Source organism: Microbacterium sp. B24 (assembly GCF_000333415.1).
In the GTDB taxonomy this organism is placed as follows: domain Bacteria; phylum Actinomycetota; class Actinomycetes; order Actinomycetales; family Microbacteriaceae; genus Microbacterium.
In genome coordinates this window covers 1-57,165 of record NZ_BADB01000367.1, presented here as the reverse complement: position 1 = coordinate 57,165, position 57,165 = coordinate 1, and the positions used below count along the sequence as shown (strand labels likewise).

Here is a 57,165-nt window from a genome sequence, read left to right as displayed (position 1 = left end):
TCGCCGGAGGCGACCCCCGCCATCGGCTCGTCGAGCAGCACGATCTTCGCCTCGGTGGCGAGCAGCACGGCGATCTCCAGCTTGCGCTTGTCGCCGTGGGAGATGTCGCCGGCCGCCGTGTCCAGCTTGTGGGTGAGCCCGACCTTCACGAGCTGGTCGAGGGCGAGTTCGGTCGCGGCATCCGTTCTGCGGGGAAATCGCAGCAGCGAGAAGCTGCCGCCGAGGCCGACCTGAGCCGCTAGGCGCACGTTCTCCAGGACGCTGAGTCGCGGAAAGAGGCTGGATGTCTGAAAGGTGCGCCCCAGCCCCGTCCGCGCTCGCTGTGCGATCGACGCGCGGGTGATGTCGACGCCGTCCATCACGATGCGACCTGCGGTCGGCCGTGCGACGCCGGAGATCACATTGAACAGCGTGGTCTTTCCGGCGCCATTCGGCCCGATCACGCCGACGATGCTGCCGGGCGCGACATCCAGGTCGACGTCTTTCAGGATGGTCGCTCCGCCGATCTGCAGGCCGAGGCCGTCGATCAGGAGTGCGGACGGGACGGGGGTGCTCATGCGGCTTCGCCTCGCTTTCGGATGCCGTCTCGCCGACTACTTCTTCGCCGGGGCGACCTGGTCTGCCGGCACGGTGTCGACGAGCTCGGGCGTGAAGCTGCCGCCGTTCGCGACGAGCTTGACCTGATACATGTCCTGGATCAGGGCGTGGTCGCCGGCGCGTACGGTGAGCGAGCCCTTCGGGCCCTGGAAGGTGTAGTTCTCGAGGCTCTTGACCATGGCCTCGACGTCGCCCTTTCCTGCCTTGACGGCCTGCACGACCATCAGCGCCGCGTTGAAGCCGTCGGGAGTGAAGAGGTCGGGCGTTCCACCCGCCGTGGTGACGGCGTCGATCATCTTGGTGTTCACCTCGTTGTCCGGCGCCCCGGGGAAGTAGTAGTTCAGGAACTTGATCTTCTCGGAAGCGGCTCCATACGCCCCGAACGTCGCCGAGTCGCCGAGCCCCGTGACCACCGGCACGGCGTCCAACACGCCCTGCTGGCTCATGGACTGCCACATGGCGCCCGATGTGGCACCTGCCCAGGCGACGAAGACGAGGTCAGGCTTGGCCGCCAGCACCTGCTGGGCGAACGGCGTGAACTCGGTGACGTCCTCGGCGACCAGCACGCTGTTCACCGTGGCTCCCTTCGCCCCGAGGATCGCCGTCACGGCGGCCTCGTTGCCCTTGCCGAAGGCGTTGTTCTGGGCGAACACCGTGACGGTCTTGCCCTGGAGGTCGCCGAGGAAGGTGCCCGCCGTGGCGACGTCCTGCGCGGACTGACGACCGCTGCGGAACGTGTAGGGGTTGACACCGGTGAGTGCATCCGCAGCGGCCGGTCGTGCGGACGCTGAGACCGAGCCGGGATGCGATCGCCGCGTTGGAGTGGGTGCGAGCGAGCAACGCGATCTCGGTCTCCCGCGCCGACAGCGCGTCGGCACCGTCGTCCGCCCCCGCTGTTCGAGAGACCGCTGCGGTCAGCGGGATGTCGGCATCCGCTTTCAGTGCGTCGAACGCCACCCGGATCGCGACGCCGAGCTCCGACGACGTGCTCTCGCGCTCCTGCCTGCTGCGCGCCGCGAGAAGGAGCAGCGCCAACGGCACGGTGCGGTCGTCGCCGAACTCTCTCGCCATCGTGACGAGGCGCTCGGGGTCGCTGAAGGAGGCCACCCCCAGCGCGAACAGCTTCTCCGGATCTTGGCCGTACGCCTCGATCATGTAGCTGCGGAAGAGCTCCAAGGAGGAGATGTCCGGCCAGATCGCGAGCCCGATCCGCACGGTCATGAGGGCGGCGAAGAGTCGACGTTCACCCTTCAACCGCTCGGCGAAGCCGCGCATCGCCTCCATCGCGCGCGTGGGAGCATCTTGGATGAGGAGCCGGAGGATGCCGCCGAGCTCGCCCTGCATCCCGGGCAGGGCGTCGTCGGAGACATCGAGACTCTCCGCTTCTGCCTCGAAGAAGGCCGCGATGCTCGTGTCCCCGAGCCACAGGTTGATGAAGGAACCCATCCACAGCAGGGATCGGTACAAGCCATTGTTGACGGTGCCCGACGGCCCGTAGGACAACGCCGAGTCGACGACGTCGAGGGCCTCATCCCAGCGGGCGAGACCCAGCAGCGACAAAGACGCGACGTAGGCATGCAGCAGAATCCCTGCATGGTCGCGAGCGTCCTGCGCTTCCTGGAAGCGCGCGAGGCTGCGGTCGAGGGCGCGCTGCGCTTCGCCGCCGACGAGTTCGGTGAGCGCCTCGACGAAACCGACGAAGCGCCGGACGATCTGCAAGCCCGAGTCCGGAACCCGCGAGACCCACTCCGCCGCGACCGCGAAGCGTCCCTCGATGAGACTCGCGTAGGCGAAGGTGGAGATGCAGAGCGCCTCACCGGCCGTTCCGACGATGCCGACGTCGGAAAAGACCTGCGTCGGATCGTCGCCGATGCTGTCGGCGCCGTGCGTGAGAAGCCGACTGAAGATCTCGAGCGAACGCGCCCAGACGGGAAAGAGTGTGACCAGTTCGTGGAAGATCTCCGACGATCGCGCATCACCGCGACGACTGCGCCCCGCCCACAACGAGTGGAGGAAGGCGAAGTCGAAGCCCTCCTCGGGCGTCGCAGCCGATGCCAACGGGGTGACATCGAAGACGGTGCGCAGGGTGCGCTCGCTGCGGGGGACATCCAGCAGCGTCTGCACGTAGGGCAGTGCCGTGCGCACGGTGGGAGTCTGCTCCCAGGCCGCGGCAAGCTCGAGAAGGCGTTGATCGACGTGCTCCCGGAAACCCCGCACCGACAGCGCCACGCTCGCCGGGGCGAGAACGCCCGGAGTGAAGGAGGCGGCCTCAGAATCGCCCTGCAGCCCCGCAAAAGCATGACCCGAGGTGTCGAGGAAGAAGTCCTTCAGCGCGGGCGGATTCAGGGCGATGCTGTGGCCTGCCGATGTGGTGATCATCGAGATCAGGCCGCGCCCCTCGAGGTCTTTCACGGTCTGCTCGTCCACCCGAGTACAGGCCTCGGGTTGCGGGCGTGAGTGGACGACGGCCAGATGCTCCAACCCGTCGAACGATGCGGGATCGAGGCCGGCGAGCCTGGTTTCGAGCCAGGCGTCCGTATGGGGGTTGCGGAGGTTCTGGCCGGTCATGACCCATCGGTCCCCGCGAAGCTCGATCAGGCCGTTGTCGCGGGCGCCGTCGAGGGTCGCAAGCGCGAGGCCGGTGATGCCGTGCGACTTGGCGAAGATGCGCGACACGATCTCGGTGTCGGGGCGCCCACCCAGCTGATCCTGGAGCAGCGCCGCAGTAGCGACGAAATCCAGCGGGCGCAGGTCGACGCGCCGGCCCGGGTCTCTCGTGTAGCGCACCCCGTTGCGCACGAGCGCCCCGATGCTCCACGCGCGAGACAGCACGACCGGTGCCCCCGTGCGGTCGGCGGCCGCCTGGATCACACTCAACGTGCTCCGGTCCACGTTCTCGATGCTGTCGATGATGACGGCGCGCTGCGCAGCGCCCAGAAGGGCAGCGGATGCCGCATCCACGAGACCGGCGTACGACACGGGAGCGCGCGAAGCCGGCAGCGTGACGAGGGACTGCTGCAGCGCGAAGAACTCCCGATCGCGCATGTAGGGCGTTCCAGTGATCACGAGCAGAGTGAAGCCCTCCGCTTCGAGCGTCGTCCGCAGCTCTGTGAGCAACGTCGTCGCACCCACGCCGCCCGGACCGCAGACATGGGCGGATCGTCCCTCACGCACACAGGCGAGGAGAGTTCGGAGCTCGTACGTGAACATGAACATCGTCTCCCCACTCTGTCACCGGGGGAACATTTCAACCAGACGCGCGCTCGCGCGCGGGGAGCAACCCGAGGCCGATGACGGCGATCACTGCGACGACGAGCGCCGCCATGATCGGCGGCGACTTCACGGCGACAGCCACGTAGCCCGCCCAGGGAATCGCGAGCACGACGCGCTCCGCTGCCCCGACGACATAGGCGTCGGGATCGACCGTGGCGTTGGCGTCCCCTTTCAACTCGACAGTCGCCCGTCCGTCGACGACCGACGTCGTCACCACGCGATGCGTGACGAGGCCGCGACCCCCCGGCCTGTTCACCGTGATGATGTCGCCCGGTCGGATCTCGTCCGCGGACGTCGGCACGACCAGCAGCAGCGAGCCCACGGGCAATGCCGGCTCCATCGATCCGGAGATGACGACCTGGGGGCGCATCTGGAAGAGGAGGCACACGATGACGATCAGCGCGCTGGCGACCCCGAGGAGGGCGCCGAGCCAGAGACCGGCGCCCCGCAGCATTCGAAGCAGACGCAGGAATCGCCGCGGCGCCGCTGCACCGGCATCCGCCGCGGCATCGCGCTCTGTCATGGGCGAAGAGGGGAGGGAAGTCGTCATGAGATATCAACCGTTCAAGCGTGGTGGAGGGGGAGGTTGGGTGTCAGGCCGAGCGCCCGACGACCTCCAGGTGGAGTGCGAGGTCTCCGCCGGTCAGATCGTGAAGGCGGGGATCGTCGAGGAGATGCAGCTTCACGGTCAACGTGCGCACCGCACGGGCCGCGGAGCTCGGAACGGTGTCACCGTCGGCGAGCCGAATACCGGCCGCGGCGACGAGACCGAGGTCGGCGCGAAGGCCGTCACCGCTCATCGCGACACCGGTCGCGGGGGTGTCGGGCGTTCCCGCGAGGACGCTCGACGAGCCGTCGGCATCCATCGACACGCTGTAGCGGACGAAGGGAGCGAGCGTGCCGGCGGCGGTGAGACGAAGGGCCATGCGGCCGTCCGCGGCGAGTGAGTTGTTGAGAACTGCCAAGGAGAGAACGGCGGTGTTGCCCGGCACGAGGTCGCCGGTGTCGACGTAGGAGACGGTGACGCGGCCGTCGCGCGGCAGGCGCGCGATACCCGCGCTGTCGCGAACGGCGATGCCGAACTGACCGGACGCAGCGACGGTGACCACCGCCTTGTCGGTGAACGCGGCCCACGATCCGACGGCGAGCGCGCCGACGACGAGGACGCCACACGTGCACACGGCGACGCACGCGAGGCGCCGCGCGCGGCGGTGGGCACCGCCGATGAGCAGCAGACCGGCGACGAGGATGAGCGCGAGGCCCGCCACGACCGCCACCGCCAGGTGGTCGCCGTTCATGCCCGTCGCCGCGAGGGCTCCACCGGGCCGGATCCCCTCGCTGTCGACGCGCAGCGTGACCTCGCCCGCCGCCGTGCGGAAGGAGTCGTCGGCGGTGGTCGGCATCTGCGCCGTGAGGACCACGCAGGCGCTCTCATCCGCGGCGAGGCGGCCGAGGTCGATGCGGGTGCGGCGCAGCTCGTCGGCGCTCAGCCCGTCGGCGAGGACGATGCCTCTGTCACTTCGCAGGGTGACACGCAGGCCGTCCTCAGCCGTCACCGCCGGCCCCGCCGTCGACGGCACGGTGAGCGTGGCGGTGCGCGTGAACCCCGGCGAGGGTGCACAGTAGCGCGCATCGACCGCATGGCCCGGCGCCGGCGCACGAACGGCGATCGATTGGCTGCTCTGTGCCGCAGCCGGCAGCGGTACCGCTGCGGCGAGAACGAGCGCACTGCCGAACCCGAACGCCAGGACGGCGGCCGGCCGGCGCAGACGCCCGGCCCTGCGCGCCACGCGCCCGGCCCTCCGCGTCGTCGTCGGGGCGGTCACGAGAGCTTCTCCGTCAGCGTGACGGTGCGACCACCCGTCGTCTCCGCAGTGACGGCGATGGCGGGCACGACCGTCGCGGCAAACGCGGATGGCGGCGCGGCCGGCGCGAGCCACACACGCACGGTGAGCGCAAGCCCGTCCGCGGCGGGAGTGGGCAGAGGAAGCCCCGCCCCGCCGTCCAGCGCGGAGATCTCGGCAGCCGTCAGGGGTGCGCCGGAGGGCAGCAGGCTCGCACCCGCCGCGCGGACGTCGAACAGCAGCCACGGCGCGTCGGGGCTGGGGTCGACCAGTCGCGCATGCATGACAACGTGCGGGGACGGAGTGAGCACGTGGACGTTGACGGTGAAGGAAGCCGTCGCCACCGCGGGCGGGCCCACCGGCGCGCTCGCCAGGTAAGCGACCTTCTGCGCACCGTCGGTGTCCACCGTGATCTCATGCGGATGGGCCGCGTCAGGATAGCGGTCGTCCTCCGACGGCCCCTGGGCGAGGCGAACGCCGCCCGACTGGGTCGTCGCGGCATCCACCCCGCTGGTGAACGCGGCACTCGTCGCCACGACGGGTGCCGCCGACAGAGCCACCACGAGCGCGGTAGCCAGGACGATGAGGCCGCCGCGCGGAGGGCGCGGGCGCTCGGTCCCAAGGAGGAAGGCGGTCACGGTGATTCTCCTGTCATGTCAGCGGTTTTCCGCGTGCACGCGAACACGCACACCGGTAAGGCGATCGATGAGGGACGGTGGCGCGTCCGCGGAAAGCGCCACCGTCAGGCTGACGCGGCGGACGTCGCCGGCAGACAGCTCGCGGTCGACGAGTCCCGCGACGCGGCCGGTTCCCTCGAGTACCTCTCGGCCCTCGGTCACGGCGCGGAAGCAGAGGTGATCGAAGAACTCGTCCTGTGCCTCCTGCTGGAGCGGCGGCACGATACTCATCGTGACCGCGCCGGAAAGCTCAGCGCTGGCGTTGCGGATGAAGAGGTACACCGTGACAGCGCCACCGGGATGCAGGTACAGCGGCCCGCCGTCCGTGCGCAGCGGCACGACGCTGCGGCGACCGCCTCCCGGACGCCAATCCTCCGCGGTCGGGAGCCACCGGCTGTCGGCCGACGCGGCGACCGACAGCCGGAAGGCATCCTCTCCGGGTGCCGAGAACACGACGAGACCCTCGTCCGTCCCTCGCGACACCCCGAGCGTGGCGGTGACCCCGCCGGCGCCCAGCAGGACGGCCGCCAGCGCGACCAGCATCGCTGCGGACGAGGGTCGTCGTGCCCGCATGCGATCAGTCCGTGCTCTTCGAGGTGCCGTCGATAACCGCCTGGATGGCGACGGCCCCGCCGTTCGCAGCGTCGGTCGCCGCCTGGGTGGTGCCCTCCTTCAGCGTGAGCTTCAGGTAGAGCACCGTTCCTGATTTGGGGCTCAGCGTGGACAGGTCCACTCCGGTGCTGCTCGATCCCGCCGTGGCGGGGATCGTCAACCCCGTCTTGGTCCACGTCGTCGGGACCTTCGATGCATCGGCCGTCTCGGCCACATCGACAGACAGCAGCTTCATGTAGGCGGCGTTGCGGTCGCCCTGATCCGACGTCGACGCCGCCGGCGTCGTGTTCTTGAGGGAGAGCTTGAGCGTCGACTTCCAGTTCTTCGACTCGTTCAGCACGGGGATCTTCACGACCACCGAACCTCCAGGAAGGAGGTTGCTCGCGCCCGGGATATCGGTGATCGCTGCAGAGTTCGGGAACGCTTCGACCCAGGTCTTCACGTCGCTCACGGTGTTCTCCATCCCCGTCGAGACCTGGATGTTGTACTTGTTGTCGGTGCTGCCGAACCCGCCGCCGCCGTTGAGATCGAGCAGCGCGGAATCGGTGAAGTAGGCGCTCGTGGCGAGCGCACCCACGCCGAGCAGCGCGCCCAGGGCGAGGAAGGCCCTCTTGCGGCCGCGGCGATCATCGTCGCGGGCGGTAGCTGTCGTTTCGGTCGTTGATGTCATCGGGATCAGTTCCTTGTCTGTGTGGTGCGCGGTCGTGTCGACGATGCGGGTAGTGCGGGATCACTCCACCGCACGCGATCGCCACAGAGTGCTTCGGGCCGCCGAATGAGCGCCGCGCAGGAGCATGCCCCCACCGAATGAGTGATCGACGCGGCGCCAGGGAGTGTTCGCATCCCCACGCGCGATGACACGCATTGCCCTGCGGGGCCGCTATGGTGCGCGCCGGCGCGCAGCTGGCGGTGCGGATCGCCGGCGCCACTCAAATCCCGGGGGGCCGGCACTCAGCGCCGCACTCGGACGCCTCCCACGCACGCGGGAGACACCTGCGCTCGTGCTGCGGTGGTCTCCGGTGTGCACGGAAGGGACGGCCTTCGATGCACGAAAGGGGAGAGACCATGACCGTGAAGCAGACGACGAACCCAGGGGGCAGGTCGTTCGAGCGCGAGCGCGACGAGTCCCTCCGCATCGCACGCGCCATCATCTTGGGACTGATCTTCTCGCCCGTCTTCTGGATCGTGGTCGTCATCGGCTCACGTCAGGTGGGGGCGCTCCTTGATCTTCAGTGACCGCCGGTCCCGCATGCACACGGCGTGCGATCGATCCGAACCCCGAGACGAGTACGCCTATGTCATCGTCGAGACGCGCCTGCAGTCACGCACCGACGCCGAGGCCGAGAACTCCGATCAGATACGACACCGTTGGTCGGAGCTGAACGAATGGGGCGCGATGGGGTACGAGCTCCTGCACACCGTCACCATCGCCACCGGGAGCCGGACGACGATCTTCGACACCCTGCAGTTGCACGTGCGCCCCTGAGCGCGCCGGCGGGCGCCGCGCGGCGCTGAGCGAGAAACCATTTTCGCGCCGAGACATCTCTGCAGCGGGGGTTTCTCGGCGCGGACCGTGTTTCTCGGGCGGTGTGGAGCGCGGCGGCGGGTCAGATCCGCTCGGTGCCGCGCAACAGGACGGCCTCGGCGAGGGCACGGATGCCGTGGGCCACGTCGCCCGCGGACACGGACTCGTCGGGGTGGTGACTGACACCGTCGGGGTTGCGCAGGAACAGCATGCCGACGTCTGTCACCGCTCCCAGCGCCATGCCGTCGTGGCCGGCGCGGCTGAAGATCACCGGCGGCGCGTCCGACCGCGGCGGCAGTGTCGCCCGGATGCCGCCGGCCACCACCTCCCGCAGGAGGGGTGCGCAGAACACGGCGGGAGCGCTGTGTACCTCGCGGGATCGCCACCGCAGCGCCCGTCGCCCCATGATCTCGTCGAGCTCGCGCGCGAGCGTATCCCACACGCGATCGCGTTCACCGTCGAACTCGCCGCGCAGGTCGAGGGAGAACTGCACTTCGCCGGGAATCACGTTGACCGCGCCGGGGAACGCTTCGAAACGTCCGACGGTGCCGACGATGTGGTGCTCGGCGGAGCAGATGCGCTCGACCGCCAGCGCCGCCTCGCTCGCGCCCAGCAGCGCGTCGCGACGCATGTCGTACGGCGTGCCGCCGGCGTGGCGCGCCTCGCCCTCCACCACCAGCTGGAAGCGCCGCGCCGACGCGATCGAGGAGACCACGGCCAGCGGCTCTCCCGCGCGGTCCAGCTCGGGACCCTGCTCGATGTGCGCCTCGAGGTAGCCGACGAGTTCGCCCGGCCGCCGCGCAGCCTCACCGATGCGCGCCGGGTCGAGCCCGAACTCGAGGAACGCGCGGCGCAGGCTCACCCCGTCGGCATCCATCAGGTCCCACCAGGCGTCGTTCCAGGTGCCGGCGACCGCGGACGAACCGAGCAGCGCCTTGCCGAAGCGGGTGCCCTCCTCATCCGAGAACGCGACGACCTCGATCGCGAAGGGCAGCGGCACGGTCCAGCCGTCTCCGCCCGCGTCGCCGTCACGACCCGCCGGCACGCGCAGCAGACGCACCACCTCCAACGCCATCAGCACACCGGCGATGCCGTCGTAGCGGCCCGCGTCGAGCACCGTGTCCAGGTGCGAGCCGAGCATCAGCGCGGGAGCGGCCGGATCACCGATGCGCCCGACCTGGTTGCCCGCGGCATCCTGCCACGTGCGCATGCCCAGCTCGCGCATCCACTCGGCCGCCAGCCGGTTGACGCGCGCGTGCTCGGGCGAGAGGTAGACCCGCTCGATGGATGCCGCATCCGCGCTCACCCGCGCGAGTTCCTCGCACCGCGCCATCACACGGCGCGCGGCAGCGGCGATGACGTCGGGCGCGGCCCGCAGGAGGGATGCCGAACTCACGCCGTCTCCGCGGGGACGATCGAAGCGGGCACGAAAGCACCGGTCCGCGGCGCGTGCAGCAGCGCCGGGGCGGCGGCGAACACGTCGGCCGCGGCCTCGACGCCACCACCGGCCGGAACCGCCGCGCCGAAGCGGCGCAGCACGCTCTCGATGGCCGCGAGGGTCGTGAGCACGGCATCCTTCCGGGCGTTGTAGCCCATCGTGCCGATGCGCCACACCTTGCCGTGCAGCGGTCCGAACGACGTGCCGATCTCGATGCCGAAGTCGTCCAGCAGCGCCGATCGCGCGGCATCCCCGGGCACTCCCACGGGGATCTCGACGGCGACGACGTTGCTCATCTTGTGGGCGACGTCGCCGAAGACGACGAGGCCGAGCGCCTCGACGCCCGCGAGCATCGCACGGCCGGCGAGCTCGTGGCGGGCGATGACCGCGTCGCGGCTTTCGAGCAGCAGCAGCCGGGCACACTCGCGCGCGCCGTAGAGCATGCTCGTCGCCTCGGTGTGATGGTTGAGCCGGCGCGGACCCCAGTAGTCGAGGATCTGCCCCAGGTCGAAGTAGTTCGAGCGCACGAAGTCGGCCGACGACTCGTCGCCGGGCTCACGGATGCCCGCCTCGACCTTGGTGCGCGAGCGGATCACCTCCACGGCCCGGTCGCTGAGCGTGATCGGCGACGATCCACTCGGACCGCCCAGGCACTTCTGCAGTCCGGCGGTCGCGGCATCCAGCCCCCACGCGTCGGCCTCGAAGGCGTTGCCGCCCAGCGACGCGGTGGCGTCGGTGTAGAACAGCACGCCGTGGCGACGGCAGATCTCGCCGATCTCCTCCAACGGCTGCAGCATGGTGGTGGATGTATCACCCTGTACGAGGGCGAGGAGGTTCGGCTTCACCCGGGCGATCGCCTCCTCGATGACGGATGCCGGGAACACCTGACCCCAATCGGTCTCGATGGTGTGCACCTCGGCGAGCGCCCGCTCGGCGATCTCGGCCAGCAGGTGCCCGAAGCGGCCGAACACGGGGACCAGCACGCGATCGCCCGGCTTCACGAGCGAGACGATCGCCGCCTCGATGCCGGCACGGCTCGTGCCGTCGACGAGCAGGGTCGCGTCGTTGCGGGTGCTCCACACCCCGCGATACAGCTGCTGGGTCTCGGTCATCGTCGCCGTCATGAAGGGGTCGTACTGACCGACCAGCGGCGCCGACATGGCGGTCAGCACGCTCGGGTAGGCCGAGATGGGGCCGGGGCCCATCAGCAGCCGCGCGGGCGGGGCGATCGGGCCGGGGAGGGTGTCGGTGCTCATACGGGTTCCGTTTCGGTGATGCGGGCGTGGAGGGCGCGGCCGAGGCGCACGAGCGCGATGTCGGTGCCGGCGCGCGAGATCAGGCTGACGCCGACCGGGGCGGTTCCGCCCGCGGCGGCGACGGTCAGCAGCGGGGCCGACAGCGCGGGAAGGCCACCCACGGCGGCCGGCGTCGTCAGGCGCAGGGTGTTCGTGCGCACGGCATCCACCTCGGCGCCGGTGGCCGTGCGCGACGGCGCCGGACCGGGCACGGTCGGCAGCAGCAGCACGGCGTCGCGGACGAGCGCGTGCAGGGCGTCGCGCCGGGGGGCCAGGGCCGCGCGCGCCGCGGACTCGTCGGCGGCGGTGACCGCGGCAGCGGCGCGGAAGCGCTCGGCCACGGCAGGTCCGGTCGAGCCGGGGTGCGCGCGCAGCCACTCCCCGTTGTTGCGCCAGGCCTCCGCCCCCTGCACGGTGCGAAACGGCACGAGGTAGTCGTCGAGGTCGCCGAGCGAGACCTCCTCGACGGGCAGCGCGGACGCCGCGAGCATCGCCTCGAACGCCGCGCGCGTGGCCGGCTCGGCGGCGGCGAGTGCTTCGATCGGCACCCGGAACCGCCAGGGGAGGTCGTCGGCCGAGGCCCCGAAGACGGAGTCGGTCGAGTCCGACCCGTCGTAGCTGAGGCACCAGTCCGCGACCGCCTGCAGCGTGGCGCCGTCGCGGGCGAGCCAGCCGACGGTGTCGAAGCTCTGCGCGAGCGGCAGCAGCCCCTGCCGGGGAACGAGGTCGTGCGTCGTCCGCAGGCCCCACAGGCCCTGGTACGACGCCGGCACGCGCACCGACCCGGCCGTGTCGGTCGCGAGGGCGATGTCGGCCTGGCCGAGCGCGACGGCGGATGCCGGGCCGCTCGACGAGCCACCCGGAAGCGCCCCCGGAACGGCGGCGTTCGGCGGGGTGCCGTAGTGCGCGTTGTCGCCCGCGATCGAGTACGCGAACTCGTCGGTGCGCGCGATGCCCCGCAGCGACGCCCCACCGCGCAGCAGGTCGCCCACCGCGGGGGCGCTGGTGGTCTCGGCGCGGGCGGAGTCGAGGTAGGTCGGGTTTCCCGCGCCGATGCGATAGCCCTTGATCGCGAAGAGGTCCTTCACCGCGACGGTGAGGCCGGCGAGCGGTCCGTCCCAGGCGCCCTGATACAGCGGGTCGCCGACGGTGCGCCAGATCGAGCGGTCGAACGCCGCGGAGCGCGGAGTGACATGCGCAGCCGTGATGAGCCACCGCCCGTCGATCAGCTGCCACACCTGGGTCTGCAGACCGGTGCCGCCGGCAGCGAACCGGGAGACGGCGACGATGAGCGCGACCCCCTCGGCGAGCGGCCGGTACTCGACCCGCTCGATGGTGCGGGCCGACACCCCGCCGCGGGCGCCGCGGAACGCGCTGATCGCGTCGTGTCCGACCAGCAGCCCCGCGCCGTCGCCGCGCAGCGTGCGCTCACCGGGAGCGAACGCGGCATCCAGGGCGTCGAGGTCGTTGGACAGGATCGCCCGCTCGTACGCCTCGCACGCCGCACGCAGCGCGTCGGGCATGGTCGGAGCCGCGGTCACGAGGCGTTCTCGCCGGTCAGCCAGGCGGGGCGGACGGCCGCGAAGTCCGACTCGCGGATGCGCGCGTGGACGCCGCAGACGATGTCGACGACCTGCGAGATGTCGAAGTCGGTGGCGGCCGACAGGTACGCGTAGGCCAGGTGCTCGGCCATCCCGTACCGTGCCTGTAGCAGATCGAGCGCGGCCCGCACGGCCTTGCGCATCGCCTCGTCGAGGTCGACGTCGAGCCCCGTAGGCACCAGATACTCCGGCGTGCGCACGAGCGGCCCGGTCACCTCCCCGAACGCAGCGAGCGCCTCCGCGCGCGGCACCACGTCGAAGCGCAGCGTCGCGCGCAGCGACGCCTCGAGCGCGGTCAGCGCGACCTCGCCGTCGCCCTGCGCGAAGTGCGGATCGCCGACGTACGCCAGCGCACCGGCCACCTGCACCGGCAGGTACAGCACCGCCCCCTCCACGAGCAGGTTGATGTCGATGTTGCCGCCGTGCGCGCCCGGGGGCACCGAGTGGGGGCGCTCGTCGCCCGCGACGGCGACGCCCATCGTGCCGAGGAACGGCGCGAGCGGGAATCGCACGACGCGCTCGCCACCGTCGACCAGGGGCAGGATGCCGCGACCGTCCGACACCGGCGTGAACACGCTGACGTTCTCGGGCCCGCGCGGCAGGACCCCGACGAGCGCGCCCTTGCCGTGCCGGTTGGAGATGACCCCGTACGGCACGCGCGGCGCGAGATCGACGACGGTGATCTTCAGCAGATCGCCGACCTCGGCACCCTCGACGAAGATCGGCCCCGTCACGACGTGCGGTCCGTCGGCGATGGCGTCGCGGGCCACCGTGGCGGCGATCTCGATCGCGTCGGTCAGCACGTGCGCGGCGGGAACGCCGTGACCGGTGAAGTACCCCAGGGGGTCCTGGCCCTGATCGGGCAGGATCCCCTCGTGGCTGACGGTGTCGATCGTTACCGTCTCACCGGCGGCCACCGTCAGCACCGGCGCGTCGACGGCGCACGGCAGCCGCCCCCAGAGCACCGTCTCGGGGGATGCCGCGAGGTAGTGCTCTCCGGCGATGCGGCCCGACCCGGGCTGCAGGATCTCGGTGGTCTCGGTCATGATGTCGCTCCCTCGCGCATCGTGTCGGCGACGGCATCCGCCACGTCGGCCAGCAGTTCGATTCCCGGCCGGGCCCGCGCGTCCTCGTCGCCCGCACGGTAGACGACGGTACCGCCGACCACGGTGGCGACGACGCCGCCCCGCATATCGCGCCCGTCCCACGGCGACAGCTTGTGCCGGTAGAGCACACGGTGCGCGTCGACGGTCCACGACCGCTCCGGCGCGAAGACGGTGAGGTTCGCCCGCACGCCCGGTGCGATGACGCCGAGGCCCGGCATCCCGGCGATGCGGGCCGGGCCGGTCGTGAACAGCGGCAGCAGGCTCTCCAGCGGGATGCCGCGGCGCGCCGCCTCGGTCCAGACGCTGGCGAACCCGGTCTGCACGCCCGCGATGCCTCCCCACGCCAGGCCGAAGTCGCCGCCGCCGGCGGTCTTCAGCGCGAGGGTGGCGGGCGAGTGGTCGCTGACGACGGCGTCGATCGTGCCGTCGAGGACACCCTCCCACAGCAGGTCCTGGTTGGCGCGATCGCGGATGGGCGGGCAGCACTTGAACGCGCTCGCGCCGTCGGGAACCTCTTCGGCCGACAGCGTGAGGTAGTGCGGGCAGGTCTCGACCGTGAGGCGGATGCCGTCGGCCTTCGCCGCGCGCACGGCGTCGAGCGCCTGCCCGTCGGCGACGTGCACGATGTGAGCCCGGGCCCCGGTGGCGCGGGCCGCATCGATGACGGCGGCGATCGCCGCCTCCTCGCTGACCGGGGGCCGGCTGCGCAGGAACGTGTCGTAGTGACGTCCGAGTTCGCCCGCCGGGCCCGCGCCGACCTCGACGGCGGCCTCGTGCAGGTGCGCCTCGTCTTCGGCGTGCGCGATGAGCAGGCCGTCGAAGGCGGCGATCTCGGTGAGCGCGGCGTGCAGGCCGGCGCGGTCGAGGTGACCGAACTCATCGATGCCGCTCGGCACGAGGAAGCACTTGAAACCGACGACGCCGGCGGCAGCGAGCGCGGCCAGGCTTCCGAGGTTCTCGGGCACGGCGCCGCCCCAGTAGCCGATGTCGACCGCGAGCTTGCCGACCGCCGCCGCCCGCTTGGCGGCGAGCGCCTCGGGCGTCGTGGTGACCGGCACCGAGTTCAGCGGCATGTCGAACAGGGTCGTGATGCCGCCCGCCGCGGCCGCGGCGGTGCCGGTCGCGAAGCCCTCCCACTCGGTGCGCCCCGGCTCGTCGAGGTGCACGTGCGAGTCGACGAGTCCCGGCAGCAGCACCTCGTCGGCGCCGAGCACGAGGGCGTCGGCGGATGCCGCGGCATCCACCCCCGCGAGGCCCTCGGACGCCGCGACCTCGGCGATCACGCCGTCGACGATCCGCACCTCCGCGGGCCGGAAGGCCCCGTCGATCCAGGCGCGCTCGGCCCGGATCACGCTCACGTCTGCCACAGCATCGCCTCTCTCACCGTCGGTTGCGTAAGCGACGTCATCGCGTCGCCCGCACGCACTTCCGACGCTACCGAGGCGTCGTTTCGCGGGTGTTTCCGCACCGGCGGCGGCGCATACTCGCCCCGAGAGCCGATGCGCACGCCCATGCGGGCCATGCCGATCGCGAGCCCCACGGCGGCGGCGACCCCGTCGATGACCGGAGCGTCGACACGCGCCGACAGCCGGTCGCACAGGTCGGCCATGCCGGCGCAGCCGAGCACGATCGCATCGACCGGGTCACCCGCCGTCCCGCTCTCCGGGGGATCGAGCGCGGCGCGGCACTCGCGTTCGATGCGGGCCAGGGTCTGCTCATCGGGGTCTTCGAGGGCCAGCACGGGGATCTCCACCGCGCGGTACTGCGCGCAGGCGCGGTCCATGCCGTAGCGGGCGACGAGGTCGCGGGCCCGCCCGAGCGTGCGCCCGAGGGTCGTCACGATCGCGAAGCGGCGGCCGGCGATCGCCGCCACGTGCATGGCGGCCTCCGCGATGCCGATCACCGGCACGTCGACGAGTTCGCGGGCTGCGTCGAGGCCGGGGTCGCCGAAACAGGCGATGACGTAGGCGTCGCTGCCGCCGGTGGCCAGATCGGCGCGGATCAGCTCCACGACGACGGCGGCCGCAGCCACCTCGTCGACATGGCTCTCCACCGCCGCCGGCCCTCGACCGGGATCGGGACACACGGCGGCGATCTCGACATCCGCACCCGACACCTCCCGGGCGGCGGCCGCAACGGTCGCGGTCATCGCCCGGGAGGTGTTGGGGTTGATCAGGAGAATCCTCACGGGGCGCCGGATCCTGCCGTCGTGCCGGTGGGGGCGGCCACGGGGATCTCGGCCGAGATGGCGGGCGGCTCGGCCGCCGCCGTCGCCGCGGCACCGTCGATCGTGCCGTCGGAGACGCCGTCGCTCTCGCCGTCGAACGTCGGCACCCGGGGGTCGATGCGCTCGAAGAGCGCGAACGCGGCGTAGCCCAGGCCGCAGCCGATGAACCAGCTGTAGTCGCTGACCCACGAGATGTCGAACAGTCCCATGTCGGCGAACAGCTTCGGGAAGACCCCGAGGAACACCGCGGGGATGCCGGCCACCAGCAGCGCCTTCATCGCGTTCGGGTTGAAACCGCGGCGGTACCAGTAGGGTCCGGTCGGGTCCATCGTGAACATGGCGTCGGTCTTGATGCGCTGGCGTCCGGCGACGTAGTAGCCGGCGATGAGGATGCCGAACAGCGGACCGATGAGCGCGCCGAGCAGGCCCAGCGTGTAGTGGATGGCGTCGTCGTTGGAGTACCAGTTCCAGGGGGTCAGGAACACGGACCCGACCGCGGCGATCATGCCGCCCGCGCGCCACGAGATCTTCTTCGGAGCGACGTTGGAGAAGTCGAACGCCGGCGAGATGAAGTTCGCGACGATGTTGATGCCCACCGTCGCGGTGACGAACGTGAGTCCGCCGAGCAGGATCGCGAACCAGCCGTCGATGGCCTCCACCGTCTTGATCGGGTCGGTGATGAGCTGACCGAACACGGGCACGGTCGCCGAGGCGGTGATCACCGTCAGCAGCGAGAAGAACAGGAAGTTGATCGGCAGACCCCAGAAGTTGCCGCGCTTGACCGCCGCGAAGCTCTTGCCGTAGCGGGCGAAGTCGCCGAAGTTGAGCATCGGGCCGGAGAAGTACGACACGACCAGCGCGATCGCGGCGCACATCACGGGGATCGACGACCAGAAGTCCAACTGCTTGGTCGACAGGTTGAACGAGATGTTCTGCCAGCCGGCCTGCGACACGAGGTAGACGGCGAGCGCGATCATCACGACGTAGACGGCCGGGCCGGCGAAGTCGATGAAGCGGCGGATGACCTCCATGCCGTTCCAGAACAGCAGGAACTGCGCCACCCACAGGATGCCGTAGGAGATCCAGCCGAGAGCCGACAGCCCCAGGAACGACACGTCGAGCAGGGCGGCCGAGCCGGGCACGAACTTCAGGAACACGATGTTCAGCGACTCGGCGGCCAGGAACGTCTGCACGCCGTACCAGGCGATGGCGATCAGTCCGCGGATGATGGCGGGGATGTTCGCCCCGCGGATGCCGAAGATCGCGCGGTTGACGACGGGATACGGCACCCCCGTCTTCTGGCTGGGCTTGGCGACGAGATTGGCGAAGTACTGCACGATGACGATGCCCACCAGCAGCGCGATCAGCACCTGCCAGCTCTGCAGGCCCAGCGCGAACAGCGAGCCGGCGGTGACGTATCCGCCGACGGAGTGCACGTCGCTCATCCAGAACGCGAAGATGTTGTACGCGCTCCACTTCTGCTTGCGCAGCGGCGCGAGGTCCTCGTTGGCGAGACGCTCGTCGTACTGCGGCTTCATGTTGCCGGCGCCCGTGGGCATGCCGGCGGCTTCGACGATGTCGTAGACACCGGTCGACGGCGGGGTCGATGTTGGGGTCAGAGAGGTCATGGGTACCTTCCAGGGGTTCCGAGGCAGTGACGGAGGTGGGGCGGACCGCGACATGGAGTCCGTGGCCTGGGTGGTGCGTAATGTGAAGTTATTGCTTCACGCTGCGCGCGCGATTTCGCTCATGTAACGGCTGTGTGAAGTTGGACCTTCACATGTGACGAACGCGTGAACCCCGACCGGAGCGGCGCCCGCTCGGCATCCGCGCCCGATACGATCGCGACATGACCCGCGCCCCCGCCGTCGATCCGCCGGAGCTCGATGCCGATCGCGCCGACAGCGCGACCGAGGGCGTCGGTGAGCGGCTGCGCGCGCTGCGGGTCGCCCGTGGCATGTCGGCGCGCGACCTTGCACGTCGACTCGGCATCTCGCCCAGTGCGGTGTCGCAGATCGAGCGCGGCGTGATGCAGCCGAGCGTCTCGCGCCTGATCGCGATCACCGACGAACTCGACGTTCCGCTGACGTCGGTCTTCGACCCTTCCGGATCGCAGGCGCCGGCCACACCGACGAGCTTCGGACTGCGGCGCGCCGAGCACGACACCACGATCGTGCTGGAAGACGGCGTGACCTTCCGCCGCATCTCTCCGGTGCCGACTCCCGGCGTCGACTACTTCGAGTCGACCTACCCGCCCGGCGCGACCGCCCACAGCGATGCCGGGCTCTTCCGTCACGAAGGCTACGAAGTCGGCACCGTCATCTCGGGCGAGCTGACCGTCGACTTCGACGACGAACGCGTTGTCCTGCGCCCCGGCGACGCGATCAGCTACCCGTGCTCGCGTCCGCACCGACTGCACAACACGTCCGGCGAACCGGTCGTCGCCCGCTGGCTCGTCGTCCACGGAGCCCACTGATGGTCGCCGAGATGAGCATCGACGCGTTCGACGCGCTCCCGGTGGATGCCGCGGCATCCACCGTCGGCGTCTGGGCCGCCGTCCCCGCCTGGGTCGACGCCGTCGTCGCGGGGCGTCCCTACGGAACGCGCGACGCGCTGATCGCCCGGGCGGACGCGCTCGCGCGCACCTGGACGTGCACCGAGCTCGACACCGCCCTCGCCCACCACCCGCGCATCGGCGAGAAGCCGCGCGGCGCGGGAGCCGACGCCGAGGCGGCGCGCCGCGAACAGGCGTCGATGTCGTCGGCCGCGGCCGCGACGGCGACCGCGATCGCCGACGGCAACGCCGCCTACGAGCAACGCTTCGGCCGCGTCTTCCTCATCCGCGCGGCCGGACGCACGCCCGAGCAGATGCGCGACGAGCTCGAGCGCCGCCTCGGCAACGACGACGAGACCGAGGCCGCCGAGGCCCTCGACCAGCTGCGCGAGATCGCGCTGCTGCGGCTGGAGGCGACGATCGCATGACCCACCTCACCACGCATGTGCTCGACGGCGCGGCCGGAGCCCCGGCATCCGGCGTCGACGTGAAGCTCCTCGACGCCGACGGGGTCGCCGTCGCGAGCGGGCGGACGGATGCCGACGGGCGTCTCGCCCTCGGACCCGACGAGCTGCCCCCGGGCACCTACGCGCTCGTGTTCGCGACCGCGCCGTACTTCGCAGCCCGCGGCACCGAGACGTTCTATCCGTCGGTCACGGTGGCCTTCACCATCGCCGACACCCGTCACTATCACGTGCCCCTGCTGCTCAGCCCGTTCGCCTACTCCACCTACCGCGGCACCTGACCCGGCGCGGGGCGGCCACGGGCCGGGCGCGGCCCGTGGAACCGCGAGACACCGTCCCCGCACCGAGACACGCGCTGCGCACCGGTGTCTCGGTGCGCAGCGCGTGTCTCGCGGTCGGCGGCGGGCGCGGCCGGGCGGAGGGCGCGCGGGGCGGGGCCGAGCGTGCGGGGCCCCGGGCGCGGGGGGCGGGTGGGAGGGCGCCGGCGGTTACCCCGGGGAAACGTTGCGGTGACACGGCATCCGTAGCGTGGCGGGCATGAAGGTCATCGTCGTCGGAGCGGGTGTCGGAGGAACGAGCGCGGGCATCGCGCTGCAACGGCTCGGGCACGAGGTCGTCATCTACGACCAGATGCGCGAGAACCGCCCGGTGGGAGCGGCGCTGTCGCTGTGGTCGAACGGCGTGAAGGTGCTCAACTGGCTCGGACTCGGCGCCGAGGTCGCAGCCCTGGGCGGCGACATGGCCGACATGGTCTATCTCGACGGCCACACCGGCGAGACGATGTGCGACTTCTCGCTCGCACCCGTCACCACCCAGACCGGTCAGAAGCCGTACCCCGTCGCCCGCGCCGACCTGCAGGCGCTGCTCATGGAGCGGTTCGGGCTCGACGGCATCCACCTCGGCAAGAAGCTCACCGGCATCGCCGACGACGGCACGCGCGTGACCGCCACGTTCGCCGACGGCACGACCGACACCGCCGACATGCTCATCGGCGCGGACGGCGCCCGCTCGATCGTCCGCGATTATGTGCAGCCCGAGGGCGCGCCGCCGATCGCGCGCGAGTACTCGGGGTACACGAACTTCAACGGACTCGTGCCGGTCTCGGAAACCATCGGGCGCGCCACGGCCTGGACGACGTATGTCGCCGAGGGCAAGCGCGCCGCGGTCATGCCGATCGCCGGCGACCGCTTCTACTTCTGGTTCGACATCCCGCAGCCCTCGGGACTCGCGTACGATCGCGGCGACCTCGCGCCGCTGCGCGAGGCGTTCGGCGACTGGGCACCCGGGGTGCAGGAGCTGCTCGCCGCGATCGATCCGGCCGCCTCGCTCAACCGCGTCGAGATCTGGGACATCACCCCGTTCGACACCTGGACGAAGGGCCGGGTCGCGATCCTCGGCGACGCGGCGCACAACACCTCCCCCGACATCGGACAGGGGGCGTGCTCAGCGCTCGAAGACGCGTTCGCGCTCGGCATCGCGTTCGCCACCAACACGCTGAGCGTCGCCGACAGCCTCCGCCGGTACGCCGCGATGCGCGTCGAACGGGCGGGCGAGCTGGTGCTGCGGGCGCGAAAGCGCGGGTGGGAGACGCACGCGTTCGACCCGGCCGTCACCGACGCCTGGTACGAGAGCCTCCGCGGCACCGACGGCGCCGGCATCATCCGCGGCATCGTCGGCAACATCGAAGACAGCCCCGTCAACCTCGGCGGCGGTCTGCTCGCGGACTGAGTGCGCCGCGGCACCGGAGCACCCCGTCGGCGCGTCACCGTCAAAGCCCTTGCAGTTGGGTGAGCGAGCTGAAGGGACGGGGCGGGCCCGCGAGGGCGCGGCGTCAGAGACGACGGGCGATGGATGCCGCGACCGTGAGCCACGCGTCGCGGGTCTCGGGCGACAGCGCATCGAAGTCGATGGGACCGCCGTCGACGAGCGCGGCATCGAAGGGCACGTGCACGACCTCGGCCGTGACCTGCGAGAAGTGGCGCTCCAGGCGCTCGGCGAGCTTGCGATCGGGCTTGGCGGACGGCGCCGCGAGGATCGTGACGGCCTCGTCGATCTTGTGGTCGAAGCCCTTCTCGCGCAGGCCGTCGAGCAGCCATGCGGCGCTGGCTGCGGTGTCTTCGCGCACCGTCGAGACGATGACGAGCTGGTCGGCTGCGGCGACGGCGGCGACCCAGTTCGAGGCGCGCATGTTGTTGCCGGTGTCGACGATGAGCAGGCGGTAGTAGCGCGAGAGCACGTCGTGCAAGCGGTGGAAGGCGGTCGCGTCGATGGTGGAGGATGCCGCGGCATCCTCGTCCGAGGCGAGCACGTCGAAGCGGGCGTCGACCTGCGTGCGTACGTAGGTGTCGAGCGCCGCGAGGCTCGCTCGATCGGGCGTGGCGAAGCGGTCGAGGTCTTCGAGCAGGTCGACGGCCGTGCGGTGGTGCGGCGCGTTCTGCGCGCGCCAACCGAGCGTGCCGCGGGTCTCGTTGTTGTCCCAGGCGAGCGTGGCCCCACCGCGCTGGGTGCCGAAGGTCGCCGCCAGCAGCAGCGTCGACGTGGTCTTGTGGGCCCCGCCCTTGGGATTGAGCACCACGATCGTGCGCGGCGCGTCGAGACGGCGCTGCACGAGTCGCTCGCGGTCGAGGCGCGACTGCTCGGCCTTGCCCGGGCGGGGCGAGATCGCGCCGCCGGTGAGGCGACGGATCGCTCCGCGCCACCCCTCGGTCGCCCGCGGACGCGCGCGGTCGGCGCGAGAGTTGAGCAGGTCGTCGACCGTCGGTGTGGCCCGCTGGGCCGGGGTGCGCTGCGCACCCTCGCGGCGGGTGCCGCCGCTGCGGAGGGGCCCGTCGATCGCACTCACCGCCGACGTCGCGGGGGAGGGCTCGGAAGTCGCAGCGGGCTCGGTCGCACCCGCCGCGACGGGCACGGCGGAGATCGGGGCGACAGGGGCCGCTGCGGGCGCAGCCGCCGAGACGGGCTCGGCCACCACCTCCGTCGCGGACGCGGTGGCCTCGGTGAAGCTGCCGTCCGGGCTGACCACGAGCGCCCACCGCGTCGCGCCATCGACGACGGTCGCCGTGACGGGCTCCCCCGCCGACGCGGCCATCAGCCGGATCGACTCGACGATGCGGCTGCGCAGCCCCTCCTGCGTCGAGGCGAAGACCTCGTCGACCTCACCGGCGAGGTGGATCTCGGCGGCGGTCTGCGAAGTCACGAGCACGGTGGGTTCGAAAGTCACGCCTCCGAGTATCCCATCCGGTGCTGCTCGCCGCCGGGGGCGGGGCCTCACCCGGCGGCGAGCAGGTCATCCACGGTGCGGCGCACCTCGGCATCCGCCCCGGCATCCGCGCCGGTCGCCGTGAGCGTGAAAGCACGCGCCGCGACATCGAAGACGAGCTCCACCCGATGCTCCGCATGCACCCACCGCAGCACCCCGGTGGCGTCTTCCAGCTCGGCGGTGAAGTCGCCGTCGAAGGCCGGATGCGCGGCCCGCAGCCGCAGCAGCTCGCCCAGGGCGCGCACGACCGGGCGGTCGAGCTCGGCGGCGATCTCGTCGGGCGTGTAGTGATGGCGGTTGACGTCGCGACCGACCCCCGTGGCGCGCAGGAGGTCGACATCGTTGCGACCGGCGAACAGGCCGACGTAGTACACCTGCGGGATGCCGGGCACCATCAGCTGGATCAGCCGCGCCAGCAGGTAGGCGCGATCATCGGCACCGACCGCGTCGTAGTAGGTGCAGTTGACCTGGTAGAGGTCGAGGTTCGACGCCGCGGCGCCCGTGGCGAGCCGGCTCGTTCCACCGCTCGCGTCGTGGATCGCCTCGACGAGCGCGTCGATCTGCGCGGGCGCGAGCAGCCCCGGAACGCCGGGCTTGAGGTCGCTCTCGCCCACGTCGACGATGCCGATGCCGTCGTGGGTGTCGAGCACCGTGATGGTGTTCGCCGGGCGCACGGCGAGCCACTGCGCGAGCGGGCGGAGGTCGTGCGCGTGCAGCGCGTGCAGCACGAGCGGGGGCAGCGCGAAGTCGTAGACGTAGTCGACGCTGCGGGCGATGTCGATCTGCTGCGTGAAGTGGCCGTGCACCTCCAGCAGCACCTGCATGCCGCGCTCGTGCGCGAGCGCGAGGATGCGCTGGGTGTACCGATCGGTGGATGCCGTCATGAAGCAGTCGGTGCCGGCTTCCTTCCCCGTGTAGCCGACGGCATCCAGGCGCAGCATGGTCACGCCGGCGCCGGCAAGGGCGTCGATGACCGAGACGAGATAGTCCCATGCCACCTCCGTGCGCAGGTCGATGTCGACCTGGTCGGCGGTGAAGGTGGTCCAGACGAGGCGCTTGCGCCCGCCCAGCTCCATCACCGTGAAGGGCAGGCCGGGCCGCGGGCGGTAGATCCGGGCGAGGTCGTCTTCCCGGGCGCCGTCGGGGAACACCGCGTCGAGGGTGAGGAACATCGCCGCGAAGGGCGAGGCGTCGCCGCGGCGGCGGACGTCCTGGAAGGCGTCCGATTCGGCCGAGAGGTGGTTGACGATGACGTCGCTCATGACCACGGCCTGGCCGCTCAGGGCGCGGACGTCGTCCCAGGTGCCCAGTCGCGGATCGATGCGGGTGTGATCGCTGGGATCGAAGCCGGCGTCGGCTCCGTCGAACGGGGTGAAGTACGGCAGCAGGTGGATGCCGCCGAACATCCCGGCCAGGCGCGTCTCGAGCAGGTCGCGCACACCGGTGACGGTGCCGGCGAGGCGGTCGACGTAGGTGATCAGCTGCGGGGGCGTGCTGTTCATGAGAGGTCCTTCCAGAGATCAGGATGCCGCGCAGATCACGCTCGGCGGAGGATGCGGCGCAGCCACGCCCGACGGGCGCGGCGGGCGTCGCGGGAGATCGGCAGCCACGGGGCCATGAGGTCGAAGGCATGCGTTCCCCCGGGCCACACGTGCAGCTCCGCGTCTCCGCCCGCGCGCCAGATGGCGTCGGCGAAGGCGACGCACTCGTCGCGGAAGGTCTCCGCCGAACCGACGTCGATGAACATGGGCGGCAGATCGCTCAGATCGGCCGCGAGAGCGGCGGACGCGTACGGCGACACCGGAGCATCGCGGTCGTCGTCGCCGAGGTAGGCCGCCCAGGCCACCTCGTTGGCGGCGCGGTCCCAGGATCCATGACCGGCCATCTGCTTCGCCGAGGGAGAGCTGGAGCGGTGGTCGAGCATCGGCGCCTGCAGGAGCAGGCCCAGGGGCCGCGGCCCGCCGTGGTCGCGGGAGTAGAGAGCAAGCGCGGCGGCCAGGCCGGCGCCGGCGCTGACGCCGGTCACCACGATGCGCTCGCGATCGAGCGCGACCGGGGCCTCCGGTCCGCGCACCCAGCGCAGCGCCGCCATCGCGTCCTCGAGCGCCGCGGGGTACGGATGCTCGGGGGCGAGGCGGTACTCGACCGACACGACAGCGCAGCCCACACGATCGGCCAGCGCGATGAGGGCGGGCATCTCGGAGTCGGCGTCGCCGGAGACGAGCCCGCCGCCGTGCAGGTGCAGCAGCACCGGCACGGGCCGGCACGCCTCGACCGGCACGCTGACGACGACCGGCACGGCCGAGGAGCCGACGCCCACCGTGTGCAGCGTGCGGACGAAGGCGCCGTGGGCGGTCAGCTCGGCCTCGGTCGCCGGCGCGGCGTTGCGTCGCAGACGGGGGACGTCGGCGGCGGTGATGGACACGACGATGTCGTCGAGTTCGTCGAACGCGCGCGCGACCCCCGGGTCGAGTGGCGGCCGGGCGGTGGAGCTCATCCCTTCACCGCGCCCTGGAGCAGCGCCGCGACGAACTGCCGCTGGAACACCAGGAACACGATCAGCGTGGGCAGCAGGATGAGGATCGAGCCCGCACACAGCAGCGGGATGTCGGTTCCCCACTGCCCCTGGAACGCGCCGAGCGCACCGGCCATCGTGCGCTTCGTGGGGTCGTCGACGAGAACGATCGCGAGCAGGAACTGGTTCCAGGTCCACAGGAACAGCAGGATCGCGAGCGACGAGATGGCCGGGCCCGACAGGGGCACGTGGATGCGCCAGAACAGCTGCCAGGTGGTGGCGCCGTCGGTCCGCGCGGCTTCGGTGAGCTCGTGCGGCATGTTGACGAAGTGCGCGCGCATCCACATGACGGCGAACGGCATGAACAGACCGATCAGCGGGAGGACGATGGCCCACTGGGTGTTGAGCAGGCCGTAGCTGCGGATCTGGTAGTAGATCGGCACGATGATGCCCTCGATGGGCAGCGTCAGACCGAGCACGAAGACGACGAAGAGGGTACGCGAGAAGGGCACCTTCAAGTGACCGAGGGCGAAGCCCGCGAGGGTCGCCACCAGAAGGCTCACGGGAACGACGCCGAGCTCGATGAGCATGCTCGAGCCGAGCATCTTGAGCATGTCGGCGGACTGGAACGCGAGTGCGAAGTTGTCCCAGTGCGGCTCGTCGGGCCACGACAGACCGGCGGGATAGGTGCCCGGGGCGTGCAGCGCGGTGACGAACAGCGAGATGAACGGGATGATCGTCAGCGCCATGACGACGATGAGCAGGAGGCGGCCGGACCACACCTCGACGGCGGAGGTCTTCATCAGCTCTCGTCCTTTCCGCGGGTGAGCTTGTTCAGCGGCAGCACGACGGCGAGCACGAGCACGGTCAGCACGACCGCGAGTGCGGAGGCCTGTCCGACCTGGCGCTCGAAGAAGGCGAGGTAGTAGATCTCGAGCCCGGGCACCATGGTGCTGCGGCCGGGCCCGCCCTGCGTCGAGATGTAGATGATGTCGAAGCTGCGCAGGGCCCCGATCACGGTGATCAGTACCGCGACGCCGAGTTCCTGACGGATGGCGGGCAGCGTGACCGTGAAGAACTCACGGATGGGCCCCGCACCGTCGATACGAGCGGCCTCGTACAGGGCGGGATCGATCTTGGTCATGCCGGCGAGCAGCAGCAGCATGCAGAGGCCCAGCGACACCCACGCACCGATGACGCCGACGGCCGGCAGCGCCGTGTCGAAGTCGCCGAGCCACGCGCGGGTGATGCCGCCGAGGCCGATCGCCGTGAGGAACTGGTTGATCGCGCCGTCGGCGGCCAGCAGCCAGGTCCACATGATGCCCGCCGCGACCAGCGGGATGACCTGCGGGAGGAACAGGACGGTGCGCGACACCGATGCGAGGCGGCTGCCTCCGAGCTTGCGGATGAGGGCCGCGGCGATGAGGCCGACCGTCACCGGGATGATCGAGAAGTAGAGGATGAGGGTCAGCGCGTTGACGATGGGACCGAGCAGCTGCGCGTCGGTGAAGATACGCACGTAGTTGTCGATGCCGGCCCAGGTCGCGGTGGTGACGCCGTTCCAGTTGTAGAAGGAGTACTGCACGGTCGAGCCGAGCGGCACGAGGACGAACAGCGCGTAGAAGGCCAGCGCGGGGGCGACGAGCGCGAGACCGACGACAGCCTCCCGCGACCATCGCGCGCGGCGCGGGCGATGGTCGCGGGTCGCTGTCGCACGGTCCCGCGCGGCCCGGGTCTCCCCGGGCCGCGTGGACGTGCTCATGGATCAGCCCTTCTTGCTGCTCAGGTAGTCGGTCTGCACCTGGGTGAGCAGGCCGGCGGGGGTCTGCTTGCCGGCGAACAGCTCCTGCAGGTTGGGCGTGAGGCTCTTCGCGTAGATCGAGCCGGTGGCGTTGGCGATGAAGTCCATCGACCCGTTGTTCTGCGACAGCTGCGCGCCGGCGGCGAGCGTCTCCGCCGTCACCGTGCCGTCCTTGACGGCGGGCATGAAGGCGTCGGCCGGTCCCATGGGGTGCGAGCCGCCCTTCTCGACGGCGATCGTGCGGGCCGTCTCGTTGGTGGCGACCCAGTTGAAGAAGAACGCCGCGCAGTCGGGGTGAGCGGCCTTCGCCGACACACCGTACGTCAGCGGGGCCGACATGGCACCGTTCTGACCGCCGGCCTCCAGCGGCGGAGCGAGGAAGAAGCCCACGTCGCCCGGCATCTGGGTGTCGAAGTTGCCCGACTCCCAGTCGCCGTCGAAGATGAACAGGCTCTGTCCGCTGGTGAACCGGCTGATCATCTGCGAGTAGTCCATCGAGTTCGCGTCGTCGGCGAAGTACCCCGCCTTGATCCAGGAGTCGAGGTGCTCGGCGGCCTTGACGTTCTCCGGGGTGTCGATCGTGGCGCCGTCCTTGAGGAAGATCCAGTCGTTGATCGTGCTCGGCTTGCCGTAGCTGGCCATCAGCGCCTGCAGCGGGAAGGCGAGGCCACCGGTCGCGCCGCCGTTGAACTGCGCGATCGGGGTGATGCCGGCATCCTTCGCCTTCTGCAGGTCGGCGTCGAGCTCGGCCAGCGTCGTGGGCGCGGAGGTCATGCCGATCTGTGCGGCGAGCTTCTTGTTGTAGAAGACACCGGTGACGGAGTAGTTGACCCCCATCGCGTACAGCGAACCGTCGCCGCGCTGACCCTGGTCGTTGACCCGCAGCTGCTCGAGCTGCGACGACGGCCACTTGTCCCAGCCGTAGCCGGTCGCGTAGGCGTCGAGGTTGTACAGCAGCTTGTCGTTCACCAGGTCGACGATGGTGGGCAGGCGCATGATGTCCGGCGGAGAGTCGACGAGCACGCGGGGCGCGTTCTGCGTGATGACCGCGAACTGGTCTTCGCGGGTGTTGAAGGTCACGTTCGGGAACTGCTTCGTGAACTCCGCGGTGAGGTCGTTGAACAGCGGGAAGCCGGTCTCGACGTAGGCGCTGAGGGTGACCGGGTCGGTACCGCAGCTGAGGGTCACGGCGCCGGTCGGCGCCTGGGTGCCGGAGGTGTCGGCTCCGGGAGGGGCACAGGCGGTGAGGGCAAGGCCCGCGGTCACGGTCGTGGCGAGAACCGCCCAGCCGCGCATGCGCTTCGTGTTCGACATCGTTGTCTGCCTTTCCATGCAGTTTTCTCGGTGCGAGGAGGATACTTGCTGCTATACCGATTCAGCTCGCGTGCTAAAACGTACTAGCAGATATCGGTCGGCGCAACCCCTCATCGCGGAGGAACGTCCGACCGGAAGGGGGATCCGATGGCACGCACGCGCGTGACTCTGTCGCAGGTGGCCAAGGAGGCCGGAGTGGCGGCATCCACGGCATCGCTCGTGCTCGCGGGGCGAGCCGACGAGCTGCGGATCTCGGCGACGGCGCAGGAACGCGTGCGCGACGCGGCACGCCGTCTCGGCTACCGCCCCAACGCGCTGTCGACGGGGCTGCGCACCGGGACGACGCGCACGCTGGGGTTCGTCTCCGACTCGGTGGCCTCGTCGCAACTGGCCGGAGAGATGATCCGCGGCGCGATCGAGGCGGCACGTGCCCGCGGCTATATGGTCTTCGTCGGCGAGACGGCCGGTGACGCGCATCTGGAGCGCGACCTGCTCGACGCGATGTTCGACCGGCAGGTCGACGGGGTGGTGCTGGCCACGATGATGACCCACGCGCGCGCTATCCCGGTGGAGGCGACCCGCATGCCGACCGTGCTGCTGAACATCGAGCCGACCGACGACGCCGACTACGTGCGCGTGCTGCCGGACGAGGTCGCGGCCGGTGCCGACGCCGCGCGCCTGCTCGTGGACAGCGGGCACCGGCGCATCCATCTGATCGGCGTCGGTGACGACCCGGCAACCGCGCACCCCTTCGGCCTCGCCGCCGCCCAACGCCTGCGCGGCGCCCTCGCCGTGTTCGCCGAGACGGGGCAGCAGATCGTGTCGGCTCGTCCGACGGTGCAGTGGCTGCCGCCGGAGGGCTTCCGTCTCGTGTCGGAGGTGCTCGACAGTGGCGCCGAGGTCGATGCGCTCCTGTGCTTCAACGACCGCCTGGCGATGGGCGCCTACCAGGCGCTCCAGGAGCGCGGGGTGCGTGTGCCCGACGACGTCTCGGTGCTCTCGTTCGACGACACGTCGTTCGCCCGCTGGCTGCGGCCGGGACTGACGACCTTCGCCTTCCCGCAGCGCGCGCTCGGCCGCGCCGCCGCGGACGAACTCATCGACCTGATCGAGCGCGATGCCGCGACGGACGGATCATCCGCTCCCCCGGCGCACCTGGTTCCGCTGCCGTTGCGGATGCGCGCCTCGGTCGCCCGCCGAGCCTAGAGTGTGAGGCTCCTCGACAGGACCACGGAGGCTGGCATCGTCCCGCATCGCGTTCGCCGCCGCCGGCAGGGAAGAGGGTGAGAGCGGGGGTGGGACCGTCACGGCGAAAGAGCGGGGCGGGCAGAAATCCAGCGGCACACCGACAGCGCGCGCAGAGGGTTCTAGCTTCGGTCGCGCTGGGCGTCCCGCCAGCGGCGGGGGCCTGCACCGTCGTTTCCGAGCACGTCGTCTGGATTTCTTAGGACGCAGGTTTTGAGGCTGAGGCAGCCGCAGCCCATGCAACCGGTGAGGTCGTCGCGCAGGTGTTGCAACGAGCGGATGCGGGCATCGAGCTCCTCGCGCCACAGCTGGGACAGGCGCGCCCAGTCCTTCTTGGTCGGGGTGCGACCTTCCGGTAGGGACTCAAGCGCGGTGCGGATGTCTGCGAGGGGTACTCCGACGCGCTGGGATACCCGGATGAAGGCGATGCGGCGAAGAACGTCCCGGCGATATCGACGCTGGTTGCCAGCGCTGCGCTCACTCGAGAGCAGGCCTTGACGTTCGTAGAAGTGTAGGGCTGAGACCGCCACGCCGCTTCGTTTGGCAACGTCACCGACACTCAGGAGCGGGGCGGGCGGGGCGGTCATTTGACCTCAACTATAGTCGAGGTTTTACGGTGACGATGTGACCTCCCCCCACCGCGAAAACGCCCTGCCCGACGCCGTCCCGACAGCCGCGAGCGAGCGGCTACCTGGGGGATCAGTGCGGGAAGCGGGGGTGCTCAGCTCGCGGTATCGATGGGTGAGCGTCGGCCTGTTCCTCTTGGTGATGCTCGACGCATTCGTGGCCCTTGGGGTGACCACGATCATGCCAACGGTCAGTCGGGAACTGGACGGCGCCGGGCTATACGCCTTCGCGTTCGCCGGCCCCGTGGCGGTGAGTGTGGTGGGGATGGTGGCGGCAGGCATGTGGTGCGACCGGTGGAACCCACGTAGCGCTCTGGTCATTTCGGTGGCCATCTTCACGGCAGGGCTCACCGTAATAGCACTGGCTCCGAACATGGTGGCTTTTGTCGGCGGTCGGTTAATCCACGGGCTCTCTGGCGGAGCGGTGACGGTCGCTCTGTACGTTGTCGTCGCCCGGATCTACCCGCAAACGCTACACGCGAAGGTTTTCGCCGCTTTCGCTACCGCCTGGGTCATCCCCTCCCTGATCGGTCCGGTTGCGGCTGGTGTGCTTGCCGAGACGATCGGGTGGCGCTGGATTTTCCTAGGAGTGGTGACGCTTGTGATTCTCGCGATGCTGATCGTCGTCCCGGCAATGCGCGCCGTTCGCGGAACCGCGAATCGTTCCCCGATCGGACGCGCAGAAGTCGTGCGCATCGGTCTGGCCGTGGTCGTTGCGGCGGCCGCTCTCGTCATTGCCGTTGCGGCTGAGATGCGCGGGCCCATCCAATCGATCGGGCCGATCGTCGCAGCAGCCATCGTGCTTATCGCGCTTCGCCCGCTCATGCCCGCCGGAACATTACGCGCCCGCCGCGGTCTCCCCAGCGTCGTCCTTCTCCGCGCCCTCTTGACTGCCACCTTCTTGGCAGCGGAGGTCTATGTGCCGCTGCTCCTCATCACTCATTACGGCGCATCTGCCGCTCTTGCAGGCCTCGCCCTCACGGCTGGGGGACTCAGCTGGTCAGCAGCCTCGTGGATGCAGGGCCGATTCCCACAGATCGGTCATGTCCTGGCGGCGCGAATCGGAGCAACAGGGCTCACCGTTGGCGTTGGGTCCCTAGTGATTGCATCGCTCATGAGCGCGACGCCGGTCGTCGTCGTCATCGGATGGACTTTCGCCGGTGCTGGAATCGGACTCATCTATCCGCGGCTAGGCGCGCTCGCGCTCGGGTACTCGACCGCAGACAACCAAGGCTTCAACAGCTCCGCACTCACGATCGGCGAAGCGACCGCGTCTGCACTCGCGCTCGCCTCGATGGCAGTCGTGTTCTCTGCGTTCGGTGGCACAGATACCTCAACCTCATTCGCGGCTGTCTTCGCCCTCGCGGGGGCGCTCTGCGCGCTTGGGTGGCTCTGCAGCCCTCGCATCGCCGCACGTCCAGAACTAACGCCCCCCCTCTAGCCCCCCAACAGTGCATCCAAAACCGATCGTCCTCGGCCCTCTCCGTTCCACGCCTGCCTGGTTGGCCTTCTGCCAGCGCCCTGGCTAGGGGCTGCCGTCAGCTCCCCGCCTGCGGGCGCGACAGATAGGGCGGTACCCGCTTCACCTGTCACCACACCGGCTTCAGCGGTGTCGGCGGCTTCGGCATGTCCAAGCTCCTCGCCGGCGTCCGCAAGATGCTCACCGATGCCGCGACCTAGACCCGGAAGACGGAATGGACCGGGCCGCACACCGCGCGCCCCTGAAGCTCGACGAGCTCCATCAGCACCGCCGTCCCCGCCAACTGCAGGCCGAGCTCGTCGAGCAGGTGCTGGCCCGCGCGCAGGGTGCCGCCCGTGGCGAGGATGTCGTCGACCAGCAGCACGCGCGTTCCGGCTGCGAGGTCGTCGCTCATCTCGATCTCGGCCGTGCCGTACTCGAGGGCATACGACACGGATGCCGCGGGCCGCGGCAGCTTGCCCGCCTTGCGGATCGGGGCCATGCCCACACCCGCCGCGATCGCGACGGCGCCGGCCAGCATGAACCCACGCGCCTCGACGCCTGCGACGACGTCGAACTGCCCGACGAACGGTTCGATCACGGCATCCACGACGGTGCGCAGCGCCCGCGCGTCGGCGAGCAGCGGGGAGATGTCGCGGAACAGCACGCCCGGCTGCGGGAAGTCGGGAATGCCGGCGATGAGCGATTCGGCGTGGGCAAGGGCCTCGGAAGTCACCGGTCAAGGCTAGTCGCCGCCGGACACGACCCGATCCGGACGCCCGCCCGCCATGTGCGCAAGCGCTTGCGCTACGCTGATGCCATGACGTCGCAGTTGACCTTCTCCCTCCCCGACATCGGCGAGAGCCGCCCCGGCGCCGAATGGTGGCGCACCGCGGTGATCTACCAGATCTACCCGCGCTCCTTCGCCGACGCCTCCGGCGATGGCATCGGTGACCTCCCCGGCGTGACGGCGCATCTCGACGACCTGCGCGCCCTGGGCGTTGACGCCGTGTGGCTGAGCCCCTTCTACCGCTCTCCGCAGAAGGATGCCGGATATGACGTCGCCGACTACTGCGACGTCGACCCCCTGTTCGGCACGCTCGCCGACTTCGACGAGATGCTCGCCGCCGCGCACGATCGCGGCATCCGCGTGATCGTCGACCTCGTGCCCAACCACAGTTCCGACCGGCACGTCTGGTTCCAGGAGGCGCTGGCCGCAGCCCCCGGCAGTGCCGCGCGCGCCCGCTACCTCTTCCGCGACGGCAAGGGTGAGAACGGCGAGCTGCCGCCGAACAACTGGGAGTCGGTCTTCGGCGGCCCGGCGTGGACACGCGTCACCGAGGCCGACGGCACGCCGGGGCAGTGGTACCTGCACCTGTTCGACACGAGCCAGCCCGACTTCGACTGGTCGAACCCCGAGGTGCAGGAGGAGTTCCGCGGCATCCTGAGGTTCTGGCTCGACCGCGGCGTCGACGGCTTCCGCGTCGACGTGGCCCACGGCCTCGTCAAGACCGACGGTCTGCCCGACCACCTTCCCGCGGTGGATGCCGACAGCATGGGCGGCTCCGACGACGACGTGCCGTACTGGGGTCAGGAGGGCGTGCACGAGATCTACCGCGACTGGCACCGCGTGCTCGCCGCATACGACGGCGACCGTGCGCTCTGCGCCGAAGCGTGGCTTCCCACCGTCGACCGCACCGCCGAGTGGGTGCGCTCCGACGAGATGCACCAGGCGTTCAACTTCCCGTACCTCATGACCGAGTGGGATGCCGCGGCCATCCGCGAGGTCATCTCGGAGTCGCTGCGGGCGTTTCCCGCCGTCGGCGCCCCGGCCACCTGGGTGCTGTCGAACCACGACGTCGTGCGCCACGCATCGCGGCTCGCACTGACCGCCGAGAACCCGCAGGGCCACGGCATCGGTCCCGACTCCCCCGGCCAGCCGATTCCCGAGGTGGGGCTGCGTCGCGCCCGCGCCGCGACGACCGTGATGCTCGCCCTTCCCGGCTCCGCATATCTCTACCAGGGCGAGGAGCTCGGCCTTCCCGAGGTCATCGCGCTGCCGCCCGCGTCTCGGCAGGATCCGACCTGGTTCCGTACCGACGGCGAGCGCTACGGCCGCGACGGGTGCCGGGTGCCGATCCCGTGGAGCGCGGATGCCGCCGCCTACGGCTTCAGCCCGACGGGCCAGTCGTGGCTGCCGCAGCCGGCCGAATGGGCGACGCTCGCCCGCGACGCGCAGGAGTCCGACCCCGACTCCACGCTGTGGCTGTACCGCACGCTGCTGGCGACCCGCCGCGCCGAGGGCCTCGGAGCGGGGACGCTGGAGTGGCTCGACGGCTACGGCGACGACGTGATCGCGTTCCGTTCCGGTCGCGTCACCGTGCTCGCCAACGCGGGCTCGACGCCGGTGACGCTGCCCTCGGGCACCGTGCTGGTGGCGAGCGCACCGTTCGACGGCACGGAACTGCCCATCGACGTCGCGGTATGGATGGTCGCGGACTGACGTGACCGGCATCGAGGAGGTCGCGCGCGCCGCCGGCGTCTCGACGGCGACGGTGTCGCGCGCCCTCAGCGGACGGGGGCGTCTGTCGGAGGCGACGCGCGAGCGTGTGCGCGCGGCGGCCGCCGAGCTCGGCTACGTCGTCTCGGCCGCGGCATCCACCCTCGCCTCCGGGCGCGCCGAGAACATCGGGGTGATCGTTCCGCTTCTGGATCGGTGGTTCTTCGCGACGGTGCTCGACGGCATCGCCGCGCAACTCGCACCGCGCGGCTACGACATGACGCTGTACAACCTGACCGACGACCCGGAGCAGCGCCGGAACCTGTTCGAGACCTCGCTGCGCCGACGGCGCGTCGACGGCCTCATCGTGCTGTCGGTCGAGCTCAGCGCCGACGAGCGACGTCAGCTCGGGGCGCTGCCCGTTCCCGTCGTCGGGCTCGGCGTCCCCCACGCCGACGTCGCCGGGCTGCGCGTCGACGACACGGCCGTGGGGCGCCTCGCGACCGCGCATCTGCTCGGACTCGGCCACCGCGACATCGTGCACCTCGGGTGGAGCCTCGCCGACGACGCGGGCGAGGCCCTCGACATCCCCACCCGGCGGCGCCGCGGATTCGCCCAGGCGATGCGGGATGCCGGTGTCGCCGAGCCCCGTTTCGTCGCGGCCGACTTCACCGTCGAGGGCGCGCGCCGCGTGTCGCGTGAGCTGCTGTCCGGCCCCGACGCGCCCACCGCGATCTTCGCCGCGTCGGACGAGATGGCGTTCGGCGTGCTCGCGGCCGCGCGGGAACTCGGTGTCGAGGTGCCCGGCAGGCTGTCGGTCATCGGCGTCGACGGGCACGAGCTGGCGGGACTGTTCGCGCTGACGACGATCGAGCAGTTCCCGCACGCGCAGGGCGAGCGCGCCGGACAGGCGGTGCTCGCGGCCTTGGGCGTCGAGGATGCGCCAGCCGGCCCGGCATCCCTGCCCTTCGAGCTCGTGGTCCGCGGCTCGACGGCGCCGCCGCGCGTGACCCGGTAGCGGCGAGGCCGTTCCCGCGGTCAGGCGGGAACGAAGCGCGGACGCCGCGGCGGCCGGCGCGGGTCGGGGGCTTGGGCGATCGTGCCGTCGGGGGCGATATGGGCGAGCATCTGATCCACGATCGCGATGATGTGCACGTCATCGACGCGATAGAGCTGACGCCGGCCCTCGCGACGGGCCGACACGACACCGGCCGCACGGAGTTTCGCGAGCTGCTGACTGGTCGCCGCAATCTGCGCGCCCGTCCGCGCAGCGAGGGCGGTGACGTCGGTCTCGTCACGGGACAGCAACCACACCAGGTGCAGCCGCCCGGGCACCGACAGCAGGTCGAAGGTGGCGGATGCCGCCGCCAGCTGGTCTTCGCTGGGTCCGTTCTCGGGCGTCGATGACGACGGGAGCATCGGATACCTTTCGTTCATTTGCGCAAGTGATTGAATGAGACATATGCTACCCGAGGCCTTCCGACAGGGGGCCGCCGTCCCGAGTCGAGGAGGTGAGACGGCCATGAGTTCTGATTCCGACCATCGCCATCGTCGTCACCCCGCGCTCGCGGCATCCGCGTGATCTCCGACTGACCCGTTCCGGTCCTCGGCAGGCACTGCCGCGCGCCCGACCCGGAGAACCCCCATGTCGATCCTGCGTCCCTTCGCCGGTGCGGCCTCCGCCGTCACCGCCCCTGCCCGCACCCGCCTCGCCGCCGACGCGGTGGTGCTCGTCGCCTTCGCCGCCCTGCTGTGGGCCGTCGTCGACCTGTCACACGGCGTCCTGGTGCCGTTCGACCCGAACCGCGACGTCGCTGGTGTGTCGACCGACCTCACGAACCTTCCCTACGACGCGGCACGCTCGCTGCTGCGCATGTTCGTGGGCCTGGCGCTGTCGCTCGTCTTCACCTTCGTCTACGCGACGGCCGCGGCACGTTCGCGTCGGGCCGAGAAGGTGCTCATCCCGATCCTCGACATCCTGCAGTCCGTGCCGGTGCTCGCGTTCCTCTCGGTCACGCTCTCGGTGTGGCTCGTGCTGTTCCCGAACTCCGAACTCGGCGTCGAGTGCGCGTCGGTGTTCGCGATCTTCACGAGCCAGGCCTGGAACATGACCTTCGCGTTCTACGGCGCGCTCACGAGCCAGCCGCGTGAGCTCGACGAAGCGGCCCGCCTCCTGCGACTGAGCCGCTGGCAACGGTTCTGGAAGCTCGACGTGCCGAGCGGCATGATCCCGCTCGTCTGGAACGGCATGATGAGCTTCGGCGGAGCGTGGTTCTTCCTCGTGGCGAGCGAAGTCATCTCGGTCAACAACCACACCTACGCGCTGCCGGGCATCGGATCCTTCGTGGCGTCGGCGACCGCGGACGAGAACATCCCGGCGCTGCTCGCGGCGATCGTCACGATGGTCATCATGGTCGTGGGCGTGAACACCCTGTTCTGGAGCCCGCTGACCGCGTGGGCCGAGCGTTTCCGCGTGGGCGACACGGCCCCGGCATCCGCCCCGCGCTCGGTCGTGCTCGATGTCCTGCGTCACTCGGGGCTTCCCGGACTGCTCGGTCGCGCCCTGCGGCCGCTGCGCGAGGGGATCGACCGCGCGATGCGGGTGTTCGGCGTCGCCGACGTGCCGTTGAGCGTCGACCGGGGGCGGCGCCGGATCGGCGACGTGGTCTTCGGCGTCGCGGTCACGGTGCTCGTCGTCTGGGGCGGCGTGGTGATGCTGCGCTCGATCTCGTCCTCGATCGGGCTCGACGAGTTCGCCGTCGCCGCGGGCCTCGGACTCATCACGTTCGCACGCGTGCTCGTGCTCGTCATCGTCGGAACCCTCGTCTGGGTGCCCGTCGGCGTCTGGATCGGGATGAACCCCCGCGTCACGCGGTTCGCGCAGCCCATCGTGCAGGTGCTCGCGAGCTTCCCGGCAAACTTCCTGTTCCCGTTCGTCACGCTCCTGCTGATCCAGACGGGCATCTCGCTGGACGTCGGCGGCATCTTCCTCATGTCGCTGGGCGCGCAGTGGTACATCCTGTTCAACGTCATCGCCGGCGCCTCAGCGATTCCGGGCGATCTGCGTGAGGCCTCCACCCACCTCGGGCTCAGCCGGTGGCTGCGCTGGCGCACCGTGATCCTCCCGGCGGTGTTCTCCGCGTGGGTCACCGGCGGGATCGCGGCGGCCGGCGGGGCCTGGAACGCCTCGATCGTCGCCGAAGTCGTGACCTACGGCAGCACGACGCTGACGGCGACGGGCCTCGGCTCGTACATCGCCCAGGCGACCGCCACCGGCGACACGGCCCGTACCTACGTCGGCGTCATCGTCATGAGCGTCTTCGTCGTCGCCCTCAACCGCGCGCTGTGGCGTCCGCTGTACCGCCTCGCCCAGACCCGCTTCCAGCTCGCCTGACCCGCGGCATCCGCCGCCGCACCCACACCCGAACGAAACCACGATCCTTCACGGAGGTGCCGCCATGGCACGCACGCTCACCCGGACCACCGCCGCACAGACCGGCACCGGTCCGATCATCGAACTGGACCGCGTCACCAAGACCTACCCCGTCGGACGCGGCGCCGCCGACTTCACCGTGCTCGACGAGGTCACCCTCACCCTCCACGAGGGCGAGGTCGTCGCCCTCCTCGGCAAGTCCGGCTCGGGCAAGTCGACCCTGCTGCGCATGATCGCCGGGCTCAACGCGCCCACCGCCGGCGAGGTCCGCTGCCGCGGCGAGCGCCTGCGCGGTGCGAACCCCGCCGTCGGCATGGTGTTCCAGTCGTTCGCGCTCATGCCGTGGCTGACCGTGCTCGACAACGTCGAGCTGGGCCTGCAGGCCCGCGGCGTCGGCCGCGACGAGCGCCGCGCCCGCGCGCTCGAGGCGATCGACGTGATCGGTCTCGACGGCTTCGAGTCGGCGTATCCGCGAGAGCTCTCCGGCGGCATGCGCCAGCGCGTCGGCTTCGCACGGGCGCTCGTGCTGCGCCCGGACGTGCTGCTGATGGACGAGCCATTCTCGGCGCTGGACGTGCTGACGGCTGAGAACCTGCGCAGCGAGGTCATCTCGCTCTGGTCGCAGCCCGACTTCCCGACGCGGACAGTGTGCATCGTCACCCACAACATCGAGGAGGCCGTGCTCATGGCCGACCGCGTCATCGTGCTCGGCTCGAACCCCGGTCACCTCGTCGGCGAGGTCGCCGTGTCGATGCCGCGTCCGCGCGATCGACGCAGCCCCGCATTCGACGAGACGGTCGCACGCCTGTACGCCCTGCTCACCGGCGACGGCGGCGCGGATGCCACGGCGACGAACGCGGTGGCGGCGCGCACGCCCGCGACCTGGCCGCTGCCGGCCGCGTCGGTCGGCGGGCTCGCGGGTCTGATCGAGATCGTCCACGCCCACAACGGGCAGACCGACCTGCCCGACCTCGCCGACGAGCTGTCGTTCGAGGTCGACGATCTGCTGCCGCTCGTGGATGCCGCGAGCATGCTGCGGCTGCTCGACGTGGAGGGCGCTCAGGCGTTTCTGACCGATGAGGGCCGTGCGTGGGTCACCGCCGACATCGACGCCTCCAAGGAACTGTTCGCGCGCCTGTGCCTGCAGCACGCGCCGCTCGTGCACACCGTGGTCGCGGCGCTGGAGAACAGCGACGACGGGGCGCTGCGCGACGACTTCTTCCTCGATCTGCTGCGACGGGGTTTCACGGATTCGGAGGCCCGCCGTCAGCTGGACATCGCCATCCAGTGGGGGCGCTACGGCGAACTGTTCGACTACGACGCGGACTCGGGCGAGCTCGTGCTGGGAGAGCTGGCGCGCGCGGCATCCGCCCACCTTCGCGGCGGCTCCCCGCAACCGCCGGCGTAGTCCCGCGTACTCTCGATGGCATGAGCATCGACCTCGAAGCCCTCTACATCGACCTGCACCGCCACCCGGAACTGTCGTTCCAGGAGACCCGCACGGCGGGCGTGATCACCCGTGAGCTCGCCGCTCTCGGACTCGACTACGTCGAAGGCCTCGGCACGACCGGCGTCGCCACGAGCATCACCGGCACCGCCGCCGGCGACGGCCCGGTGGTGTGGCTGCGGGCCGACATGGACGGCCTTCCGGTGGCCGAGCAGACCGGCCTCGCCTACGCCAGCACCGCCCGCGGCATCGACCCGGCCGGCACCGACGTGCCCGTGATGCACGCGTGCGGCCACGACATGCACGTGACGGCCCTGCTCGGCGCGCTCGAGCGGCTCGCAGCGACCCGCGACGAGTGGTCGGGAACCGTCGTCGCCGTCTTCCAGCCCGCGGAGGAGTACGGCGCCGGCGCGCAGGCGATGATCGCCGACGGCGTGCTCGACCGGTTCCCGAAGCCCGACATCGTGCTCGGCCAGCACCTGACGCCGCTTCCCGCCGGCACGATCGGCGTGCGCCCCGGAACGCAGATGGCGGCCTCGGACGGACTCACCGTGCGCCTGCTCGGCCGCGGCGGCCACGGCTCGCGCCCGCACGCCACGATCGACCCCGTCGTCATGGCCGCGGCCACGGTCATGCGCCTGCAGACCATCGTGTCGCGCGAGATCGACCCGCGGGAGATGGCCGTCGTCACCGTCGGCTCGATCCACGCGGGACTGAAGAACAACATCATCCCCGCCGAGGCGAAGCTCGAGTTGAGCCTGCGCTACCCCGACGACGAGGCGCGCGCCGATGTGCTGGCGCGCGTGGAGCGCATCGTGCGGGCGGAGGCCGCGGCATCCGGAGCGGAGCAGGAGCCGGTCATCACGACCGACCACTCCCTACCGCCGACGATCAACGACCACGACGCCACCGCGCGCCTCAGCGCCGCGTGGGACCGCGCCTTCGGCGAGGGGACGGTCGTCGACCCCGGCATGTTCACCGGCAGCGAGGACGTCTCGTGGTTCGCGCGCGAAGCCGGCGTGCCGCTCGTCTACTGGTTCTGGGGTGGCCTCGACCCGCAGCAGTTCGCGGATGCCGTCGCGCGCGGCACCGTCAACGAGGACATCCCCACCAACCACTCGCCGTTCTTCGCTCCGATCCTGCACCCCACGATCGAGCGGGGCGTGGACGCGCTCGTCGTCGCCGCGCGGGAGTTCCTGGGATGAGCCTCGAGGATCTGTTCGGTCCGCAGCCCGACGAGCCGGAACGCGCGGCGGGGCGCGAGGGGCGCGAGCAGCGCGCGCCGCGCGAGCCCCGGCCCGCCCGCGAACCGAAGCCTCCCCGCGAACCCCGGCAGCCGAAGCCACCGCGCGAACCCCGCACCCCGGGAGGCGGAGGCGGCTCGCGCATGACGCTGATCCTCGGAATCGTCGCCGCCGTGCTGGCGGTGGCGGTCGTCGCCGTGGTCGGCTTCGCGCTGACCCGCCCGTCCGATTCGGCGCAACCGGCGCCCTCGGCGCCGTCGGTGTCGACGGATGACGCGTCGGTGCCGGCATCCACCCCCTCTTCGACGCCGAGCCCCACGACGACCGCCGCCGCCACGGGGGTGGCGTTCTCAGCCACCGGCTTCACACTCACGAGCGCCTCCGGCCAGCCCTTCACCTACCGGTGGGCCGACGAGCCGACCGCCGCCGTCGCGGCCCTCACCGCGGCCTTCGGGGCGCCGCCGACGCAGCGCACGCAGGCCGGCAACGGCTCGACGCTGCCGGATTACACCGTGTACGCGTGGAACGGATTCTCGTTGTTCGAGATGGTCCCGACCGCGACGCTGACCCGGGCCGACTTCTCGCAGCCCGCGTACGCGCTGTTCACCGCGAACGAGGTGGGCGGAGTTCCGGTCACGGCGGAGTTCGGCCTGAAGATCGGGATGAGCGCGGCCGAGGTGCGGGCCCTCACACCCGCTCCCGCGAGCGAGACGCCGCGCCCCTCGGGCAGCATCCGCTTCGCCTTCGACCCACAGCGTTCGTCGTTCAAGAACGGCACGCCCTCCTACAGCGTGTTCGCCGACACCGACGGGGCCGACGGGCCGGTCGGGACGATCCTGTACTTCTACGCTCCGCAGTAAGTCGCAGCCGCGGATCGGACGGGCGCCCTTCCGCTCTGTTCACAACTCCGGAGATTCGACGCCGCCCGCAGCCGACGCCAGGCCGTTCACCCGTTGCGGGACGACTTCTCCGGAGTTGTGAACGCCGTCCTGCCTTCCCCCACCACGGCAGCCGACTCCCTCGCATCGACGAGCCACTGACCGGTCACCAGGCCGGGCAGTCCGCGGCCGCCGCGCGTGGTGAACACGAGCACGACGGATGCCGCGGCGAAGAGGAACTGCACGAACGTCCACGGCTCCGGCACGAGATCCAGCAGCAGATAGCCCCCGATGCCGGCAAGGAATCGCAGCGGCCGCGCCACGGGAGCCGGCAGCCGGCCGCCGCGGTAGCGCAGTTCGACGGCCAGGTCTCCCGGCGTGCGGCCGGTGGCGAGGACGACGACGGCCCAGATCGCGATCGGCGTCACCGTGAGCGCGAAGCGACCCGCGGCACCGTCGAGGACGGCGGCATGGTCGCGAACGACGTACTCGAGGAACACCTGCACGGCGACGGCCGAACCGTACCCGACGAGCACGACGCCGAGCAGATCGCAGAACATGGCGAGCAGCCGGCGTCCGCGCGTGACCGGATGCGGGCGGCTCCCGGCATCCGTCGATCGACGCACCCACCACCGTCGGGGGACGATCAGCGCGACGAGCGAGCCGAGCACCGCCCCGACCGTGTTCGTGAGCATGTCGTCGACGTCGAAGACGCGGTACGCGCACGGGTACAGTCCCCACACCCCGGTGAGCTGGGTGGTCTCGATCGTCAGCGACACCAGCAGACCGGTCGCGAACGCGACGACGATGCCGCGACCTCCGAGCACCCGCAGGAAGAACCCGAGCGGCATGAACAGCAGCACGTTCAGCGCCAGTTGCAGGACGGCGAAGTCGGTGAGGCTGCGGGCGCCGCGAAGGTCGTCGATGAAGGCCCAGATGTTCAGATTCACGCCCGCGCAGGCGTAATTCTCGGCGTCGGGCAGGGGAAGCAGCGTGTACGTCCAGATGGCCCAGAAGTAGACCAGCGCGGCGGCCCACAGCAGAAATCGCCCGACGGTGAGCCGGCCGCGGCGCCGATAGCTGATCGCCACGAACGGCACGAACAGCACGATTCCCACGACGAATCCGATGCCCAGCGCGACGACCCCCGAGTAGAGCTCATTCCCCATGCGTCGATCCTTGCAGCCTCGCGGCGTCATTCTCACGCTCGCCGGGATTGCGCGGCGACACGCGACCGCGTAATGTCGCCCGCCGTGACAGACGACAGTCGCGGCCCCGGCGAAGAGACGCCGATCGCCAAGCGCATCCTCATCGGCGAGCCCCTCACGAGCGAGGAGCTCGAAGGACAGCTGCTGCCCAAGAAGATGGCGCTGCCGATCTTCGCCTCCGACGCCCTCTCCTCGGTGGCCTATGCCCCGCAGGAGCTGCTGATGATCCTCCTGATCGGCGGCACGGCCTTTCTGGCGCTCAGCCCCTGGGTCGCGGCGGCGGTCGTCGCCCTGCTCATCGTGGTGGTGCTCAGCTACCGCCAGCTGATCAAGGCCTACCCCTCGGGCGGCGGCGACTACGAGGTCGCCCGCACGAACCTGGGCGAGAAAGCCGGCGTCGTGGTCGCGGCGGCCCTGCTGGTGGACTACATCCTGACGGTGGCCGTGTCGGTCGCCTCGGGCGTGGACAACATCATCTCGGCCCTGCCGAACCTCGACCCCTGGCGCGTCGAGCTCGCGGTCGGCTTCGTCGTGCTCATCATCCTGGTCAACCTCCGCGGCGTCCGCGAAGCCTCGACGGCCTTCGCGATTCCGACCTACCTGTTCATCGGTTCGGTCATGCTCATGATCGGTACGGGCCTCGTCCGATGGATGCTGGGCGATGCGCCGATCGCCGAGAGCGCCCAGTTCGCCGTGCAGGCAGAGGACCTCAGCCAGGCCGCTCTCATCCTGCTGATCCTGCGCGCGTTCTCCAGCGGCTGTTCCGCCCTGACCGGCGTGGAGGCCGTCTCCAACGGTGTTCCGGCGTTCCGCCAGCCGAAGATCCGAAACGCCCAGACGACGCTCGTTCTGATGGGTTCGATCGCCATCACGATGTTCGCGGGCCTCACGGTGCTCGCTCTCGTGGCCGGTGTGCACTACTCGGAGGATCCGTGCCGGCTGATCGGCTTCAACTGCGAGGCGCTCGTGCAGCCGAGCCTCATGGCACAGGTGGCCGCTGCGACGTTCGGCAACGGCAGCATCCTCTTCTTCGTGGTGCAGGCCGCAACCGCCGCCGTCCTGCTGCTGGCCGCCAACACGGCTTTCAACGGCTTCCCGCTGCTGGGCTCGGTGCTCGCACGCGACGGCTATGCGCCGAAGGCCCTGAACACGCGCGGTGACCGTCTCGTCTACTCGAACGGCATGATCATCCTGGGCCTGGCCGCGGTGCTGGTGCTCGTGATCTTCCAGGCGAAGCTGACCACGCTGATCCAGCTGTACATCATCGGCGTCTTCGTCTCGTTCTCACTCGGCCAGCTCGGCATGGTCAAGCACTGGCGGCGCGAGCTGCGCCTGCTCTCCCCGAAGGCGGCGAAGGCGCGGCGAGAGGCGATCTCGGGCCTGTTCATCAATGCGCTCGGGGCGACGTTCACGATCGTCGTCCTCGTGATCGTGACGATCACGAAGTTCACCCACGGCGCCTACCTCGTCTTCATCGCGATCCCGCTGCTGTCGTTCCTCATGATCGGGGTGCACCGCTACTACCGCGACGTCTCGCACGAGATCGCCATGGACGACGACGTGCACTACGGCTCGACCGGAGATGTGGCGCTCGTGCTGGTGGGCACGCTGCAGAAGCCGACGGCGAAGGCGATCGACTACGCCCTGTCGGGCAGGCACGACAAGACGTTGGCGGTACACGTCGCGGTCACGGCGGAAGAAGCCCGCGACGTGCAGGAGGACTGGAAGTTCCACAACATGCCGGTTCCGCTCGTGGTGATCGAATCGCCCTACCGGCACTACGCGGCTCCGATCGCCCAGTTCATCACGAAGTACCGCGAGAAGCACGGCAGCGCCGTCGTCACGGTTTACATGCCGCAGTACATCGTCGGTCACTGGTGGGAGACGTTCCTGCACAACCGACGGGCGCGCCGCATCGCACAGCAGCTCATGCTCGTGCACGGTGTGCAGATCACGCTGGTGCCGTGGCTGCTCGACTCGTCGGAGCTGATCTACGGCCGCCGCTCCCGCCCGCTCCTCGGCGATGACCGTCGTGACGGCCGGCTGCCGAGCTACGGACTGGTCGCGCACACCGAAGACGAGAGTTGACGGCATCCGAGGCGGGTCCGTCGCGCCGGAGCCGGGTGGGATGCCGGGGCGTAGCCTAGAGGGGTGACTTCCGCGACCGCGTCCCCCGCTTCCGCCGCGCCTGCGGCGACCCTCGACGCCTCCGCGATCAAGGCGGACTTCCCGATCCTGGCCGAGCAGGTCAACGGTCACCCCCTCGCCTATCTCGACTCCGCGGCCACCAGTCAGAAGCCGCTCGCGGTGCTCGACGCCGAGCGCGACTTCCTCACGCACGCGAACGCCGCGGTGCACCGTGGGGCGCACACGCTGGCCGCCGAGGCAACCGAGCTGTTCGAGGACGCCCGAGCCACCGTGGCGGGATTCGTCGGCGCACGGCCTGAGCAGCTCGTCTGGACCAGCGGCGCCACGATGGGCCTGAACCTCGTCGCATACTCGATCGGGAATGCGGGGCTGGTGCGGCCGGGCGACGAGATCGTCACGACGGCGATCGAGCATCATGCCAACCTCATCCCGTGGCAGGAGCTGGCCGCTCGCACGGGCGCCGTGCTGCGACACATCCCCGCCCACGACGACGGCACGCTCGATATGGATTCCGCCGCGTCCCTCATCACGGCGCGCACCCGCGTCGTCGCCTTCACGCACGTCTCGAACGTCCTCGGCATCGTGAACCCCGTCGCCGAGCTCATCGCGCTCGCTCAGGGCGTGGGCGCGATCACGGTGATGGATGCCTGCCAGTCAGCGCCGCACCTGCCGCTCGATCTGCCCGCTCTCGGCGTCGACCTCGCGGTCTTCAGCGGACACAAGATGCTCGGCCCGTACGGTGTCGGCGGACTGTACGGACGCACACCGGTGCTCGAGGCGCTGCCGCCGTTCCTCACGGGCGGCTCGATGATCACGACCGTGACGCTCGATCGCGCCGAGTACCTGCCTCCGCCGCAGCGCTTCGAGGCCGGAACGCAGCCCGTGGGACCGGCGATCGGGCTGGCCGCCGCCGTGCGCTACCTCGACGACATCGGCCTCGATCGCATCCATGCCCACGAGGGCATGCTCGCTCAGCGCATGCACGCGGGCCTCGCGGAGATCCCCGGCATCCGCCTGCTCGGCGACGCCGCCGGGGTCGAGCGGGTCGGGCTGTGGGCCTTCGACGTCGACGGCGTGCACGCCCATGATGCCGGCCAGTACCTCGACGCGCTGGGCATCGCCGTCCGCGTCGGCCACCATTGCGCCGCGCCCCTGCACTCGCGCTACGGCGTCACGGCCAGCGTTCGCGCGAGCGCCGCCCTCTACAACACCACCGACGACGTCGACCGTCTCATCGAGGCCGTCGCCGGCATCCGCCCTTACTTCGGAGTCTGACATGAGCGATCTCGACGCCCTCTACCGTGAGCTGATCCTCGATCACTCCAAGCACCCGCAGCACTTCGGCCTCACCGACGAGGGCGACGCCCCCGCCACGGTCGGCACGATCGGCACCTCGCACCAGAAGAACCCCGTCTGCGGCGACGAGATCACGCTGCGCGCCCGCGTCGACGGCGAGACCATCGCCGACGTGCGGTGGGAGGGTCGGGGCTGCTCGATTTCGCAGGCCTCGGCATCCATGCTCGCCGACCTCGTCGCCGAGGAAGGGCTCAGCCGGGCCGAGGCCCTGCAGCTGATCGAGGGGTTCCGTGAGGCGCTGCGCTCGCGCGGGACGCTCGAGCTCGACGAGGAGGTCTACGGCGACGCCGCGGCCCTGTCGGGGGTGTCGAAGTTCTCGGCACGCGTGAAGTGCGCGATGCTCGCCTGGGTCGCCCTGGAAGACGCCATCGCGAAGGCTTGACGCCCGCCCCCACCCCTTGCCTGGGGCGGCTGCCGAACCGCCACGATCTGCGCCAGCCGCCAGGATCTGGCGTAGCGGCTCGCGAAAAGCGTCGCGGCTCGGCGAGAAGGAGAGGGAGAGGGAGGGGTCAGGAGCCCAGGAACTCGAGCGCGGCGCCGCGGAAGACGCGGGAGCCGGGCGCGTTGAAATGGTGCCGGTCGGGGATCTCGACGAAGCGTCCCTGCGGGCACGCGGCCGCAAGCGTCTTCGAGCCTTCGATGATGCCGTCCAGCGATCCCGTCGCGAACATCACCGGCTGCTGCGGTGCATGGGCAGGGTCGGGGTCGACGGTCTTCGATGACCGCATGCCCTCGGCGATCGCGAGGAGCGCCCGCAGGTCGTTGCCGGGCACGCGCTCGGTGAGGGCGATGTAGTTCTGCGTGACGCGATCGGTGACCGGCGTGCCGTCGGCGATGAGCGCGCGCACCTGGTCGAGGTCGAGCCGCGCCAGCGGGATGCCGTCGGGAACCCCGCCGAGCACGGCCCGCGGGATGCGCGGGGCGATGTCCTGCACGACCTCCCATCCCACGCGGGCGCCGAGCGAGTAGCCGACGTAGAACGCCTCGTCGACGAGGTAGGTGTCGAGCATTGTCTCGACGTCGCCGGCGAGCTGGCGGATGTCGTACGCGCGGGGCTCGTGCGGCTTGTCGCTGGCGCCATGGCCGCGCTGGTCGAGCGCGAGCACCCGATAGCCGGCGGCGGTGAGGTCGCGCACCCACCCCGTCGCGACCCAGTTGTCCTTCGTGCTCGAGGCGAACCCGTGCACGACGACGACGGTGGGTGCGTCCTCGTCACCCCACGAGTACGTCGCGATGCGGTAGCCGTCGCCGACCATCAGGTACTGCGGGTCGGGCATCTGCGTGAGGTTCTGAAGCGGCGCGGTCACGGTGTCTATCCTGCCGTCGATTCGGCGGCCCCGGTCGCCGCGGCCGGTCACTCCTCGACGCGGACCTCTTTCCAGAACGCGACATAGCCCGAGAAGTCCTTGCCGACGCGGGCGATGCCGCTCTCGTACGGCGTCGGGTACGACCAGGCGCGATCGGCCAGCAGCTCGTCGCCGGAGCGCACGGAGTAGTACTGGCACTCGCCCTTCCACGGGCAGGTGTAGGGCGTGGGGCTCTCCTGCAGCAGGTCCCAGTTCACGCTCGACGGCGGGAAGTACCAGTTTCCTTCGATGGAGATCAGGTCATCGCGGTCGGCTTCGGCCACCGTGACATCACCCAGAACAGCTTTCATCGCGTCCTCCGCTTCGCTCGCATCCCACCCTTCCACCGTCGCACGCGGCCCGCAACGAGGTCGGCGGCCGGCTGCTGCGGAAGCGGGATGGGCTGCGTGACCACGGCATCCACGACCATCGACCCGTCGGTGGGGCCGATGACGGCGATCGGGGTGGTGAGGGTCGGTTCGGCGGGGTCGACCGGCATGCGCTCCAGCGCCCGGTGGGCGCGCAGGTACGCGGGGATGAGGATGACGCTGGCGCCGACCCAGGCCAGCGGGTTGCTCCAGACGACGCCGACGAACCCGAAGATGTGGCCGAGCACGACCGCCGCGCCCACGCGCATCGCCAGCTCGACGAGCCCGGTCACCGTCGGGACAACGGTGCTGCCGAGCCCCTGCAGCGTGCCGCGCAGGATGAACAGCACGCCCAGCGCCGTGTAGCTCGCGCCGTTGATGAGCAGCATGAGCGCGGCCAACCGCACGACGGTGTCGCTGCCGTCGCCGACGAACAGGCGCACGAGCGGCGCGCCGAACGTGATGAGCAGTGCGCCGAGCACGACAGCGGCGATCAGCGCCATCCAGATCGCCTGCCCGACGCCGCGACGGATGCGATCCGGGCGGCGCGCCCCCAGGTTCTGGGCGGCGTACATGGATGCCGCGAGCCCGAGAGACTGCAGGAGCGCCACGGCCAGGCCGTCCACGCGGGAAGCCGTCGTGTAGGCGGCGACCGCATCGGCACCCAGGGTGTTCAGCGCGACCTGCACCGTCAGGGTGCCGATGGCGATGATCGACGCCTGGAACCCCATGGGCAGGCCGAGTCGCAGGTGCTCGACGAGATCGGCTCGCGTGATGCGCCAGTCGGCGCGCTGCACGTGGAGGACGGGCAGCCGACGGCGGACGTAGACGAGGCAGAGGATCACCGACAGCGCCTGCGAGACGACGGTCGCCAGCGCTGCGCCGGCCACGCCCAGACCGAACGGCCCGACCATGACGATGACGAGCACCACGTTGAGTCCGCAGGCGATCGTGAGGAACACCAGCGGCGTGCGCGAGTCGCCGATCGCCCGGATGATCGCGGAGAGGTAGTTGAAGCCCATGATGGCACCGGCACCGAGGAAGCTGACCTGGGCGAACACCGTCGCCTCGTCCATCAGCTCCGGAGGCGTCTGCAGCAGGTGCAGGGCGGGTCCGGCCAGCAGCGGCGCGCCCACGGTGAGGACGATCGTCGTGATCGCGGTGAGAATCGTGCCCGCCGCCACCGAGCGGCGCACCGCTGTGACGTCGCGGGCGCCGAAGGCCTGCGCCGTGGGGATCGCGAATCCGCTCGTCAGGCCCCAGGCGAACCCGAGCAGCAGGAACAGCAGACTGCCGGTCGCGCCGACCGCGGCGAGCGCATCGACGCCGAGATGGCGCCCGACGACGATCGCGTCGGCGAACTGATACAGCTGCTGCACGACGTTGCCGATGAGCAGGGGCACCGCGAAGGCGAGGATGACGCGCCAGGGGCTACCGGTGGTGAGAGAACGTGACATACGGCCGGGTTCGAGACGGGGGCGGAAACGGCGAAAGGCGCTCCTCACGGGAGCGCCGGATTCCAGGCTATCGAATCGATTCGAGAAGCGCAAGGCCCGGCATCCGTCGGTCGCATTCGGCGCGGCCGGTACTGTTGCAGGCATGTCCGTAGGTCTGCTCGCCGTCGTCGATGACATCCTCAGCGCGGCGCTGAAGGCGTCGGCCAAGTCCGCAGGCGTCGTAATCGACGATGCGGCCGTCACCCCGCAGTATGTGCAGGGGCTCTCGCCCGCGCGGGAACTTCCGGTCGTGGGTCGCATCGCCCTCGGGTCGCTCGCGAACAAGTTCCTCATCATCATCCCCATCGCGATGCTGCTGACCGCGTTCGCACCGTGGGTGCTGCCGTGGCTGCTCATCGTCGGCGGCGGATACCTCTGCTTCGAGGGCGCCGAGAAGGTGCTGGAGTGGTTCGGCTTCCACCACGGCGGTCACGACGACGAGGGAGGGCGTGACGAGAAGCGCCTCGTGATGGGCGCGATCCGCACCGACCTGATCCTGTCGACCGAGATCATGCTGATCGGCCTGTCGAACGTCGATCCCGATCTCGACTTCTGGCTGCGGCTCGCCGTGCTCGCGGTCATCGCACTCGCCATGACGGCGCTGGTCTACGGCGCCGTCGCACTGCTCGTGAAGATCGATGACATCGGCCTGAAGATGGCGAAGAGCGGTTCGGTACGCGTGCGCCACACCGGCACCCGCATCGTGCGGTCGATGCCCGCGGTCTTCCGCGTCATCTCGATCGTCGGCACCGTCGCGATGCTGTGGGTGGGCGGCCATCTCGTGCTCGCCAACCTCGGCGAGGTCGGCTGGCATGCCCCGGTCGAGCTCCTGCACGCCGTCGAGCACGCGCTCGAACCGCTCGGCCCGGTCGTCGTGTGGATCGGCGACACGGCCGTGTCCGCCGTCGCGGGACTGTGCGTCGGGCTCGTGATCGTCGGCATCGCGCTCGTGATCGGCAAGGCGTTCGGTCGCAACCTGAGCTTCAGCGAGGGGCACCGCGCGCCCCACGGCGAGACCGACTGACGGCGACGACCCCGCGGCCCCGCGGCCGAGCGGGCGCGGCCGAGCGCCCGCGGCGCCGCGGCCGAGAAACCACATCCATTCCGAGAAACCGTCGGCGCCGTGGTTTCTCGCTGCGGATATGGTTTCTCGCGTGTGGGCGCGGCGGCGCGGCCTAGGGCTGGTCGCGGTGGGTGCGGTGGGTGCGGTGGGTGCGGTCGTACGCGCGCACGCTCTCGCGCTCCGCGCGCCACTGCTCGTCCGACCACGAGGCACGCTCGCTCAGTCCCGGCATCCGCACGAGGTGATCACCCCCGTCGATCGCGATGGTCTGGCCGGTGAGGTAGTCGACCCCCGGGCTCACGAGGAACGCGGCAAGGTTCGCCAGCTCGGTCATACGCCCGTTGCGCCCCATCGGGTTGCCGGAGTTCGCGCCGCCTTCCTCGAGGGCCGGCTCGCCCGATCGCAGATGCGCCTGCACGCCCTCGGTCGGAAACGCGCCCGGCGCGATGGCGTTGAGCCGGATGCCGCGCGGCGCCCATTCGACGGCGAGCGAGCGCGTCATCATCTCGATCCCGGCCTTCGACATCGCCGACGGCACGGTGTAGGGCGCCGCTCCGTCGATCCACGATGCCAAGATCGACACGACCGAGGCGGCGAGACCGTCGCGCAGCCACCGTCGCCCGCACGCCGCAGTGACGAGGAAGCCGCCGCGCAAGACGATGCGCGAGATCGCATCGAACCCGCCGGGGGTGAGGTCCTCCGTCCGGCTGAGGAAGTTGCCGGCCGCGTTGTTGACGAGAGCCGACAGCGGTCCGTCGGCCCAGATCGTGTCGAGCATCGCGTCGATCTCCTCAGGCGAGCGGATGTCGCACGCCACGGCGGTGATGGCGCAGCCGTGGCGATGGCGGAGGTCGTCCGCGGCGGCCTCGAGCACCGCGCGGCGGCGTCCGCAGATGACCACGTCGGCGCCGAGCAGGAGGAAGGCCTCGGCCATGACGAGCCCGAGCCCGGTTCCGCCGCCGGTCACCAGAATGCGCTGGTCCGCCAAGAGGCCCGGTCGGTACAGCAGGTCGTTCTCGTTCACGGGTCGTGCTCCTTCGTCTGGCGGGATCTCGTGGCGGGGTTTCGTGTTCCGGGATGGTGCGATCGATGTGGTGGGTGGAACCGCGCGCGGGCCCGGATCGGGTCTCGAGCCCGCGCGCGGAGGGGATGCCGAGAAAAGATCACTCCGCCCGGACGGGTGTGACGGCCCCGACGGGAGCCGCCGCGGCTTCGTCCGCCCGCTCGCGCAGGAGGGCGCGGCGCGCCTCGCGAATGCCCATCCGCGGCCCGAAGACCGCGCCGATCGACATCGCGATGCAGATCGCGGCGAGGTAGACGAACAGGCCCTCCGTGGCGAAGGCGGCGATGATGACGCCGATGAGCAGCGAGTTCACGATGCCGCCGAGACGGCCGATGCCGTTCGCGAAGCCCGTGCCCTGACCACGGATCGCGACGGGGAAGATCTCCGGCATGTAGGCGAAGACCGTCGTCGTGATGCCGTTGTGGATGAAGCTCGCCGCGAACCCGACCGTCAACAGCACCGGGACGCTGTCGACGAAACCGATGACCAGGTAGCAGACCGCCAGCACCATGGCGGCGATCGTGATCACCCGCTTCCGCTCGAACCGGTCGATGATCGTGCTCGACAGCAGCGCACCGAGCACCGTCGCGAACGACATCACGAAGAGGAATGAGTACGCCTCCTGCGTGGGATAGCCTCGCTCGATCAGAACGACCGGGAACCAGGCGATGAGTCCGTAGTTGAGCACCGTCGCCATGAGGAACAGGAAGCTCGCGACGATGGTGCTGCCGACGACCGAACGCCGGAACAGGTCCGAGAACGCGCCGCGGGTGGCAGGCTGCGCATCCATTACCACCGGCTCCGGAAGCGCGCCGTGCCGGCTCTCGTACTCGGCCTCGAAGACGCGCATCTGCGCGTCGGCCCGCTCGCCCTGACCGCGTGAGGCGAGCCACCGCGGCGACTCGGGCAGGAACTTCAGCGCGAGCAGGGCGAACACGAAACCGCCCGATCCCACCAGGAAGATGATGTGCCAGTTGCCCGTCGGCATCACCAGCAGGGCGAGGAACGACATCGCCGGGCCGCTGAGCCCCGCGATGCCGTAGGTCATCGCCATCATCCGTCCGCGCAGGGGCTTGGGAAACATCTCGGAGACCATCACGAAGATGCCGCCGCTGGTCGCGCCGATCCCGACGCCGGTGACCATCCGCGCGATGCCGAGGAACTCGGGCCCGGTGGCGAGCGCCGAGAGCAGCGAGCCGACGGAGAAGATGAACACCGCCGTGATGAGAGTGGGACGCCGACCGATGCGGTCAGCGACCCGGCCTCCGACCATCGCGCCGATCGCCATGCCGACGAACGTCGTCGACGTCAGAACCCCGAGGGCCTCGATCGACAGCCCCCACTGGGCGCGGATGGCGGGCGCGACGGTGGCGAGGGTGCCGATGTCGATGAGGTCGAAGATGAACAGGGCGATGAGGATGACGAGCGCCCGGATGTGGCTGCGCGTCAGGCGCGGGATGCGATCCATCCGCGCGCTGATGAGATCCGAGGTGTTGGTCTGAGCAGGTGTCTGCGATGAACTCATGTGAATGACTCCTTTGTCTGTGCGGTGTCCGCCTCCGCGACGGGCGGGGTGCGCGGACGGCCGCGGTTCACGTGGTGCGCGCGGTGCTGCGCGCGGGATTGCGTACCTCAGCCGAGCTCCGGTCGCCCCGGCGCTCCCGGCTCGAGCCCTCCTCTCCTTCGACTCCACCCGTCGGCGCGTCGGGCGCGCGCGACGACGGCAAGGGCAAACAGGACGATCGCGATGGCGACCGCGTACGCGGCGCCGAAGCCCGCGTGTTCCGCGACGAGACCGCTGACGAGCGGCCCGAAGATCGCCGCGATGTCGCTGGCGACCCAGAAGATGCCGACGCCCCGTCCCGACCGCCCGAAGCGAGAGTCGCCGAGCAACGCGGTCCCGACGGAGGCGACCGCGCCGCCGGCCAGACCCAGGAGGACGAAGGCAACGAGCACGACGGTCACGTCACCCGTCGCCCCGAGGAGCGCGAGCCCCGCCGCGGCGAGCGCGAGGGCGGCGACGAGCGGCCGCACGCGACCGCTGTGGTCGGAGAGCACCCCGGCCGCGCCGGAGCCGATCAGCTGCGCCACCGCCCCGGCCGACAGCAGCAGCCCGATGAGACCCACGGCATAGCCGATGCCGGCGAGCTGCAGCGGCACGGTGGTCGTCCGCATCCCGTAGAACACCCATCCGCCCACGACCTGGCACATCACCGCGGCGACGAAGAGCCGGTCCGCGGCGAGCGCCCCGAGCAGTCGCGACCCGCAGCCGCGCTCGCCCGCTCGGCCGCGCCGCCCGCCAACGCCGACTCGGGCGCCACGACGGCCCGCGCCGCCGTGATGTGACGCGCGCTTCGGAGCAGGACGAGCGCGGCGAGGGATGCCACGGCCAGCGCGCCCCCGTAGACGAGCAGCGGCAGGCGGGGATCGACGACCGCGAACAGACCTCCGACGGCGGGTCCGGACACCGTGCCCAGGGCGGTGGCGCCGGCGAACACGCTCATCGCCCGGCCGCGTGCGTGCGACGGGGCGAGGGCGAGCAGCAGCGCGGACGAGGCGATTGTGAACGCCGCGCTGCCCGCCCCGCTCAGCGACCGGAAGACGATGAACCCGGTGTAGTCGGTCGCCGCCGCGGCGACGACGCTGCAGCCCGCCTGGAAGATCAGCCCCACCCAGAGGACGGTGCGCAGTCGCACGCCGCCGAGGAACACCGTGAAGCCGAGGTTCGTTACGAGGCGCGCGACCGCGAACCCGCTGATCGCAAGGCTCATCAATGTCGTGCCGGCACCGAACTCGATGCCGAGCGCGGGGAGCGACGGGCCGATCACTCCGAAGCCGAGGGTGACGACGAAGCCGATGAACGACACGGTCAGGATCTCTCGTGGCATCCGACGCTCGCCGCCGCCCTCACCGCCGGGCACCGGTCAGTCCTTCGGATTTCGATGCACGGTCACGGGTGTCGCGGTCAGCCGCGCGGCGGCGACTGGATGACCTGGAGTTCGGTGAAGCCGTACAGACCCCAGGGCCCGTTCTCGACGCCGATGCCGCTCCACTTGTGACCACCGAAGGGCAGGTGCGGCAGGACCGCGCCGCCGTGGCTGTTGATGGACACCTGACCGCTGTCGATGCTCCCGGCGACCGCGTACGCCTCGTCGAGGTCGCTCCCCCAGACCGACGCGGTCAGGGCGTACATGCTGGCGTTGGCCCGACCGACGGCATCCTCGACCGACGAATACGACACCACCGGCAGCGCGGGACCGAACTGCTCCTCGTCGACGATGCGGATGCCGTCGTCGATGCGGTCGAGGATCGTCGGCTCGAAGAAGTAGCCCGGGCGGTCGATACGTCGACCGCCCGCCGCCGCACGTGCGCCGTTGCTCAGCGCGTCCGCGACCAGCTCGGAGACACGGTTGTACTGCGGCAGGTTGTTGATGGGCCCGAGCTGCGCGCCCTCGACCGTGCCCTCGTCGACGCGCACACCGCGTGCGATCTCGGCGAGTGCCTCGACGAGCTCCGCGTGCACGCTCTCGTGGGCGTAGACCCGCTTGGCCGCGAGGCAGATCTGTCCGTTGTTGCCGAAGGCCCCCCAGAACAGCGACGGCGCGATGGCGGCGACATCCGTTCCCGGCAGCACGATGGCCGGATCGTTCCCGCCGAGCTCCAGCGTCAGCCTCTTCAGATCGTCGGCCGCGGCGGCCGCGACCCTCTTGCCGGTCGCGGTCGAGCCCGTGAAGGAGATCTTGCGCGGAACGGGATGCGCCGACATCGACGCTCCGAGCGGATCGACGCCGCTGACCACGTTCAGCACGCCCGCCGGAAGCACGTCCCGCAGGACGGCGCCCAGCGCGAGGGTGGTGAGCGGCGTGAACGGTGACGGCTTGATCACCATCGTGTTCCCCGCGAGCAGTGCCGGCGCGATCTTCCACATCGCCAGCACGATGGGGAAGTTCCAGGGGGTGATCGCTGCCACGACACCGAGCGGACGACGCAGCACCTCGGCGTAGCCGTTGTCGTCGTCCTGGACGATCTCCTTCGGGATCTCCAGTTCGGCGTAGTAGCGCAGCCAGTAGGTCGCCGTGCCGATCTCGCTGAGAGCGTCGCTGAGCGGCTTGCCCTGCTCGGCCGTGAGGATGCCGGCCAAGGTCGGCGCCGCCGCGTCGATCGCGTCGGCCGCGGCGCGCAGAGCGGCGCGCCGTCCCTGCTCGTCCTTGCGCCAGGTCAGCTGGGCGGTGTTCGCCGCGGCGAACGCGTCGTCGAGTTGCGCGGCGGTGATGTTCGGCGCGACGGCGAACGGCTCACCCGTCGCGGGGTTGATGACCTCGAAGCTGTCGGCCGTGGTCACCTCGCGTCCGCCGATGGTGACGGAGGCGAGATCGAGCTGCGGAAGGAGGAGTGACATGGTTGTTCCTTTCAAGAGGCGGGGCTGGAGGAGACGGCGGGATCCGAGATCAGGGCGAGCGCGTCGATCCACGACCCGCCGAGCGCGATGTGACGGCGGTACTTCATGACCTTGCGCGGCTCGTTGAGCGTCGCGGCACCGACGAGTCGGTCACCGGAGCGGAAGAGGGCGGCGAAGCGATCGCTGTCGTGGTCGCCGAACACGAACGAGACCTCCTCGGCGTCGGCGGTGCCGACGAACTGGATGCGCGATCCGTACCAGTCGCTCCAGAAGTAGGGCACCGTGACGAACGGCTCGGCATCCTCGGGGAAGAGCGCGTTGACGGCCGCCCGGCGACCCTGGTCCGACGCGCTCGTCCAGTTCTCCAGCCGCGTGGTCGGCGTCACGCCGCCCGCGAGCGGGGCGTTCGGCCACGACACGACATCGCCGGCCGCGTAGACGTCCGGAAGGGAAGTCGCGAGGCGCTCATCGCACAGCACGCCCCCGTCGGGAGCCAACGCGATGCCACTGCCCTTCAGCCAGTCCGTCGCCGGGACGGCTCCGATGCCGACGACCACGACGTCGGCCGGCAGGGAGCGGCCATCAGCGAGGTCGACGGCGCACACGCGACCCGCGACGCCGCGCACCCCCGCCACGGCGGCATCGCACAGCAGGGGAACGCCGTTGCGGGCGTGCAGATCGGAGAACACGCGTCCGAGCTCGGCGCCGACGGCGCGCACGAGGGGAACGGGAGCGCCCTCGACGATCGTGACGTCGACCGCCCGCTCGCGGGCCGACGATGCCAGCTCCGACCCGATGAAGCCGCCTCCGATGACCACAAGCCGGCTTCCCGGCACGAGCGCGGAGCGCAGCAGGTCGGCGTCGGCGCGGGTGCGCAGGGTGTGCACGCCCGCCAGATCGTGGCCGAAGGGCAACCGACGCGGGGACGCTCCGGTGGCGACGATCAGGGTGTCGTACCCGACGTCGCCCTGATCGGTGCGGACCACCGACTCCCCGGCATCCAACCCGGTGGCCCTCCGTCCGAGGAGCAGGCGCACCCCGAGATCTTCTCGAATCTGCGCGAGAGACCGATACTCGACCGGATCCTCCCCCGACGTGAGGAACGCCTTCGAGAGGGTCGGACGGTCGTACGGGGCGTGCATCTCGTCCCCGATGAGAACGATCTCGCCGTCGAAGCCGTGCTCCCGCGCACTCTCCACGGCACGCAACCCGGCGAGTGAGGCGCCGACGACGGTGAGGCGGCGGGTCATGTCTCGCTGTCCTCGATGAGGGTGAGCGCGGCGGCGGGGCACGAGCGGACGGCCTCGCGGACGTCGCGCTCGTCCTCCGGCGACACCTCCTCGCGGTGCAGGATCAGCTGCGCGTCGTCGCCGATCTCGAAATAGTCGGGCGCGACCGACTCGCACAGGCCGATGCTGCTGCACCGCGAACGATCGACGATCACCCGCAGCCCGGTCATGACACCCTCGCCGGCAAGTGCTTGACGCCGTTGATGAAGTTGCCGACGAGGAAATCGGGTTCGCCGACCTCGATGCCGTCGGTGTTGTTCAGCAGCTCGTTGAAGATCGCCCGCAGCTGCGTCTTGGCGACACCGTTGCCGAGGCAGTAGTGCACGCCGCCTCCGCCGAAGCCGACGTGCGGCGAGCGGCCGCGGCGGAGGTCGAACCTCGCGGGGTCGTCGAAGACCGTCTCGTCGCGGTTGCCCGAGCAGTACAGCAGGCCGACCTTGTCTCCCTCGGCGATGGGGACGCCTCGGATCTCGGTGTCCCGAGTGGCCGTCCGGG

At 70.5% G+C, this 57,165-nt stretch carries 52 protein-coding genes and 1 pseudogene (1 of these 53 only partly in view); 18 read left to right on the top strand and 35 right to left on the bottom strand.

All coding sequences use genetic code 11. The features are described from left to right. The 7 genes and pseudogenes from I5I_RS09740 to I5I_RS09710 form a co-directional block, all read right to left on the bottom strand. A protein-coding gene (locus I5I_RS09740; protein WP_036318846.1) for an ABC transporter ATP-binding protein crosses the window boundary here: on the bottom strand, positions 1-557 show its 5' portion. 232 nt of this gene lie to the left of the window's left edge; the window shows 557 of its 789 coding nt (coding positions 1-557); its start codon is at positions 555-557; its stop codon lies off the left edge, out of view. 36 nt (positions 558-593) lie between these two features. Next, positions 594-1,373: pseudogene (locus I5I_RS09735) on the bottom strand (ABC transporter substrate-binding protein); the annotation flags it as partial. A 2,471-nt stretch (positions 1,374-3,844) separates the two neighbouring features. Further along, entirely contained in the window at positions 3,845-4,393 is a 549-nt protein-coding gene (locus I5I_RS09730; protein WP_036318843.1) for a signal peptidase I, read from the bottom strand. Positions 4,394-4,463: 70 nt separating this feature from the next. Further along, positions 4,464-5,660, bottom strand: coding sequence for a hypothetical protein (locus I5I_RS09725; protein WP_187289935.1), 1,197 nt, complete (start codon positions 5,658-5,660; stop codon positions 4,464-4,466). A gap of 32 nt (positions 5,661-5,692) precedes the next feature. After that, positions 5,693-6,352 (bottom strand): hypothetical protein, encoded by a 660-nt coding sequence (locus I5I_RS09720; protein WP_036318839.1) that lies wholly within the window; start codon positions 6,350-6,352, stop codon positions 5,693-5,695. A gap of 18 nt (positions 6,353-6,370) precedes the next feature. Beyond that, positions 6,371-6,934, bottom strand: coding sequence for a hypothetical protein (locus tag I5I_RS09715; RefSeq protein ID WP_036318836.1), 564 nt, complete (start codon positions 6,932-6,934; stop codon positions 6,371-6,373). 34 nt (positions 6,935-6,968) lie between these two features. Then, complete coding sequence (locus I5I_RS09710) at positions 6,969-7,673, bottom strand: hypothetical protein (protein ID WP_036318834.1); 705 nt, start codon at positions 7,671-7,673, stop codon at positions 6,969-6,971. 395 nt (positions 7,674-8,068) lie between these two features. Between I5I_RS09710 and I5I_RS17135 the strand changes: the two genes are divergently transcribed. Together I5I_RS17135 and I5I_RS09705 are read left to right on the top strand one after the other, a co-directional pair. After that, entirely contained in the window at positions 8,069-8,239 is a 171-nt protein-coding gene (locus I5I_RS17135) for a hypothetical protein (protein WP_162722431.1), read from the top strand. After that, a complete protein-coding gene (locus tag I5I_RS09705) occupies positions 8,226-8,489 on the top strand; it encodes a hypothetical protein (RefSeq protein WP_187289934.1) in 264 nt (87 codons plus the stop codon). Before I5I_RS17135 ends, I5I_RS09705 begins: the two co-directional genes overlap by 14 nt. Before the next feature lie 121 nt (positions 8,490-8,610). Here the strand turns inward: I5I_RS09705 and I5I_RS09700 are convergent, their stop codons facing one another. From I5I_RS09700 to I5I_RS09670, 7 genes are read right to left on the bottom strand one after another with little or no spacing between them, the layout of a single operon-like run. After that, complete coding sequence (locus I5I_RS09700; protein ID WP_036318828.1) at positions 8,611-9,924, bottom strand: Zn-dependent hydrolase; 1,314 nt, start codon at positions 9,922-9,924, stop codon at positions 8,611-8,613. Continuing rightward, positions 9,921-11,222, bottom strand: coding sequence for a pyridoxal-phosphate-dependent aminotransferase family protein (locus I5I_RS09695; protein WP_036318825.1), 1,302 nt, complete (start codon positions 11,220-11,222; stop codon positions 9,921-9,923). Before I5I_RS09695 ends, I5I_RS09700 begins: the two co-directional genes overlap by 4 nt. Continuing rightward, the gene (locus I5I_RS09690) at positions 11,219-12,802 is read right to left on the bottom strand and encodes an AtzH-like domain-containing protein (protein ID WP_239640079.1); all 1,584 of its coding nucleotides are present in this window, start codon (positions 12,800-12,802) and stop codon (positions 11,219-11,221) included. Before I5I_RS09690 ends, I5I_RS09695 begins: the two co-directional genes overlap by 4 nt. Next, positions 12,799-13,908 (bottom strand): acetamidase/formamidase family protein, encoded by a 1,110-nt coding sequence (locus tag I5I_RS09685; RefSeq protein ID WP_036318822.1) that lies wholly within the window; start codon positions 13,906-13,908, stop codon positions 12,799-12,801. Before I5I_RS09685 ends, I5I_RS09690 begins: the two co-directional genes overlap by 4 nt. Further along, positions 13,905-15,335 (bottom strand): allantoinase AllB, encoded by a 1,431-nt coding sequence (gene allB, locus I5I_RS09680; protein ID WP_036318819.1) that lies wholly within the window; start codon positions 15,333-15,335, stop codon positions 13,905-13,907. Before allB ends, I5I_RS09685 begins: the two co-directional genes overlap by 4 nt. Then, on the bottom strand, positions 15,323-16,156 hold the full coding sequence (locus I5I_RS09675) for an aspartate/glutamate racemase family protein (RefSeq protein ID WP_036318816.1): 834 nt from the start codon (positions 16,154-16,156) through the stop codon (positions 15,323-15,325). Before I5I_RS09675 ends, allB begins: the two co-directional genes overlap by 13 nt. Next, positions 16,153-17,823 (bottom strand): NCS1 family nucleobase:cation symporter-1, encoded by a 1,671-nt coding sequence (locus I5I_RS09670; RefSeq protein WP_036318813.1) that lies wholly within the window; start codon positions 17,821-17,823, stop codon positions 16,153-16,155. Before I5I_RS09670 ends, I5I_RS09675 begins: the two co-directional genes overlap by 4 nt. 221 nt (positions 17,824-18,044) lie before the next feature. On the opposite strand from I5I_RS09670, the gene I5I_RS09665 reads away from it, so the two are divergent. From I5I_RS09665 to hpxO, 4 genes are all read left to right on the top strand, one after another. After that, complete coding sequence (locus I5I_RS09665) at positions 18,045-18,671, top strand: helix-turn-helix domain-containing protein (RefSeq protein ID WP_036318810.1); 627 nt, start codon at positions 18,045-18,047, stop codon at positions 18,669-18,671. An 11-nt stretch (positions 18,672-18,682) separates the two neighbouring features. Further along, the gene (gene uraD, locus I5I_RS09660) at positions 18,683-19,177 is read left to right on the top strand and encodes a 2-oxo-4-hydroxy-4-carboxy-5-ureidoimidazoline decarboxylase (RefSeq protein WP_036318872.1); all 495 of its coding nucleotides are present in this window, start codon (positions 18,683-18,685) and stop codon (positions 19,175-19,177) included. Then, positions 19,174-19,494, top strand: a complete 321-nt coding sequence (uraH, locus tag I5I_RS09655) for a hydroxyisourate hydrolase (protein ID WP_036318807.1) — start codon at positions 19,174-19,176, stop codon at positions 19,492-19,494. The genes uraD and uraH overlap by 4 nt, the downstream gene beginning before the upstream one ends. 256 nt (positions 19,495-19,750) lie before the next feature. Continuing rightward, on the top strand, positions 19,751-20,941 hold the full coding sequence (gene hpxO, locus I5I_RS09650) for an FAD-dependent urate hydroxylase HpxO (RefSeq protein ID WP_036318869.1): 1,191 nt from the start codon (positions 19,751-19,753) through the stop codon (positions 20,939-20,941). A gap of 103 nt (positions 20,942-21,044) precedes the next feature. Here the strand turns inward: hpxO and I5I_RS09645 are convergent, their stop codons facing one another. The 6 genes from I5I_RS09645 to I5I_RS09620 are packed head-to-tail and all read right to left on the bottom strand — an operon-like array spanning position 21,045 to position 28,102. Next, positions 21,045-22,433, bottom strand: coding sequence for a MinD/ParA family ATP-binding protein (locus I5I_RS09645; protein ID WP_036318805.1), 1,389 nt, complete (start codon positions 22,431-22,433; stop codon positions 21,045-21,047). Positions 22,434-22,480: 47 nt separating this feature from the next. Then, positions 22,481-23,974, bottom strand: a complete 1,494-nt coding sequence (gtfA, locus tag I5I_RS09640) for a sucrose phosphorylase (protein WP_036318802.1) — start codon at positions 23,972-23,974, stop codon at positions 22,481-22,483. A gap of 35 nt (positions 23,975-24,009) precedes the next feature. Continuing rightward, entirely contained in the window at positions 24,010-24,969 is a 960-nt protein-coding gene (locus I5I_RS09635) for an alpha/beta hydrolase (protein WP_036318799.1), read from the bottom strand. After that, on the bottom strand, positions 24,966-25,790 hold the full coding sequence (locus I5I_RS09630; protein WP_036318796.1) for a carbohydrate ABC transporter permease: 825 nt from the start codon (positions 25,788-25,790) through the stop codon (positions 24,966-24,968). The genes I5I_RS09635 and I5I_RS09630 overlap by 4 nt, the downstream gene beginning before the upstream one ends. Next, a complete protein-coding gene (locus I5I_RS09625; protein ID WP_036318793.1) occupies positions 25,790-26,749 on the bottom strand; it encodes a carbohydrate ABC transporter permease in 960 nt (319 codons plus the stop codon). The genes I5I_RS09630 and I5I_RS09625 overlap by 1 nt, the downstream gene beginning before the upstream one ends. Positions 26,750-26,752: 3 nt before the next feature. After that, entirely contained in the window at positions 26,753-28,102 is a 1,350-nt protein-coding gene (locus I5I_RS09620) for an ABC transporter substrate-binding protein (RefSeq protein WP_036318790.1), read from the bottom strand. Between the two features lie 147 nt (positions 28,103-28,249). Between I5I_RS09620 and I5I_RS09615 the strand changes: the two genes are divergently transcribed. After that, positions 28,250-29,308: a LacI family DNA-binding transcriptional regulator gene (locus I5I_RS09615; protein ID WP_051039554.1), complete on the top strand. Its 1,059-nt coding sequence runs from the start codon at positions 28,250-28,252 to the stop codon at positions 29,306-29,308. Positions 29,309-29,469: 161 nt separating this feature from the next. Here the strand turns inward: I5I_RS09615 and soxR are convergent, their stop codons facing one another. After that, positions 29,470-29,934, bottom strand: a complete 465-nt coding sequence (gene soxR / locus I5I_RS09610; RefSeq protein ID WP_036318787.1) for a redox-sensitive transcriptional activator SoxR — start codon at positions 29,932-29,934, stop codon at positions 29,470-29,472. A gap of 37 nt (positions 29,935-29,971) precedes the next feature. Between soxR and I5I_RS09605 the strand changes: the two genes are divergently transcribed. After that, on the top strand, positions 29,972-31,414 hold the full coding sequence (locus I5I_RS09605) for an MFS transporter (protein WP_239640078.1): 1,443 nt from the start codon (positions 29,972-29,974) through the stop codon (positions 31,412-31,414). Positions 31,415-31,649: 235 nt separating this feature from the next. On the opposite strand, the gene I5I_RS09600 is transcribed toward I5I_RS09605, so the two are convergent. Beyond that, a complete protein-coding gene (locus I5I_RS09600) occupies positions 31,650-32,168 on the bottom strand; it encodes an adenine phosphoribosyltransferase (protein ID WP_036318781.1) in 519 nt (172 codons plus the stop codon). An 84-nt stretch (positions 32,169-32,252) separates the two neighbouring features. Between I5I_RS09600 and I5I_RS09595 the strand changes: the two genes are divergently transcribed. Together I5I_RS09595 and I5I_RS09590 are read left to right on the top strand one after the other, a co-directional pair. After that, positions 32,253-33,935, top strand: coding sequence for a glycoside hydrolase family 13 protein (locus I5I_RS09595; RefSeq protein WP_036318863.1), 1,683 nt, complete (start codon positions 32,253-32,255; stop codon positions 33,933-33,935). A 1-nt stretch (position 33,936) separates the two neighbouring features. After that, complete coding sequence (locus I5I_RS09590) at positions 33,937-34,950, top strand: LacI family DNA-binding transcriptional regulator (RefSeq protein WP_036318776.1); 1,014 nt, start codon at positions 33,937-33,939, stop codon at positions 34,948-34,950. A 20-nt stretch (positions 34,951-34,970) separates the two neighbouring features. On the opposite strand, the gene I5I_RS09585 is transcribed toward I5I_RS09590, so the two are convergent. After that, a complete protein-coding gene (locus tag I5I_RS09585; RefSeq protein WP_036318773.1) occupies positions 34,971-35,351 on the bottom strand; it encodes an ArsR/SmtB family transcription factor in 381 nt (126 codons plus the stop codon). Between the two features lie 226 nt (positions 35,352-35,577). On the opposite strand from I5I_RS09585, the gene I5I_RS09580 reads away from it, so the two are divergent. The 4 genes from I5I_RS09580 (at position 35,578) to I5I_RS09565 (ending at position 40,916) form a co-directional block, all read left to right on the top strand. Further along, on the top strand, positions 35,578-37,326 hold the full coding sequence (locus I5I_RS09580) for an ABC transporter permease (RefSeq protein ID WP_036318770.1): 1,749 nt from the start codon (positions 35,578-35,580) through the stop codon (positions 37,324-37,326). Positions 37,327-37,390: 64 nt separating this feature from the next. Then, positions 37,391-38,773: an ABC transporter ATP-binding protein gene (locus tag I5I_RS09575; protein WP_036318767.1), complete on the top strand. Its 1,383-nt coding sequence runs from the start codon at positions 37,391-37,393 to the stop codon at positions 38,771-38,773. A 20-nt stretch (positions 38,774-38,793) separates the two neighbouring features. Next, positions 38,794-40,017 carry an amidohydrolase gene (locus I5I_RS09570; RefSeq protein WP_036318764.1) on the top strand — a complete coding sequence of 408 codons (1,224 nt, stop codon included), beginning with the start codon at positions 38,794-38,796 and terminating at the stop codon, positions 40,015-40,017. A gap of 182 nt (positions 40,018-40,199) precedes the next feature. Next, positions 40,200-40,916 (top strand): hypothetical protein, encoded by a 717-nt coding sequence (locus tag I5I_RS09565; RefSeq protein WP_239640077.1) that lies wholly within the window; start codon positions 40,200-40,202, stop codon positions 40,914-40,916. Positions 40,917-41,002: 86 nt separating this feature from the next. Here the strand turns inward: I5I_RS09565 and I5I_RS09560 are convergent, their stop codons facing one another. Beyond that, entirely contained in the window at positions 41,003-42,103 is a 1,101-nt protein-coding gene (locus I5I_RS09560; protein ID WP_036318758.1) for a VanZ family protein, read from the bottom strand. Positions 42,104-42,175: 72 nt separating this feature from the next. On the opposite strand from I5I_RS09560, the gene I5I_RS09555 reads away from it, so the two are divergent. The 3 genes from I5I_RS09555 to sufU all read left to right on the top strand — a co-directional run bounded on the left by I5I_RS09555 (position 42,176) and on the right by sufU (position 46,028). After that, positions 42,176-44,230, top strand: coding sequence for an APC family permease (locus I5I_RS09555; RefSeq protein ID WP_036318755.1), 2,055 nt, complete (start codon positions 42,176-42,178; stop codon positions 44,228-44,230). A 63-nt stretch (positions 44,231-44,293) separates the two neighbouring features. Beyond that, positions 44,294-45,565 carry a SufS family cysteine desulfurase gene (locus I5I_RS09550; RefSeq protein ID WP_036318752.1) on the top strand — a complete coding sequence of 424 codons (1,272 nt, stop codon included), beginning with the start codon at positions 44,294-44,296 and terminating at the stop codon, positions 45,563-45,565. Between the two features lies 1 nt (position 45,566). Beyond that, on the top strand, positions 45,567-46,028 hold the full coding sequence (gene sufU / locus I5I_RS09545) for a Fe-S cluster assembly sulfur transfer protein SufU (protein WP_036318749.1): 462 nt from the start codon (positions 45,567-45,569) through the stop codon (positions 46,026-46,028). A 127-nt stretch (positions 46,029-46,155) separates the two neighbouring features. Here sufU and I5I_RS09540 read toward each other — a convergent pair whose 3' ends face one another. From I5I_RS09540 to I5I_RS09530, 3 genes are read right to left on the bottom strand one after another with little or no spacing between them, the layout of a single operon-like run. Then, entirely contained in the window at positions 46,156-46,953 is a 798-nt protein-coding gene (locus tag I5I_RS09540) for an alpha/beta fold hydrolase (RefSeq protein WP_036318747.1), read from the bottom strand. A 47-nt stretch (positions 46,954-47,000) separates the two neighbouring features. Beyond that, positions 47,001-47,303 carry a DUF427 domain-containing protein gene (locus I5I_RS09535; protein ID WP_036318744.1) on the bottom strand — a complete coding sequence of 101 codons (303 nt, stop codon included), beginning with the start codon at positions 47,301-47,303 and terminating at the stop codon, positions 47,001-47,003. Next, a complete protein-coding gene (locus tag I5I_RS09530) occupies positions 47,300-48,817 on the bottom strand; it encodes an MATE family efflux transporter (RefSeq protein WP_036318741.1) in 1,518 nt (505 codons plus the stop codon). Before I5I_RS09530 ends, I5I_RS09535 begins: the two co-directional genes overlap by 4 nt. Positions 48,818-48,959: 142 nt before the next feature. On the opposite strand from I5I_RS09530, the gene I5I_RS09525 reads away from it, so the two are divergent. After that, on the top strand, positions 48,960-49,880 hold the full coding sequence (locus tag I5I_RS09525; protein WP_036318739.1) for a DUF808 domain-containing protein: 921 nt from the start codon (positions 48,960-48,962) through the stop codon (positions 49,878-49,880). Between the two features lie 151 nt (positions 49,881-50,031). On the opposite strand, the gene I5I_RS09520 is transcribed toward I5I_RS09525, so the two are convergent. The 8 genes from I5I_RS09520 to I5I_RS09485 all read right to left on the bottom strand — a co-directional run. Further along, on the bottom strand, positions 50,032-50,943 hold the full coding sequence (locus tag I5I_RS09520; protein ID WP_036318736.1) for an SDR family oxidoreductase: 912 nt from the start codon (positions 50,941-50,943) through the stop codon (positions 50,032-50,034). 139 nt (positions 50,944-51,082) lie between these two features. Further along, positions 51,083-52,507, bottom strand: coding sequence for an MFS transporter (locus I5I_RS09515; protein WP_051039552.1), 1,425 nt, complete (start codon positions 52,505-52,507; stop codon positions 51,083-51,085). 107 nt (positions 52,508-52,614) lie between these two features. Then, a complete protein-coding gene (locus tag I5I_RS09510) occupies positions 52,615-53,181 on the bottom strand; it encodes an MFS transporter (RefSeq protein WP_187289933.1) in 567 nt (188 codons plus the stop codon). 11 nt (positions 53,182-53,192) lie between these two features. Next, positions 53,193-53,903, bottom strand: coding sequence for an MFS transporter (locus I5I_RS09505; protein WP_051039551.1), 711 nt, complete (start codon positions 53,901-53,903; stop codon positions 53,193-53,195). A 44-nt stretch (positions 53,904-53,947) separates the two neighbouring features. Further along, the gene (locus I5I_RS09500) at positions 53,948-55,381 is read right to left on the bottom strand and encodes an aldehyde dehydrogenase family protein (protein WP_036318729.1); all 1,434 of its coding nucleotides are present in this window, start codon (positions 55,379-55,381) and stop codon (positions 53,948-53,950) included. A gap of 11 nt (positions 55,382-55,392) precedes the next feature. Then, complete coding sequence (locus I5I_RS09495) at positions 55,393-56,631, bottom strand: NAD(P)/FAD-dependent oxidoreductase (RefSeq protein ID WP_051039550.1); 1,239 nt, start codon at positions 56,629-56,631, stop codon at positions 55,393-55,395. After that, entirely contained in the window at positions 56,628-56,840 is a 213-nt protein-coding gene (locus tag I5I_RS09490) for a ferredoxin (protein ID WP_036318725.1), read from the bottom strand. Before I5I_RS09490 ends, I5I_RS09495 begins: the two co-directional genes overlap by 4 nt. Further along, the coding region (locus I5I_RS09485; protein ID WP_036318723.1) for a cytochrome P450 at positions 56,837-57,165 on the bottom strand (329 nt) is incomplete at its 5' end. The genes I5I_RS09490 and I5I_RS09485, both read right to left, overlap by 4 nt.

Excerpts from the sequence above, each read along its gene's own strand:
- I5I_RS09730 (WP_036318843.1), bottom strand. The coding sequence starts at position 4,393 with ATGACAGAGCGCGATGCCGCGGCGGATGCCGGTGCAGCGGCGCCGCGG.
- I5I_RS09715 (WP_036318836.1), bottom strand. The coding sequence starts at position 6,934 with ATGCTGGTCGCGCTGGCGGCCGTCCTGCTGGGCGCCGGCGGGGTCACC.
- I5I_RS09710 (WP_036318834.1), bottom strand. The coding sequence starts at position 7,673 with ATGACATCAACGACCGAAACGACAGCTACCGCCCGCGACGATGATCGC.
- I5I_RS17135 (WP_162722431.1), top strand. The coding sequence starts at position 8,069 with ATGACCGTGAAGCAGACGACGAACCCAGGGGGCAGGTCGTTCGAGCGC.
- I5I_RS09695 (WP_036318825.1), bottom strand. The coding sequence starts at position 11,222 with ATGAGCACCGACACCCTCCCCGGCCCGATCGCCCCGCCCGCGCGGCTG.
- I5I_RS09685 (WP_036318822.1), bottom strand. The coding sequence starts at position 13,908 with ATGACCGAGACCACCGAGATCCTGCAGCCCGGGTCGGGCCGCATCGCC.
- I5I_RS09670 (WP_036318813.1), bottom strand. The coding sequence starts at position 17,823 with ATGACCTCTCTGACCCCAACATCGACCCCGCCGTCGACCGGTGTCTAC.
- I5I_RS09665 (WP_036318810.1), top strand. The coding sequence starts at position 18,045 with ATGACCCGCGCCCCCGCCGTCGATCCGCCGGAGCTCGATGCCGATCGC.
- uraD (WP_036318872.1), top strand. The coding sequence starts at position 18,683 with ATGAGCATCGACGCGTTCGACGCGCTCCCGGTGGATGCCGCGGCATCC.
- uraH (WP_036318807.1), top strand. The coding sequence starts at position 19,174 with ATGACCCACCTCACCACGCATGTGCTCGACGGCGCGGCCGGAGCCCCG.
- hpxO (WP_036318869.1), top strand. The coding sequence starts at position 19,751 with ATGAAGGTCATCGTCGTCGGAGCGGGTGTCGGAGGAACGAGCGCGGGC.
- gtfA (WP_036318802.1), bottom strand. The coding sequence starts at position 23,974 with ATGAACAGCACGCCCCCGCAGCTGATCACCTACGTCGACCGCCTCGCC.
- I5I_RS09635 (WP_036318799.1), bottom strand. The coding sequence starts at position 24,969 with ATGAGCTCCACCGCCCGGCCGCCACTCGACCCGGGGGTCGCGCGCGCG.
- I5I_RS09630 (WP_036318796.1), bottom strand. The coding sequence starts at position 25,790 with ATGAAGACCTCCGCCGTCGAGGTGTGGTCCGGCCGCCTCCTGCTCATC.
- I5I_RS09625 (WP_036318793.1), bottom strand. The coding sequence starts at position 26,749 with ATGAGCACGTCCACGCGGCCCGGGGAGACCCGGGCCGCGCGGGACCGT.
- I5I_RS09620 (WP_036318790.1), bottom strand. The coding sequence starts at position 28,102 with ATGTCGAACACGAAGCGCATGCGCGGCTGGGCGGTTCTCGCCACGACC.
- I5I_RS09615 (WP_051039554.1), top strand. The coding sequence starts at position 28,250 with ATGGCACGCACGCGCGTGACTCTGTCGCAGGTGGCCAAGGAGGCCGGA.
- soxR (WP_036318787.1), bottom strand. The coding sequence starts at position 29,934 with ATGACCGCCCCGCCCGCCCCGCTCCTGAGTGTCGGTGACGTTGCCAAA.
- I5I_RS09595 (WP_036318863.1), top strand. The coding sequence starts at position 32,253 with ATGACGTCGCAGTTGACCTTCTCCCTCCCCGACATCGGCGAGAGCCGC.
- I5I_RS09585 (WP_036318773.1), bottom strand. The coding sequence starts at position 35,351 with ATGCTCCCGTCGTCATCGACGCCCGAGAACGGACCCAGCGAAGACCAG.
- I5I_RS09580 (WP_036318770.1), top strand. The coding sequence starts at position 35,578 with ATGTCGATCCTGCGTCCCTTCGCCGGTGCGGCCTCCGCCGTCACCGCC.
- I5I_RS09575 (WP_036318767.1), top strand. The coding sequence starts at position 37,391 with ATGGCACGCACGCTCACCCGGACCACCGCCGCACAGACCGGCACCGGT.
- I5I_RS09570 (WP_036318764.1), top strand. The coding sequence starts at position 38,794 with ATGAGCATCGACCTCGAAGCCCTCTACATCGACCTGCACCGCCACCCG.
- I5I_RS09565 (WP_239640077.1), top strand. The coding sequence starts at position 40,200 with ATGACGCTGATCCTCGGAATCGTCGCCGCCGTGCTGGCGGTGGCGGTC.
- I5I_RS09560 (WP_036318758.1), bottom strand. The coding sequence starts at position 42,103 with ATGGGGAATGAGCTCTACTCGGGGGTCGTCGCGCTGGGCATCGGATTC.
- I5I_RS09555 (WP_036318755.1), top strand. The coding sequence starts at position 42,176 with ATGTCGCCCGCCGTGACAGACGACAGTCGCGGCCCCGGCGAAGAGACG.
- sufU (WP_036318749.1), top strand. The coding sequence starts at position 45,567 with ATGAGCGATCTCGACGCCCTCTACCGTGAGCTGATCCTCGATCACTCC.
- I5I_RS09535 (WP_036318744.1), bottom strand. The coding sequence starts at position 47,303 with ATGAAAGCTGTTCTGGGTGATGTCACGGTGGCCGAAGCCGACCGCGAT.
- I5I_RS09530 (WP_036318741.1), bottom strand. The coding sequence starts at position 48,817 with ATGTCACGTTCTCTCACCACCGGTAGCCCCTGGCGCGTCATCCTCGCC.
- I5I_RS09525 (WP_036318739.1), top strand. The coding sequence starts at position 48,960 with ATGTCCGTAGGTCTGCTCGCCGTCGTCGATGACATCCTCAGCGCGGCG.
- I5I_RS09515 (WP_051039552.1), bottom strand. The coding sequence starts at position 52,507 with ATGAGTTCATCGCAGACACCTGCTCAGACCAACACCTCGGATCTCATC.
- I5I_RS09500 (WP_036318729.1), bottom strand. The coding sequence starts at position 55,381 with ATGTCACTCCTCCTTCCGCAGCTCGATCTCGCCTCCGTCACCATCGGC.
- I5I_RS09495 (WP_051039550.1), bottom strand. The coding sequence starts at position 56,631 with ATGACCCGCCGCCTCACCGTCGTCGGCGCCTCACTCGCCGGGTTGCGT.
- I5I_RS09490 (WP_036318725.1), bottom strand. The coding sequence starts at position 56,840 with ATGACCGGGCTGCGGGTGATCGTCGATCGTTCGCGGTGCAGCAGCATC.